Genomic DNA, 57,671 nt, shown 5'->3' on the forward strand with positions numbered 1-57,671 from the left:
TTTACGAACATTTTATTCGTTCATTTACGCATCATTCGGGTACGTCTGTCGTCAAACAATTTTCACATTTGAGCAATTCATCCGACAACAAAAAAGCAGGCTGCCTAAAAATCAGCCCACTTATCGTTAAATCGTTTCATCCTTCTTTAAAAAATCATAAGGTGACATATTATTCATGCCAATCATCGGATCAATTCCCGCCACCGTTTCAGTCGTTAATGCAAACTGCAATGCATCCGTTTGCTCTGTCGGTAGCATGTCATCTACACTCGCTGTTGCCGTCTCGAATATTTCCGGGTTAATGCGCATCTTTAGCGTCGTTAAGCGTTGTAAATCATCAGTGCGCTGCAAGCCTTGTACGAGGACGTCTGGCTCACCGCATAAAATTAAAAAGTTTTTCGCGCGCGTAATGCCGGTATACAGTAAATTGCGACGTAGCATTTTCGTATAGCTGCGCACGACTGGCATAATGACCATCGCAAACTCTGAGCCTTGTGATTTATGAATTGAGCAGCAATATGCGAGCGTAATTTGCTTTAAATCGCCGCGCTGATATGTCACTTCCACGCCGTCATAGCTCACAATTAACGTATCTTGCTTTTCGACCGTTTCAGACGCTTTAATAATGGAAATAATTTCACCCATATCGCCGTTAAAGACGTTATTTTCCGGCTGATTAACGAGCTGCAGCACTTTGTCGCCGACGCGGAAAATCGTCTCGCCAAACAATAGCTCACGGCGTCGTCCGTCCTCATTCGGATTGACGACAGCTTGAATTTCTTTGTTTAATGCATCGATGCCAGCTGGTCCGCGGTACATCGGCGCAAGCACTTGCACATCGCGTATTGAGAAGCCTTTTTTTAACGCACTTTGCACAACTTGTGTGACGACGTTTGCAACTTGATGTGCGTTTGCCTGAATAAAGCTTCTGTCGGACGTCTTTGCTGTAATGTTTTGTGGCACCTCATTTTTTTTAATTTGGTGTGCCATTTCGATAATCGTTGAGCCCTCTGCTTGGCGGTATACGTCCTTTAGCTCGACGGTTGGAATTTTTTTCGAGGCGAGTAAATCTTTTAGCACTTGCCCTGGTCCAACTGGTGGTAGCTGGTCTTGGTCGCCAACGAATACAACTTGCACATCTTTGTTTAATGCTTTTAGTAACTGATGCGCAAGCCACGTATCGACCATCGACATTTCATCAATAATGAGCAATCTCCCACCAATTTCACGCTCCGTTTCCTCGTCCTTTTCAAGCCCTGTGAAACCAAGCAAACGGTGAATCGTCATCGCTGGTAGTTCCGTTGATTCAGCTAATCGTTTCGCTGCACGGCCTGTTGGAGCAACGAGCGTAATCGGAAACGGCTCATTTTTTTGGGCGTAGTCGCTCGGATTAAGCGATAAACCGTGCAGCTCCGCATAAACGTGCACGAGCCCTTTAATAACGGTCGTCTTCCCAGTTCCGGGACCACCTGTTAAAATCATGACCGCTTCGTTTAATGCTGTTTCAATTGCCTCGATTTGCGTCGGTGCGTATGTCACGCCGGCACTTTCCTCAATATCCCCAATAGCGCGGCGAATTTCATCGAGCGGGAATGTCGAGTGCTGCGTATTGCGCTCAATTAAGTTGAGCACCTTAGAAGCGATGCCGACTTCTGAGTAGTAAAGCGACGGTAAGTACACACGTGTTTCCTCACCACAAATTTTACTTTCCTCGCGCATTTCGACTAGCAGCTGTGAAATGAGCTCAAATGGAATATTAACTGGCTGACTTTGCTCAAGCATTTGTTTTACGCTCGTTAATATGCTCTCCGCTTCTAAATACACATGTCCTTCCGATAATGCACCTTGTGTTAGCACATGTAAAATTGCCGCGGCGACACGGTCTTTATGCGTGCCGGTAATGCCGAGTTTTGCGCCGAGCTCATCTGCCTTTTGGAAGCCGACACCGTCCACATCTTCAATGAGCATGTACGGATTATCTTGCAGCAGCTCCACCGTTTGCTCACGATACGTTTGATAAATCTTCATGCCAAGCTGCGGACCGAATCCCCATTCGTTTAGCTGAATCATAATGCGCTCTAGCCCTAAGTTTTGCTCTAGCGTTTCGCGCAACTTTTCCTTTTTATCCTTTGAAAGGCGCGGTACGTCATCGAGTGCGTGCGGGTCCTCTAAAATTTTTTTAATGGCGTTCGTGCCGAGCTTTTGAACAATTAACTCCGCCGTTTTTCGCCCGATCCCAGTAAATAAATCGCTCGACAAATAATGAATGACCCCATGTTCCGTTGCCGGTACTTCCTTTGCAAACGTCTCAACAGCGAATTGCTGTCCATATTTCGGGTGCTGGCGCAGCTGTCCGGTAAAGCGATATACATCCTCCTCGTTTAGCTTTGGGAAATAGCCAACGACGATAATATCTTTTTCTTCATATTGTAAATTCGTCTCTTGAATACGTACGCGAACGATCGAGTACATATTGTCACTGTTGTGGAAAATCGACACAATTGGGCGACAGACGAGGAATAATTTATTTTGTTCAAATAAATCGTGAATTTGCGTCATAAAATCCCCTCCCTCGTTCGTTTTTTTGTCCATTTTATCATATATATTTGGCAATCGTTCGTTTGTTTATGTTTTTGAACTTGAATAAATATTCAAAAATTAAGATAATGTAAACATAGAGAGGGTGGAAAGTATGGAATTTAGACCTTGTATTGACTTACACGGCGGTAAAGTAAAGCAAATTGTAGGTAGCACGCTCGGTTATGAAAACAAAGAGGTTGTCGAAAACTTCGTGTCACAGCACGATTCAAGCTATTATGCAAAGCTATTTCAAAAAGATCACTTAACAGGTGGCCATGTCATTATGCTTGGTGGAGGCAATGAAGAAGCCGCAATGTCGGCGCTCGCTGCATATCCCGGTGGACTACAAATTGGCGGTGGTATTACAGCAGACAATGCGAAGCAATACATCGATGCTGGTGCTTCACACGTCATTGTGACATCTTACATTTTCCACGACGGCTTGCTTGATTTAGAACGACTTAACAAGCTAGTCGCAGCAGTTGGCAAGGAGCGCATCGTGTTAGATTTAAGCTGCCGCAAAAAGGACGGGCAATGGTATGTCGTGACGAATAAATGGACGACGTTTAGCGATTTCATCGTCAACGAGCAATCAATGAAGGAGCTTGCGAATTATTGCGATGAGTTTTTAATTCATGCAGTAGACGTAGAAGGCAAAAAGAGCGGCATGCAGCATGAACTTGTGCGCGACTTAGCACAGTGGGTAACGATTCCGACGACGTATGCAGGGGGCGTGCGTTCATTAGAGGACTTGCGCGAATTTAACGAGCTCGCAAATGGCAAGCTGCACGTCACAATTGGCAGCGCATTATCGATTTTTGGAGGCGACCTCGCATACGATGACGTTGTCGCTTATTGTGCACAATAATTTTTTCTGGAGGAACGAGCAATGAATTTAATTTATGGACATTTTAAATTTCCATTTGAAGAAACAAATTTAGAACGTATTATTGACGGCAAATATTTCAAAATCGACCGCGAACAAGTAGAAGATGAAGAAGCAATCATTGTGCATTTAGACAATGAGCGCATGCTGCTTGAGTTTTCGAAGTCATTAAAAGCAACGTGTGGGCTTATTCAAGATTGCGAAACGGCACCATACATCGAGGCAAACTTAAAGCTTGAGGAATTTGTACGCGAGTTTAATAAGCTATATAAGCTAAATGTAGAAATTCAAACGGTGTTAAAGGAAGAAGTAGCAACACCCGAAACGAAAGCACCACGCCCAGACGAAGTGGCGAAATAACGACAAAACGCTGTCCGAGTGAACCCGGGCAGCGTTTTGTCGTTTAATTTTTCTTTTGTAATAACATGTTGTAAATTTCTTGCGCCTGTAAAAATTCTGGCTGTAGCGTGAACGCTTGCTTTAAATGATATAACGCATCATCTAGCTGATCTGTTGATACCGCATATAAGATGCCTAAGTTGTAGTGCGCATCTGCGTTGTTCCAATCTTCTTCAATAACGAAATCTAGCTCTGCCTTCGCTTCTGTAAATAGCTCCATCGTACATAATAAAATGCCGTATGATAAACGAATTTGCACGTCCTCTGGTGAAATTTCAGCTGCGCGTTGCATAAACGGTAACGCTAGCTTGTAATTTTCCTCACGCTCGAAGCATTTTGCAAGCATGAAGTATGCGTCTGCCCCTTCAATGCCAGCGTCGATTGCTTTTTGGTAAAGCTTTGCCGCTTCGACAAAACGCTCACTGTTGAAGTAAAGGTTCGCTAAGCCGTAAAATGCTGTTGCCGCTTGCTCATCTAGCGTAATCGCTTTTTGGAAGAAGCGCTCTGCACGTTCTACCTCGTTCATCGTCGCAAGCAAGTTGCCGAAATTGACGTAGCCGACTGCGTTTTCTGGCTCCGCTTCAATTGCTTGTGTGAAATATTTTGCCGCATCTTCATAGCGACGTTCTTGAATTGCTTGAATACCTTGTTCGTTAAAATCCATCATTATTCCTCCATTTGAATCGGTTGAGTATTCGCCGCGTGTTGCAGCTCGCGTTCCTGGGGCTCGGCTCAAGCCTCCTCGACGCTCTCCGCGTCTGCGGGGTCTTGAGGCACGAGCTATTCCCCTAGGAGTCTCGCTGCATACGCCAAGCAACAACCATACTGCCGACTTTTAAAAACGATGTCAGCACTATATGAATACACAACCTTTTGTCCATTTGAAAAATCGGCAGAGAGTGTCCCCTCTACCGAATGTTTACCCTACGTATGTTAACGTTTCACCGTTTTTAATGACCGTATCAATTGTGCCGCCGCCGATGCACTCGTCACCGTCGTATAATACAACTGCTTGCCCCGGTGTAATGGCGCGCTGTGGCTCGTCAAACGTAATGAGCGCTGAGCCATCTTCGCGCATTTCCACCGTCACTGGTGAATCTTGCTGACGATAGCGGAATTTCGCCGTGCAGTTAAATGTTTGCGGGCGCGCTTCGTCTGTCGTAAAGCTTAGCTTCACCGCTGTTAACGCATGCGAGTACAATTTATCGTTTTCAAACCCTTGCCCAACGTATAATACGTTGCGTGCTAAGTCTTTTCCGAGCACGAACCAAGGCTCCCCGTCGCCGCCGATGCCTAAGCCGTGACGCTGACCTAACGTGTAATACATTAAGCCGTCATGCGTCCCTTTTACGTCGCCATCAAACGTTTCCATATTGCCTGGCTGTGCTGGTAAATATTGCGATAAAAATTCTTTAAAGTTGCGCTCGCCGATGAAGCAAATACCTGTTGAATCTTTTTTCTTCGCTGTCGCTAAGCCTGCTTTTTCAGCGATGGCGCGCACTTCTTTCTTCTCAATATCACCGATTGGGAACATGACGTGCTTTAGCTGCTCCTGTGATAACTGGTTTAAGAAGTACGTTTGATCTTTATTGTTGTCCACACCACGCAGCATTTTTACCGTATCACCAGTTCGGTCTACACGCGCATAGTGACCTGTCGCTAAATAATCTGCCCCGAGATTCATCGCATGCTCAAGGAACGCTTTAAACTTAATTTCCTTATTGCACATGACGTCTGGGTTCGGTGTACGACCTGCTTTATATTCTTCAAGGAAGTACGTAAATACTTTATCCCAATATTGCTTTTCAAAGTTCACTGCGTAGTACGGAATGCCGATTTCGTTACAAACCGCAATCACGTCCTCGTAATCTTCCGTCGCTGTACATACGCCGTTTTCATCTGTATCGTCCCAGTTTTTCATAAAGATGCCGACTACATCATAGCCTTGCTCCTTTAATAAATATGCGGTAACAGACGAGTCTACACCGCCAGACATGCCGACTACGACACGGATTTGTGAACGGTCTTTCGTTTCATTCATGCTATTTCACCTTTTCGTTTAGACAAAATCGCGTAAAAGGCGCGAAGTCTTTATTTACCCGAGGGCAATCCTTATTATTTCACAAGTCGCTGCACAATAGCAACTACTCGATTTGCCGCTTCTTGAATTATTTCATCTGACAGCCCTTGCCCGAAGCTAAATCGAATCGAGCTGCGCAGTTCCTCTGCATCGCTGCCAAACATGGCGACTAATACGTGCGACGGATCGATCGCGCCCGCTGTACAAGCAGAGCCACTCGACACGAGCACGCCGCTCATATCTAAATTAATTAAAAACGACTCCACGTCTGTGCCAACAAACGTCACGTTCAGCACATGCAGCAAACCTTCTTCTCCGTTGACACGGAAGTTGAGCCCTGCGTTCGTAAACGTCGTCGTTAACAGTTCGCGGTAACGTTTATACGCCGCGTTCGCCTCGTCGCGTTTTGCGATTGCTTCGTCTACTGCGACCGCAAAGCCAACTGCTGCTGGTACGTTTTCTGTGCCAGCGCGACGTTTACGCTCCTGTGAACCACCGTATAGTAAATTCACACATTTCACACCTGCACGCACATATAAAAACCCGATACCTTTAGGACCGTTTAACTTATGTGCAGACACGCTTAATAAATCGACACGCAGCGCATCGACGTCAAGTGGCACAATGCCGTATGCTTGCACTGCATCTGTATGAAACGTTGCCGTATGCGCTTGTAACAGCTCGCCAATTGCAGCGATTGGTTGAACGGAGCCGACTTCGTTATTGCCGTACATAATCGTTACTAAAATCGTATCATCTCGCAGTGCACGTTGTACGTCCTTTACTGCGACAACACCTTTTTCATTTACAGGTAAATACGTTACGTCATACCCTTGCTTTTCGAGCTGTGCGCACGCATGAAGTACGGCGTGATGCTCAATTTGCGTCGTAATAATATGTTTACCTTCGTGTTGACGAGCAGCAGCTACACCGAAAATAGCCGTGTTGTCCGCCTCTGTCCCACCGCTCGTTAATAGTATTTCGTTTGGCTTTGCACCGATCGATCGTGCGAGTGTAGCGCGTGCTTCATCGAGCGCTTTTCGTGCTGTTCGACCTGCACCGTGAATGCTTGAGGCGTTTCCATATACGTCGCGCATCGCTTCTGTCATCGCCGCAATGACGTGCTCAGACATCGGCGTTGTGGCAGCATGATCAAGATAAATTTCGTTCATTTGTAACTCTCCTTAAATATAGAACATATAACCATCGAGTGGCTCTGAATCTGTATGTGTCGCTAAATCTTCTAAGCTCGTCGTATCGAGTACGTTTTTCACCGCATCACGAATTCGAATCCAAAGCTCGCGCTGCGGTGATTCTTCCTCTTCAATGCCTTCAACCGGCTGAATCGGACCTTCTAGCACGCGAATGACGTCCGCGGCTGAAATTTCTGCTGGTGGATGTGCTAGCATGTAACCGCCGTATGCACCGCGCACACTTTTTACAAGTCCTGAGTTGCGCAAAGGTGAGACGAGCTGTTCTAAGTATGCCTCTGACAAGCTCTTTTCTGCCGCAATTTGACGTAGTGGCAGCGGTCCTTGTCCGTAATGTTTTGCTAGCTCAATCATAATCGTTAAGCCGTATCGTCCTTTTGTAGAAATTTTCATGTTCCAACACCTCAAATTTTTTATCGTTATTACCTATAAATCCTATCTCTTTTATTATAGCATAATTGATGCGCACGATGCTTTTGGCAACGCTTTTTTCAAATGTTATACTACCACATATAAAGGGGTGAGAACATGGCAATTGAACCATTACCATACCGCATGCGCCCGAAAACACTTGACGACATTATCGGTCAGCAGCACATACTCGGAAAAGAAACAGCACTGTACAAAATGATTGCCAAACAGCACGTTCCGTCAATGCTGCTGTACGGCGAGCCAGGCATCGGCAAAACGTCGATTGCACACGCCATTGCCGGCTCATCACAACTGCCATTTTTCTCGCTAAACGCCACACAAGCGGGCAAGAAGGACGTTGAGGACATTATCGTTGAGGCGCGTATTAGCGGCAAAGTGCTATTATTTTTAGATGAAATTCACCGCTTCAACAAGCTGCAGCAAGATACGCTCTTACCACACGTCGAAAGCGGCGCCATCGTATTAATCGGAGCGACGACGGAAAACCCTTTTCACGACGTTAACCCTGCTATTCGCTCGCGCTGTGGTGAAATATTACAGCTACATCGCTTAAGCGTAGACGATATGACTACTATCATCCACCGCGCGTTAGCCGACGAAAAAAATGGACTCGGACGCTATGACATTGCCATTACAGACGACCAAATCGAGCAGCTCGCCATCGCATCAAACGGCGATGCACGAAAAGCGTTAACGCTCCTTGAATCGGTATATTACGCCTCCGATGAACGAGACGGCAAAACGATTGTCGACGACGCAACAATTGCAAGCTTAGCGAAACGAATCGGCGTATACGGTGACCAGCAAGGCTCGCACTTTTATAATTTATTATCGGCATTACAAAAATCGGTGCGTGGTAGCGATGTCGATGCAGCACTTTATTATTTAGCGCACTTGCTCGAAAGCGGTGATTTAACCGCTGTTAATCGGCGCCTGCTCGTGATGGCGTACGAAGATGTCGGACTTGCGAACGCTCACGTCGGATCACAAGTGCTTGCCGCCGTTCAAGCGAGCGAGCGACTTGGCTTACCAGAGGCGCGCATTCCGCTAGCAAACGCCGTCGTGCTCATGTGCTTAAGCGAAAAATCCAATTCTGCTTACAAAGCGCTCGATGCGGCAATTGAAGCGATTCATAGCGGCAAAACCGGCGATATTCCGCTTCATTTACGCGACACGCATTACAAAGGCGCACAAAGTCTCGGTCACGTCGGCTACGAATACCCGCACAATCACCCAATCGGTACATTCGGCGGCTGGGTCGACCAACAATATTTACCCGATGTGCTCGTCGGTACGCATTTTTACACACCTGTTATTGCCGGTGAGGAAAAGCGACTCGCGACGATTTACGAGCGCCTGCAGCAATTTAAAAAATAAAAATAGGCTAGAGGGCTTCGATCGCCTTCTAGCCTATTTTCATCCAACATCGAATTTATTCACCGTTTGCGCTAAGTTGCGAATGACTAAGCCGCTGCGATCGGTTTCTCTTTGCACGCGCTGCATAATTGCAAGCATCTCCTTCATCGCCTGCTCAACATTTGTCGCGGCACGTACATTTTGCTCACTGCTTGCCGCGATGCTTTGGACGATGTCGCGCATTTGCTCGGTCGCTTGCTCACTTTGCCCTTCATGCGACATTTGCTCAAGTACGTGCTGCACTTCCCCGATGTAGCTCGCCCCGCGCTCTACTTCTACTGCACTATGAATAATCGCTTGCTCGACCGCAAACGCATTGCCTTCAATTTGGCGCAGCGTATCGTCAATTTCTGTCGTCGCACTTTTCGTCTCGTTAGCGAGCTTGCGAATTTCCTCTGCTACAACTGCGAAGCCTTTGCCGTGTTCGCCTGCTCGTGCCGCTTCAATCGACGCATTTAATGCAAGCAAATTCGTTTGATCCGCAATGGCGCGAATGGATTCCACAACGCCTTCAATGTTGCGTGATGACTCCGAAAAATCTTTCGTAATGAGCTGTGCTTCGGTTACTTCCTCTACAATCGTCGTCATTTTATCGTTAATGTTTGCTACTTGTCGCTGTGCATCGACTAAATGCTGCATCGATTGCTGCTCGAGCTGATCCATCGTCGCTCGAATTGTATCAATGCGGCTCATCGCCTCGCGTACATCGACGAGCTGCTGTCCCATCGCCGCAAACATTTCCTGCACTTCCGTTTGCACATGCGCAGATTGCCCTTCCACTTGTGACGTTTGCTCATGCAGTACGACATTTGTTTGCAATACGCGCGTCGTCGTTTCCTTCACTTTCGCAAGCAAATGATTTTGCGAATCGACGAAATTGTTTACCCAGCGCCCCATCATGCCAATTTCGTTGCGCGTCAGCATATCTTCTGGAATCCGCCTCGTTAAATCGCCGCCACCTTCCGCAATTTGCTGCACTGCTTTTGTCATCGTACGCACTTGCTCGACAATCGGCTTTATACGACGCTCGATAAAAAAATAGCCACCGAGCATCACGTATAAAAAGTTCACAAGGAGAATGCCGATAGCTGGCATATTTAAATCGGTCATAAGCTGAAATAGCACGACGTTCGTTAACATAAATGTCATAAAGCTATATCCGAACGTTAAGCCGATTGAGCGCGTGCGGTACACTTCCGCTAAATCAGCCTCGCACATCATGCCCCACACATCTAAGCTATGCGGCATTTGAAACGTTACCCCTTTGCCGACGACCGGAATGTGGCGATAATCGGCGTAACCTGGAAACGTTACCTGTAAGTTTCCACCGTTCGCAATCGTATTAGCGACACCTGAATGTAGCTCGTTCGTCGCCGGGTCCGTAAAACGAATTTCAAACTCTGTATGGCACTCAATTTTCACCGTGCCCCATTCTTTCGTCTGCACGCCCGCTTTTAAGTTCTCCCCAAATGAAAACGACGCATCCTCAAAGCGACTGCGTGATAGCGCCGTCCCTGGCAAAATCGTCCGATCAAAAAATGGTCGAATCATGAAAATGTAATTATCTCCTGAGTCAGAAAAAATATGCCCTGCCTCACGCTGAATTAAATCGCCCATTACATCATTTGGTACGCGTGCAATAAGCAGCATCGTCACTTCACCGTTTTCGATCATTGGTTGAATAAATAAAAGCGTTACTGCATCGTGAAACATCGAAGTACGGCGCCCAATTTCCTCCGTCCACGAATCAATAAACGGCCCGTACAATAGCGGCTTCTTCGTTTTCCACACTTCCTCAAGCGCTTGACGATACACACCACCGTTATACGCTGTGCCGATATGTTGCGCATAGCTCGATGCAAAGACGACGCCTTGTCGATCGAGTAAAAATAATTCCGTAAAATATGTACTGCGATTTTTCGAATGTTGTAAATAGTCGTTATACGCCGATTGCTCTACATATTGCAGTTCCTCAGTACGGCTTTTTAGCGACGCCCAACGATCGTCTGCCCATTCTGTTAATACATTCACGCGATTTTTCGCAATGCTTTCAAATAGTTCCTCATGCTCGCCAATGCTTCCGCGGTTCAACATTGACGAAACCCATAGCGGTAATCCCTCTTTCCATGATAGCCATCCAAACTTCCCCATGCGCACCCCTTCTTCCATTGCAATTCATCGTTCATACAGTTAAGTTTATGGATTCAAGTGATGTATTTCAACAAAATACATTTGTATGTCACATGTGGAAAGAAAGTTGTATACGCTTTCAATGAAACGCTTTATCACAATGATTACCGTAAAAAAATATTTTTATCCTCACATAAAGATGTAAGTAAAATGCCATTTTCTTCACATATTCGATAACAAGCGTGTTGATTAGCCATTCAACTGGCAGTTCGCGTATGGCGGCTCGCTTTGTCTCTGCGATTACTCGAGACAGAAAAACATGTGCTCCTGCGGTTACTCGTCGCAGATAAATTCCTGGGGCTCGGCGGCGAACACGATGTTTGTCATGAAGGTGGTGCCACATGGACGTGGCGTTCATCACCTTCCTCAAGCCTCCGCACCGCTCCTACGTCGCGCTTTACGGGATCTTGAGGCACGAGCTTTTCCCCAAGGAGTCTCGCCGCACGCTCCATGCCACTACAATACTGCCTTCATCTCATTTTTGCTACTGAAAACAACAGATTCAGCTGTATAAAAATGGCTAATCAACAGACCTGATTCGATAATAGTTAACATAACTAACAAAAAACGACCCTTGAAAAAAGGATCGTTTCGTTGCTTATATTAAATATTTAATAATGTAGTCTAGACATTGTGATTGAGAGAAGTTTTGTGCTATTGCTTCATCATGTAAGTTGATTGTTGTTTCTTCACCTTGCTCTTCTTTAAATGCACGGTATTGCACAGCCATATCCTCTAACACTTCTTCGTTTACTTCTGTATTTTTATTTGGCAATACAAACGCACTCACCACGAATAAGCGATCAATTTCTTCATTAGAGCCGCGCCCTAACTTCCACATCGTATACGCTTTAAAATGTGCAAGCTTCGATACAAGCCCCGCATAAAGAACCCAATATGTATTGCTCGGCGGTGTCTCAAGCCCTTTTTCTTTTAAATAACGCTGTAAAAACTGTAGTGCCTCGTCTAATTTTGGCGCGATCTCTTTATATGCTTGCGCGTAATTTGTCGACGTGTCGATATGGTTGAATACAATCTCATCTACTTGTCCTTGCATCGCTATAATGTCTAATTCCGTTAACTTTGATTTTAAGTTCATTTATTCATCCCCTTATCCTTCTCTTTCCCCTACCCTCATTATAGCAACGACAATCTGAATAGTCGCTCATTTTTCGAAAATAAGGCAAAATTGTGAATAAAACATAGAAAAAGGTCATTTCATTAACATTTCTTGCAAATAACTACTTTTTTATTTCTTTTTTATTCCAATTAATAATGCATAGTAAGTTACTATTTTTTGTACAAAAACTCACTTTCTATTTCTTTCGGATACGTCAAAAATTCACCGCCTAAACAACGTAGCAGCAATGATTTTGAACAGTAAAACACCCAATCAACTTTTTTAACCCAATCATTAAAATTTACTATTTCACTGCATATAATTTCCTTTTTAAATAAAACACGTGCCATTTGCGTCGTTTCATCCGAAAATGAATACGCTTTCTTCACTGCGTCATATTGCGGCTCACAAACGTAATATGCATCGAATACATGAATGCGCTCAGCTGCTACATCAATCGCAATTTCGACTGTTGCCAACTCGTCCATTAAGTTGCCCCCTGTGTACATTAGCTTAAAATAAGTGCTCATCATCTCATCCTCCAGTAAAAAAGCTGCACTCTCGTCTCATTCGACGTCGAGTACAGCTAGTTGTTATCCTTGCACGCGCGTAATTTTCACGTCTTTTAAAATCGTGTTTATCACCCAGCTTGCCGCAATTAAGCCTGCAACTGATGGGACGAACGCATTTGATGACGGTGGTAGCTGCGCTTTGCGAATGTCCGCTTCAGGCTTGCCTACGTATTGTGCAACGTCTGGACGCACAACGATTGGCGATTCGTCTGAGAACACAACTGTTATTCCTTTTTTAATGCCCTCTTTACGCAGCTTCGTACGAATAACTTTTGCGAGCGGGTCCGTATGCGTTTTTGAAATGTCGGCAATTTGGAAACGTGTCGGATCCATTTTGTTTGCCGCGCCCATGCTTGAAATCATCGGAATGTTGCGCTTTAAGCATTCCTTCATAATATGAATTTTGTAAATAACCGTATCACTCGCATCGATGACGTAATCAATGCCTTGTGCGAAAAATTGCTCATACGTTTCTTCTGTATAAAACATATGCATGTCGATTACTTCACATTCAGGGTTAATATCGGCGATGCGCTCTTTCATGACACCTGACTTTGACTTGCCAACCGTTGATAAGTACGCCACTAGCTGACGATTAACGTTCGTAATGTCGACGTTATCTTTATCGACTAAAATGATGCGACCGATGCCGCTGCGTGCGCAAGCCTCTGCTGCGAACGAGCCAACACCGCCGACACCTAAAATTGCAACTGTTTTATTTTTTAACTTCTCAAGCCCTTCTGTTCCGATTGCGAGCTCGTTACGAGAAAATTGATGTAACATGAATGTCATTCCACCTTTAATTATAAATGCGCAAAAATTTGCATCGTTAAAAATATAACTAAATTTATCGGAATTAGCAAGCGACATTATCGCAATGAAAAAGGGCGCCGAATTACTCGGACGCCCTAACGTTCATTATTTTACTGCTACTTTTAATTGTAAGTCTGTATAAATGACAACGTTTGGATGATTGTTTAATACCGATACTGGTACTTCTACTGTTACATCGCCTTCTACTAGCGCTTGCATTGCGTCACGCTTGTTTTCGCCACATGCAATTAAAATGATTTCCTTCGCATGTAAAATTGATGCGATGCCCATCGTTACAGCGTGTGTCGGTACTTCGTCTAGCGATGCAAAGTAACGTGCATTTGCCTCGCGTGTTGAAGGTGTTAATTCGATTACGTGCGTTTCGCTATCAAATGACGTGCCTGGCTCGTTGAACGCGATGTGCCCATTTTCACCAACACCAAGTAATTGAATGTCGCGCTCGTTTGCTTTTAACATGTTCTCATATTCACGTGCAGCGGCTGTTAAATCTTCCACATCACCAACTGGTACGAATGATTTTGAAAATGGCTTCGTGTTGAATAATTGTTCGTGCATGTATGTGTAATAGCTATGCTCAGACTCTTTCGGAATGCCTGCATATTCATCTAAGTTAAAGCTTGTACATTGTGAAAAGTCTACGTCGCTATTGCGTAAATTTTCGTATAACGGCTCCATCGTACCACCTGTTGCTAAACCGAATGTGCGTGCACCGTTTGCCACTGCCTCTTCAAAATGCTTACTTGCTGCTTTATAAAGCTCCTCACGATTTTCAAAATAACGGATTTCCATTTTTGTTCGTCACTCCTAATAATTAAGTTCATATATGCATATGTACATTTGTATGTTGTTTATAATAGCTTACATGAACATGTTCGTACATATTTTTTTACGTGCATTTTTATACTTTTTTTATCATTTTGTAACGATTTCGACATATAATTTGCCTCGTTCGACAATTTTCTGTGTACCTCGCAGTGCATAGCCACCTTTTTTGTCACATTTTGGTGTTAGTTTATAGGATCTTCGCCAAAAATCTGTTCTTAACCGTTCTTCCATTTCGGCAGACGCTTTTCACGATGGTTAACATGATGTTGGTCAAAAAAGCGTTGTCGCATGGACGCGACGAGTTTATCCTTTATTCTTTCGATTTTCCACTCGCGCTTTTCCTGCTGGAGTCCGCCTGTTGTTTCGAGCCTCGTTCGTATTGTAAATTTCACTCACCTTGTATATAGATACAAAAGTTCAATCTCTATAGAACTAGTTTGTACAAACAAAAAAACTCACAAGCGCCGAAGCAATTGTGAGCTTTCACTGAAAAGGACGAACCACAGCTTACTTACCCCTCGCTAATTTTGAACCCGCTCGCTAGCAGGTGGGTGTCCGCACGGCGATATTAAACTTCCCGCTCCAATGGGGCATGCTCGCTATCAGCACAAATGTTAGACTCCCTATGTCCAAATGTTCGGTCAAATAATACACGAGAGTTTGGTGTATAAGTAAGTGTGTTTCGTATTACCGTTATATTATCACAACATATTTTAACTTTTCAACTAAATGCGCGAGTTTTCTAAAAAATGAGACAAAAGACTTCGAATTTATACATCTTTTATGAAAGCGCATTCAAAATAATGCCTTTTGTCGATTGACAATACCGAAGATGCTGTACAATCTGTATGAATAAAACGATCTGATTCAACGATAAAAAGCTATGCTAACAGTCAAAATCGACTATTAGCACAGCTATCATATATGATTATTTACGAGCTGTTGCGCTAATGCGTAAGCTTAACTCGTCTAATTGTGCTGGTGATACTTCTGATGGTGCTGCTGTTAATAAGCAAGAAGCTGTCGCTGTTTTCGGGAACGCGATTGTATCACGTAAGTTCGTGCGACCCGCAAGTAACATGACGAAACGATCTAAACCGAACGCTAAGCCGCCATGTGGAGGAACGCCGTATTCAAACGCTTCTAATAAGAAACCGAACTGCTCTTTTGCTTCTTCTTCAGAGAATCCTAAAAGCTCGAACATTTTGTTTTGTAACTCTGGCTCGAAAATACGAAGTGATCCGCCACCAAGCTCGTAACCGTTTAACACGATGTCGTATGCTTGTGCGCGCACTGCTGCTGGGTTCGTATCCATTAACTCGATATCTTCATCGAATGGGCGAGTGAATGGGTGGTGAGCCGCGTAGTAGCGACCTTCTTCCGCGTCGTATTCGAATAATGGCCAGTCAACGATCCATAAGAACTCGAATTTCGACTCGTCAATTAAGCCGTGTTCTTTACCAAGTTTTAAACGTAATGCGCCAAGTGCGTCATGTACGATGTTCGCTTTGTCAGCGCCGAATAATAATAAGTCGCCAACTTGTGCGTCCATGCGCTCGATTAATGCAGCTGTTACTTCATCGCCGAAGAACTTCGCGATCGGTCCTACTAAGCCTTCTTCTGTTACTTTTAACCAAGCTAAACCTTTTGCTTTGTAGATCGCTACAAAGTTTGCTAACTCGTCAAGCTCTTTACGCGTAAACGTATCTGCACCGCCTTTGAAGTTGATTGCTTTAACAACGCCACCATCTTCAATTGCACCTGTAAATACTTTTAACGTCGTTTTTTCTGCAAGGTCAGATAAGTCAACAAGCTCTAAGCCGAAGCGTACATCTGGCTTGTCTGAACCGAAACGATTCATCGCTTCTGTGTAAGGCATACGCTTAAATGGAATTTGTACGTCCACGCCTTTTACGTCTTTCATTACCGCTTGAATTAAACGCTCGTTCATTTCTAAAATTTCATCCATTGACATGAATGATGTTTCGATGTCAACTTGCGTGAATTCTGGTTGACGGTCTGCACGTAAATCTTCATCGCGGAAGCAGCGTGCGATTTGGAAGTACTTCTCGAAGCCGCCGACCATTAATAATTGTTTAAATAATTGTGGTGATTGTGGTAATGCGTAAAACTCGCCGCCGTGTACGCGAGATGGTACTAAATAGTCACGTGCGCCTTCTGGAGTTGATTTCGTTAAAATTGGTGTTTCTACTTCTAGGAAATCTTCGTTTTGTAAAAAGTTACGAATTGTGCGTGTTACGTCAGAGCGCATTTTGAAAATATCGTACATTACTGGACGACGTAAATCTAAATAGCGGTATTTTAAACGTAAGTCTTCGTTTACTTCTACATCATCTTCAATTGCAAACGGTGTTGTTTTTGCTTTGTTAATGATCGTTAATGTGTCTGCTACTACTTCGATTTCACCTGAAGCGATGTTCGGATTTACTTGGCTTGGGTCACGTTTGATCACTTTACCAGCAACTTCGATTACGTATTCAGAGCGAATTTTATCTGCAAGCTCTAACGCTTCTTTGCTGTTGTCGCCGAATACGACTTGTACGATACCTGAACGGTCGCGTAAATCTACGAAAATTAAACCACCTAAGTCGCGGCGTTTTTGTACCCATCCTTTTAATACTACTTGTTGTTCGATTTGTTCTAGCGTTAAATCGCTAGCAACGTGTGTGCGTTTAGCCATTGTTGTTGTGCTCCTTTTGTTATTATTTATCAAGCGTGTTGACTAGCCAGTGAACTAGCAGGAGCGTATTACGGCTCGCTGCCACTGATATACAGCATTTATTTCAGCATGGTGACTAAAAATCATGAATTTCACTGTATATAAATGGCTAACCAACAGATATGATTATTTATACGTTTTTAAGAAAAATCTCATCATCTGTCAATCCATTGCGCTTATCTAACACATAACTCACTAAGTCAGCGAACGCTGTTTTTTGCTGCTCACCTGTCGCCATCGTTTTCACGTTCACTGCTTGCTCCTCTAACTCTGACTCACCTAGTACGATGACGAACTGCGCGTTTTGACGGTCTGCTGCCTTCATTTGCGCCTTCATTTTACGGTCTAAGTAATCCATTTCAGCTGTAATGCCTGCTTTGCGGAACTGTGCAACAAGCTCGACTGCTTTTGCCTTCGCTTCTTCATTCATTGCGACAACGTACATGTCTAATTGATTTTCCGTTGCGATTTCGATACCTTTTACTTCAAGCGCAAGAAGTAAACGCTCAATCGACATCGCAAAACCGATACCAGGAGATTCTGGGCCCCCGATATCTTCTACTAAGCCATTGTAGCGTCCACCGCCACAAAGCGTCGTAATCGAACCGAAGCCTTCACCTGTAATCATAATTTCAAACGCCGTGTGATTGTAGTAGTCTAAGCCACGTACTAAATTCGGATCGACCTCGTACGGAATGCCTAAAATGTCTAAATATTTTTTCACATCGGCAAAGTACGCTGCTGAATCGTCCGTTAAATAGTTCGTTAATGCGGGTGCAGATGCCATTGCTGGGTGCTTTGCATCAACTTTACAATCGAGTACGCGCAGTGGATTTTTTTCTAGGCGGCTTTGGCAATCTGCACATAGCTCGTCCTTCACTGGTTCAAAATGTGCAACAAGTGCGGCGCGGTGTGCTTCACGCGTTTCTTTATCCCCTAATGAATTAATAACTAGCTTTAGCTCCGTTAAGCCAAGTGCTGTATAGACGTTCATCGCAAGCGCCATCACTTCAGCATCAATGGCAGGGTCTTTTGAACCAATTGCTTCTACGCCAAACTGTACGAATTGGCGATAGCGACCTGCTTGCTGACGCTCATAGCGAAACATTGGACCTGTGTAATATAGCTTTACAGGTTGATCGGCATTGCCAAACATTTTATGCTCAACGTATGCGCGCACTGCTGCGGCTGTTCCTTCTGGGCGTAGCGTTAATGAGCGTCCACCTTTATCTTCAAACGTGTACATTTCCTTTTGCACGATGTCGGTTGTGTCACCTACGCCGCGCTGGAAAAGCTCTGTTGATTCAAACATCGGCGTGCGAATTTCGTTGTAGCGGTAAACGTTACATAGCTCGCGAATAACTTGCTCGACCTTTTGCCACTTTTCTGACTGACCTGGTAAAATATCTTGTGTTCCTTTTGGTACTTTAAAGCTCATCGCTTTCATCTCCTTTATTTTATTGAATAGCATTGACGGCATATCGCGTTGCTTTTCACTTCGAGGCAGGCTTTCCGCGGGCTCGGCTCAAGCCTCCTCACCGCGAGCGGTTGCGGGGTCTTGAGGCACGAGCTTTTCCCGCTGGAGTCCGCCTCTCGCTTCAAGCAACTTCCACTTCGTCAGCCGCATCTGTCAATGATAAATGGAGCACATTCATACGCTAAAACGTAAAAAAGCTCCCGTCTCTAGCGTACTAATACGCTAGGGACGAGAGCGACATATGTGCTTCCGCGGTTCCACCCTAGTTGACATCATAATTGCTGAATGCCCACCTCAATTATCGAATAACGGTCGATTGCCGGTTTCCCCTACTAAGTGTTGCTCTTTTCGAAAAAACGCCTCTTGAGTGTTATTCATTTTCACATGCTTCGGAAAAGATTTCAGCCACGTCTTTTCTCTCTAATAACCACATTTGTGTAAAAACTACTCGCTCTGTCATCGGCTCTTTTATAGTAATTACACCTTATGTTAATGATGTGACCGTGCATTGTCAACTTAATTCGCTAAAACAATGAAAAAATGATAGATTTCTCTTTAAATTTACGTCTATTTAAAGGTATACTTTTAAAGGAACGTAAACATGGTCTACACATAAAAGGAGGTATGACATGCAAAGGATTTTTTTACTCCTTCCGCTTGTTGTTCTACTTTCTATACTTGCACCGTTTAGCAGTTCAACGACAGAAGCAGCAGATGATTTAATCGTAGGCGTAAGTGAAGTAAATTTACGTAGCGGCCCTGGTCTTTCCTACGATGTCATTGCTTCTTTACCGCGTGATGAAGTATTAACTTCATTGCAACGTCAAGGCGACTGGATTCAAGTTTCAACTGGTGGACGTAAAGGTTGGGTCGCTTCATGGCTCGTCGTTGCGAACACGAACAAAAGCAGCGATACGTCGAGCACGAAAAACGGCACGCAAATCGCTGTCTCACAAGTTGATAACTTAAACATTCGAGCTGACGCGGACATTTCCTCTAGTGTACTCGGTTGATTACCTGCTGGCGGTCAAGCAGTCGTATTGCAAGAAAAATACGGCTGGCTTCAAATTGACTACAACGGTAAAAAAGGCTGGATCGCTAAGGAATATGTTTCGCTTAAAACATCGGCTGAAAAACCAGCAACATCTGCTGCTGGGCTAACATTTACCGTGCAAGTCGATTTATTAAACGTGCGCGAAAGCTCGTCGTTAAAGTCAAACAAGCTGACAACGATTAAACGAGGACAAGTATTTAACGTATTAAAACAACAAGATTTATGGATTCAAATTGAGTACGCAGCTGGCAAAAAAGGCTGGGTATACAGCTTTTACGGTGCGCTTTCTGAAGGTGGCAATGTAACAGAAGGCAGCAATGTAACCGCTCAAAAAGCCGACAGCAAAAGCGTTCAAACGATTTACAACGGCACAAATTTACGTACTGGTCCGTCAACAAATCATGCTGTCGTAGCACGCATTGATGCTGGACAAACGTTAAAGACAACTGGCGAGGAAAACGGCTGGTATAAAGTAACGTATAACGGACAGCCTGCATTTATCTCATCAACAGTCGTAAAATCTGCAAACGCTTCGTCATCTAGTCGAGGCGGCGCATTAAGTGGCTTAACGATTGTCGTTGACGCAGGACACGGAGGACACGATGGCGGTACGGTCGGCACACGCAACACGTTAGAAAAGCATTTAAATTTAGAAGTAGCATCCAAGCTTGCCTCTAAACTGCGTGCAAATGGCGCAAACGTCGTGTTAACTCGTGATTCGGACACATACTTATCATTACCGACACGCGTTTCAATTTCACATCAATACGCAGCAGATGCAGTTGTGAGCATTCACCATGATGCCCATGCAGATCGCTCTGTACGAGGCTTCACGACATATTATTCTAATGATTTTCAAAAGCCTTTAGCCGACGCAATTAATGGTGGCTTAAAGCAACAAATTACACTACCTAACCGCGGCACGCAATACGGCGATTACTACATTACACGCGAAAACACACGCAGCGCTGTATTAGTTGAGCTTGGTTATTTATCAAATGGCAGCGAGGAGCAAATTTTGCGCTCGAGCCAATTCCAAGAGCAAGCTGCTTATGGATTATATATCGGTTTACTAAACTACTTTAAATAATAACATCGCGTGACGAGCTACATATGAGCTTTCACACAACAAAAAAAGAGGTGTTTGCAGCAACACCCCTTCTCGATCATTACACAGCTTTACTTAACGCACGCAATGAGTTACTTAATTCACTTAACTCGTTCGTCGCTTGAACAATTTGTTTTATCCACTGCGTTTCTCCTTCCAGCGTTTGCACAATTTCCTCCGTCGTTTGTGCATTGCTCGATGAAATTTGTACGAGTGTTTCAAGCTGCTGCTCAGATTGCTTAAAGACGAGCGTCGTTTCACCTAAATACTGAGCGTTCGCTTTTAGCTCCGTATTGGCGTGCTGAGCACTTTGTACAACTTGCTGCACGAGTAAGACGATTTCCCTCAATTGACGTTCCCCGTTTTCAATAGCGCGCTTGCCTTCATGCGACTGCATTTGGGCAATGTGCGCTTCTTCTTTTAATACGTATGTCACGTCATGAATGTGCTGCGTAATTTTTGAGCTTTCATCCGCAAGCTTGCGTACTTCCTCTGCGACAACCGCAAACCCTTTACCGTATTCGCCAGCACGTGCCGATTCAATTGAAGCATTGAGTGCGAGTAAATTCGTTTGGTCCGCAATTGCTTGAATACCTTGAAGCAATGTATTTACTTCATTTAAGCGCGCCGCTAACGCATCAACAGTCGTTGTCGTCGTCACCATCGTATCGCTTAACGTATCCATATAGCTCGACACTTCCTGCACGTGGTTTGACGTATGCTGTAGCGTATTTACCATCGATACCGATTGTTCCGATAAATTTTCGGTCATGCGCTTTGAATGCTCCATTTTTTCAGAGGATTGATGCATCATCATATGAATGTCTGCCATCATTGTTGATTCCTCTTCAATTTGCTGAGCAATGCGCGCCGTGTTGCCAAAAACTTCTTCACTACCTTGTTGCAACGTATGAATATGCTCATTTACTATTTTCGTTTCATTATGCAATACGTCTGCACTGTCTGCTAATTCACGCATCGTCGCCTCAAGCTGTTGTACGAGCTGCTCAGACGCTTGCTTTTGCTCGTTCGCCTCTTCAATGAGTCGACTTCCCCAACTCGTTACAAAATATAAGCCGATGATCACACCGATATAAATCGCAACGAGCGTTAAAAACATCGCCAGCCGTTTCGGTCCACCTAAAAATGCCTCTGGAACGAGCGCATATACTATACAAATTGTCGCGATTAACACACCGCTATACACCGCGAGTAATTTCTTTTGAAAATATAACGCCGCCATTACAATTGTGAAGATGAGTACATAATGCTTGTTTAACGCGAAACCATCTAAAAAGAAAAACGCACTCATGACAAGCAACGGAATAAACGGGAAAATGAATGCTTTTATTAAATCGCTGTAGCGCATGAAATAATTAATTGTCGCAACGATGATTACAAGCACTGCCGCCACTATAAATGTAAACGCTTTCTCCACTCCTAACTCAATGACTAACGGTGCAATAAACAGCACAACGATTGCATAAATCATCAATACATTTAACTGATGCGCTCGTTTTATATGTTGAATTTTTAACTCCATTGTTTAATCTCTCCTCATACAAACACTGTTTCATTTAAAAATAACGCAAACATAAGAAAAAAGAATCACCATTTGTACTCATAATTAAAAATACAAAAGACTAATTTTTCGTGAAATTGATTTGATTATACATCAAACTGCCTAAAAATAGTATCATTTACTATTAACATTTTATATACAACTTTAAAAACAATGGATTTTATAGGCAAAAAGACAACACTTTACAAACTTTATTTTCACAAAAAAATGCGAGGAATACGTGTAAGTGGCGTACATGCCCCTTCTTCGTTTTCCTCGCATATGAGTGATTAACGGTTATGCGTATCTAATACGATCGTTACTGGTCCATCGTTAATGAGCTGCACGTCCATCATCGCACCAAAAATACCAGTTTCAACGACAAGCCCGTACTCATTGCGCAATACGTCATTAAACGTCTCCCACATTGGCTTGGCGATACTTGGGTGCGCCGCCTTCGTAAAGCTTGGGCGACGACCTTTTTTCGTTTCCGCATATAATGTAAATTGCGATACCGATAAAATCGCACCCCCAACATCGTGAATGCTTAAATTCATTTTGCCCTCTGCATCTTCGAACAAGCGCATTTCTGCAATTTTTCGTGCTGCGTATGCAATATCGTCTGCTGTATCTTCCGCTGTAATGCCGACAAGCAGCACATATCCTTTATCAATTGCGCCAGTCACCTGTCCATCTACTGTAACAGATGCTTCGCGACTTCTTTGTAATACGACTTTCATGTAAAAACCCTACCTTTTAATTAATGACGCGCTGCACGGAATAAATGTCTGGCAGCTGTTTAATGCGCTCTACAACTTTGTGTAAATGCGTAATGTTTGAAATGCCAATCGTTAAATGAATCGTCGCCATTTTTTCACGGTCTGAGCGTCCATTTACCGCATTGATGTTCGTTTTCGTCTCGCTCACACATTGCATCACTTCGTTTAAAATACCCGGGCGATCAAACGCCGAAATTTCGATATCGACAGGGTACTCTTTGCGATTTGGCGCTAAGTTCGACTCCCACTGCACATCAATAATACGCTCCTCGTCACCTTCTACATGCACATTCGGACAGTCGTCACGGTGAACAGAAACGCCGCGCCCTTTCGTAATGAAACCGACAATTTCATCACCCGGCACCGGTGTACAGCAACGTGATAAACGAATGAGTAAGTTTTCAATGCCCGGCACAACGACACCTGTTTCGGTACGCTTTTGCTGCTGCGGGTTTTTCATTTCTTTTTGAATCTTTTCAAGCGCCTCTTCTTGCTCGCGCTCTTTTCGCTGCTTTTCAGCTAAACGGTTAATAACTTGCTGTGCCGTAATACCACCAACGCCAACTGCTGCATATAAATCGTCCTCGTTCGTATAATTGAACTTCTCATATACACGCTTCATGTTTTCGCTTGTGAAAATTTCCTTTGCATTCCATTCTTGAGATTTTAGCTCCTGCTGTACCATCTCTTTACCTTTTTCGATATTTTCATCGCGTAAATGGCGCTTAAAGAATGCTTTAATTTTATTTTTCGCCTGTGACGACTGCGCAATTTTTAACCAGTCCCGGCTCGGTCCAAACGACTGCTTCGACGTTAAAATTTCTAAAATGTCCCCTGTATGCAGCTCTGTATCAAGTGGCACCATTTTACCGTTTACTTTTGCGCCAATTGTGCGATTACCGATTTCAGAATGTACGCGGTACGCAAAGTCAATCGGTACGGAGCCAGCTGGTAGCTCGATCACGTCACCTTTTGGCGTAAATACGTATACCATATCGGAAAATAAATCGAATTTCAGCGATTCCATAAACTCCTTAGCGTTTGTTGAATCTTGCTGGAATTCTAAAATTTCACGGAACCACGTTAGCTTTTGGTCAATTGTTTCTCGGTGCGTATCGACGCTGCGACCTTCTTTATATGCCCAATGTGCTGCAACCCCGTACTCTGCAAACTTATGCATTTCCTTCGTACGAATTTGCACTTCAAGCGGATCACCATATGGACCAATTACTGTCGTATGAAGCGATTGATATAAGTTCTGCTTCGGCATCGCGATGTAATCTTTAAATCGTCCTGGCATCGGCTTCCAAAGCGTATGGATAATGCCTAGCACGGCGTAACAGTCTTTAATGCTATCGACTAATACGCGCACCGCAAGTAAATCGTAAATTTCGTTAAACTGCTTATCTTGTAAATGCATTTTGCGATATACGCTATAAATATGCTTCGGACGACCGTAAATGTCCGCTTCGATTTCAACTTCATGCAGCTGTGATGTTACTTCATCTACAATATTATCTAAATACGCTTCACGCTCAGCACGTTTTTTCTTCATCAAGCTCACGACGCGGTAATATTGCTGCGGATCTAAATAACGCAGTGCGGTATCCTCAAGCTCCCACTTCACTTTAGAAATTCCTAAACGGTGTGCAAGTGGTGCGAAAATTTCAATCGTTTCCTTTGAGATACGTCGCTGTTTTTCTGTTGGCAAATGCTTTAATGTACGCATGTTGTGTAGGCGGTCTGCAAGCTTAATTAAAATGACGCGAATATCCTGCGCCATCGCAACGACCATTTTACGATGGTTTTCAGCTTGCTGTGCCTCTTTTGACATATATTTAATTTTTTCTAGCTTCGTTACGCCGTCTACAAGCAGCGCAACATCTTCATTAAATTGTTCGACAATGTCCTCACGCGTTACGTCCGTATCTTCTACAACATCGTGTAAAAAACCAGCCGCCACCGTTTCAGGATCCATTTGTAATTCCGCTAAAATACCCGCCACTTGGACTGGGTGAATAATATAAGGTTCCCCGGAGCTTCGGAACTGCTCGATATGTGCTTCACGTGCGACGTCATATGCTCGTTTTACGAATGCGACGTTCTTTTCGTTCATGTACGTTTCGACCATGCCAAAAACTTCTTCAGGGGTCATAATGTGCTCTTTTGCCATACGTTGCCCACCTTGTTCATCATATATTTCGAATCATTGTATATATTATTATAAAAAAAGAATTGCGCTTTGCAAACGTGTCACTTTATAATCATTCTAATTTTCGAGTTATTGTTCATTGTAGCATACTCAGCAGTACAAATGCCTTATGTTTAATGAAAACATTGTGAATGTGTGTATTTTTTAGTTCATCACCGTAAGCTATGGTTGACGCATGAGGTGGACTCCAGCGGGAAAAGCGCGAGCCTCGAGATCCCACAGTCGTGAGGCACGAACGACGAGTAGACTCAAGCCACGCTCCAAGAACGCGAGCCGCATAGCGCGGAAAACTTGCCTCACAGTGACGAACAATAGACAAACAAAAAGACCGCCCGATAATTTCTCGAACAGTCTTCTGTACTACTAATATTGAATTAACGTTTTAATATCAACGTTTTTAATTTTATCGCGACCGTTTAAATCAACAAGCTCGATGATGAATGCAGCGCCGACTACTTCGCCACCTAGCTGCTCGATTAAACGTACCGTTGCTTCTACTGTGCCGCCTGTTGCTAATAAGTCGTCACAAATTAACACTTTTTGACCTGGCTTGATCGCATCTTTATGCATCGTTAACGTATCTGTGCCGTATTCTAAGCCGTAATCCGCTGAAATGACTTCACGTGGTAATTTCCCTGGTTTACGCACTGGTGCGAAACCAATTTCTAATGCGTAAGCAACTGGGCAGCCGATAATAAAGCCGCGCGCCTCTGGACCAACGATAATTTCTGCGCCGCGCTCTTTTGCGTATGCGACAATTTCGTCTGTTGCATATTTGTACGCTGGGCCGTTATCCATAATTGTTGTAATATCTTTGAAGCTAATGCCCTCTTTCGGCCAGTTTTCGACAGTTGTTACGTATTGCTTTAAATCCATTGTTGTTCCTCCTCAAGAACGGTGAGAATGCATATGCATCCATTTTGTTTACATATTTTCTACTGCATTGTAGCCGTTAGCCAATCTTTTAATTCGGCATACGGAGCATATAGCAATAGCTGCTCTAATTCCATACGTGCTTGACGCTCTTTGTACGCTGGTGCATCTGTAAGCGCCGACTTTTGCGTCGTTGGCTCTACAGAGATCAGACCTTTGTCTATTCTAACAAATTTCAGCTCAAAAAACACCTTTGTCATAAACTTTAATATTTCTTGTGGCACGCCAAATTGCGTTGAAATTTTCGGGAAATGCTCACGCCAGTTAAGCTGCGGGTTTTGCTTTAACAGCTTGAAAAACCATGCAAACTGCTCTCGCGACGGCATTCCATTAAAATATTGTGAGTCTTGTACGAAAAAGTGAGCGTAAATACGCGACGGTTTTTTCGTCGATAATAGCGCCTGCAATATTTGAACATTTTGTGGCAAGTCTAAAAGGACGATGTAGCCGTTTGTCAAAATATTATCATATTGCTCTGCAACAACGTAAATAGGTTGCTCAACAATCGATGCATAATAACGTACCGTTTCTTCTGAAAAGGCGACGAACTGCACGTCCGCTACTGGCACTTGCTGCAGCCAACGCGACGGCTGACGAATGCCGCGAATGTCAAACAGCTGCCACTCTGTCGTTTGTACATCTTCCACTTTAAACTGCGGCTTTTTGCGCCCTTGCCATTCGTTGATCGACACGTCGCCAACGAACGAAACGCTGACACCTTGCGTTAGCTCGTCCGCTAAATGCCCGTTGTTAAAGCTTACTGCCTCGATCGACTGTACGCCGTCTGTAATTTCAAGCTTTAAATGATTTTGCGTCGCACCGATTTTTTTCATCGACGCAATTTGCATGTTTTCAAGCGCATAAATTGGCTTCGCAAAATGCATGCCAAACGGTCCGAGCTTTGCGATGTCCTCAATCGCTTCCACCGTAATTTCTTCCAATGTTAGCGGAATGTCAACGCGCAGTTTTTGCTGTAGCTGCTCATCGGTTAAGCAGTCGACCGCCTGCATATGCAAACGACGGCGCAGCTCCTCGACGTTTTCTTTTGGCAGCGTCATTCCTGCTGCCATCGGATGTCCACCAAAATGCGGCACAATATCGCGATTTTTCGCAAGCTCATTGTATAAATGATACCCTTCAATGCTGCGCGCCGAGCCTTTTGCTGTTCCTTTTTCCTCGTCGATACATAGCACAATCGTCGGTTTATAATATTCCTCGACTAAACGTGATGCAACGATGCCGACAACACCTGGGTTCCAGTTCGGGGCAGCGACGACGAGCACTAAGCTATTTCGTAGCGCCTCGTCGCCTTCAATCATCGCCACCGCTTCTTCGGTAATCGTTTGTACTAAATCTTTACGCTCGACGTTTGCATCGTTTAGCTTTTTCGCAAGCATTGCCGCCTGCGCAGCATCGTCGCTCATCAATAGCTCAACAGCTGGACGCGCCTCTCCTAAACGACCGACCGCATTAATGCGCGGACCGAATAAAAAGCCAATCGTATCTTCATCAATTTGCGATTTTTCCTGGCTCGATACGTCACAAAGCGCAGCGACCCACGGCTTATGCGATATGCGCAGCGCCTCTAATCCACGCTTCACGAAATAGCGATTCTCCCCTTCAAGCGGCACTAAATCCGCCACTGTGCCAACTGCTACGTATTCAAATAAATGCGCTGGCACTTCACCGTATAGTGCGTGCGCAAGCTTAAACGCGACACCGACACCTGCAAGCTCGCCAAACGGATAGCTATTTGCTGGTACGCGTGGATGTAAAATAACGTCCGCTTCTGGCAGTACGTCACCTGGCTCATGGTGGTCGGTAATAATAATGTCCATCCCTAAATCTTTCGCAAAGCGCACTTGATCGACCGCTGAAATGCCGTTATCGACTGTAATAATTAAGCGCACCCCTTCATCGTATGCTTCTTGAAACAAATCGATATGTGGACCGTAGCCGTGCTTAAAGCGGTTTGGAATTTTAAAGATGACGTCTGCCCCTAAATCGTATAGCACGCTTAACATCACGCTCGCACTCGTTACACCGTCCGCGTCGTAATCGGTATAGACGAGTATTTTCTCGCCTTCTTCTAACGCCTGCTCAATTCGAAATACAGCGTCGTCCATACCGTGTAATAAAAATGGATCGTGCATTGCGCTGTCGTCCATATGCAGCCACTCTTTCGCCGCTTCTACAGTCGTAAAGCCGCGTGCTGCTAAAATTTTTGCCGCCATTGTCGATAATCCGAGCCCGTTTTGAAGCGTAGCGACAACCGCTTCATCGAGTGTGTTAATTTTCCATTGTTTTTTTGATTGAATCATTTTCTCACTTCCTCATGCTTTATTATACTTGTTCTTCCGTTTACACGCACAAAAAGACGAACGAGCAACACATACTCGTTCGCCGTTTAACGCATCATTTTTCAAACAACGTCGGCTCATTACTCATGACGCGTTTTTCAAGCGTGCTATACTCTTCCGTGCGCTTTTTGTACTCAAGCTCCAGCTGCTCGATCTGTTTACGAAGCTGCTTATTTTCTCGCTGCAATGAAAAAATGCGCACGAGCGAAAAAGCAGCACTCGCAATTGCCCCGAACAACGCCGAACCTAAAATAACTAAAATGAGCGGCCAATCTGCTTGACCGAAAATGTAATCGACCGGCACGTCCTCAATGTTAACAGTCGCAAACGCCGCAATGACGATCGCAAAAAGAAGCCCTAAAATTAACGCCCATTGTACTTTCATTCGCCTCACCTCTCGTTATATATTCCCACGTGCGAACGTGTCATAAACGTAAAAAAACAGCAGAAGGAAAATCCCCTCTGCTGCTGTAACTTACACGACTGGCTCGTCTGAACCCCATTCGCGTTTTTCTTTCTTCTTCACCGAACCGCCCTTTTTATTCATTTCGCGCACTTTTAACGTGTACCAAATTTGAGCTGCAATACAAATTGATGAGTACATACCTGTTACTAAACCAATGAGTAATGCGATCGAGAAGTTTTGAATCGATGGTGCACCGAACATAATAAGTGCAACAACAACGACAATTACTGTTAACACAGTATTAATTGAACGTCCCATCGTTTGACGAAGCGATTTATTGACGACGAGCGCTAACTCTTCCTTCGTCTTAATTTCACCGACGCGGTCTACGTTTTCACGAATACGGTCAAACGTGACGATCGTATCATTAATCGAGTACCCGACAATTGTCAATACCGCGGCAACGAACGTTAAATCGACCTCTAAACGGAACATCGAGAACGCTACGACGATAAAGAATACGTCATGCAGTAATGAAACGATTGCCCCAAGACCCATGCGCCATTCAAAGCGAACCGCTACGTAAATGATGATACCAATTGCGGCAATTGATAATGACATAATCGCATTTTTTACAAGCTCACGACCGACTGTAGGCGATACGTTGCTAACGCTTGGCTCTGCGCCGTAATCTTCTGCAACTTGTGCTTTAAATGCGAGTGTATCCGCTTGAGAGAAGTCCTCTTTAAAGCGCACAACCGCCATTTTTTTGTCGTCACCTGAAATGACAACATCGTCTGATGGGTGACCAATTTCATCTAAATATTGCACGATTTCTTCCTTCGTTACTTGCTCTGCTGATAAAATTTCAACACGCGTACCACTTGAGAAATCAATGCCTAAATTTAGCTTGAAAATCCCGATAACAATCGCACCGGTAATTAAAATGATCGTCGATAACGTGTAAAACTTTTTACGGTTGCCAACGAAATCAATTTTGTCGAATTTCGTCGTTAAATCAAGCGTATCCACTTCATCTTCTGGTGCTGCTTGCTTCGATTTTGAAATGCCGTACCATGCTGAATTGTCGAAGTAACCACTTTTTACAAGTAAGCCGAGTAAAATACGAGAACCCCATACAGCAGTAACAAAGCTTAATAAAATCGAAATAATTAACGTCGTCGCAAACCCTTTTACTGAGCTTTGACCGAAGTAAAATAATACGCCGGCTGCAAGTAACGTCGTCAACTGTGCATCGACAATCGCTGTTAATGATTGCTTTGCACCGAGCTGGTACGCTTGTTTAATGTTGCGCCCTGCACGCAATTCCTCACGCACACGCTCTGCGGTTAAAATGTTCGCATCGACAGCCATCCCGATACCGAGTACGACTGCGGCAATACCTGGTAACGTCAGTACTGCGTTAATCCAGTCAAACACTAATAATACTAAATACGTAAATACCGTTAACGTAATGACCGCAACAAAGCCTGGTAAACGGTAGTACAGCAGCATAAACACGAAGATTGCAAGCACGCCGACAATTCCGGCAAATATTGTATCTTCTAACGCTTGCTCACCGAACTGTGCCCCAACCGACGTTGAGTAAATTTCTGTCAATGATACAGGTAATGCCCCTGCATCTAATACGCCGGCAATTTGCTTCGTTTCTTCAACTGTGAATGATCCTGAAATCATAACGTCTGTCGTTTGAAGTTTTTGAGTTACAGATGCGGCTGAAATGAATTTCGGATCCGGTTTGATCATTTCTGCAACGTATGAATCGACACCTTCTTCAAAGTCTAGCCAAATGACAAGTAAGTTCTCACCAGCAGGCTTAGTTGCAAGCTGCTCTGTAATTGCACCAAACTTATCGGCATCCTTTAACGTTAATGTAACGATTGGGCGGTTTTGCTCATCAAATGATGCAGCCGCGCCACCTTCTTTTAAATCTGAACCGTCAAGTAGCACTTCATCGTTTACGTTACGAATCGTTAAGTTCGCTGTGCTCGATAAAATTTCACGCGCAGAGTTTTGGTCTTCTACACCAGCGAGCTGCACACGAATGCGGTCGTCTCCTTCTACTTGAATGCTCGGTTCACTTACCCCGATTGCGTTAATACGATTGCCTAAAGCGGTTGTCGTATCGGCGAGCGTATCACCTGATGGCATTTCCCCATCTAATGTGCGCACCTCATACAGCACTTCAAAGCCACCTTGCAAGTCAAGTCCGAGCTTGATGTCATCAAGAATTCCTTGAATCGTCGTACTCATTGACCCTGCAAGCACCGCTACGATCAAAATGAACGCAATAATACGGCTTCTTAATTTCATGTAAAATCCTCCTCAATTTATACGAAACAACAGTTATGATGACGAGATGAACGTATTTGTCTGACTCCATAACTACTGATTCATATACGAAAGGTCTATCAAATTTGATATCCTTACACTCGCTAACAATTTTAACTATTAGCGAAAAAGCGCAATAAGCTTATTATGAAACACGTTATCGTTTGTGTCAAACAACGATACTATTACAGTTTCGTGAAGAAATATTACACTTTTTTCTCACGTATAAAGGCGACCTTTTCTTTCATTTCATTGTACGTTTTTTCACATAAAACATGCAAAACATCCCTCCCTTTCATATAAAATAGCTAAATTGTCGTTTTCGTTCGCTACATTGACGCACAAATTAGCGATTTTCTTCAATTTTTTCAAAAAATCATGTGTAAAAATGAGCTATTTTTGGCGAATATCGCTTATACTAAAGAGGTGAGTTTTTGGAAAGGGGGATTTATCGACTATGGAAACATTAATCAGCTTATTACCGATTATTATTATGTTTATCGCAATGTGGTTCATCTTAATTCGACCAGCACAAAAGCGTCAAAAGCAAACGCTTGAAATGCAAAATGCGTTACAACGTGGTGATCGTGTTGTAACAGTTGGTGGTCTACATGCAACAATTGAGGCTGTAGATGATACAACAGTTATTTTAAACATTGCAGACGGTGTGAACGTACGCTTCGAAAAAGGTGCAATCGGCCGTGTGGATAAATAATTAATAAAAAAAACGTTCAATCCGTCAATGGGTTGAACGTTTTTTAGTTTCATCTCTTTTTTATAATCTATTGGCGGTTGGGAATGTATTTTAGTATTTTGTTAGTCGGCTCTCCACATCGAGGCAGGCTTTCCGCGGGCGTGGCTCGAGCCTTTCGTGTCGCGCTCACGCTTTTCCCGCTAGAGTCCGCCTCTTGTTCCGAGCCTCGTTCGCATTATACATTTTAATCACTTTTTATCAGGTCTGTTGATTAGCCACTTTTATACAGCTGAATTGGTTGTTTTCAGCAGCAAAACTGACATGAATGCAGCATTGTAGTGGCATGGAGCGTGCGGCGAGACTCCTTAGGGAACAACTCGTGTCTCAAGACCCCGTAAGCCGCGACGCAGGAGCGGTGCGGAGGCTTGAGGAAGGCGATTAGCGCCACGTCCATGTGGCATCGCCTTCATGACCAACATCGTGTTCGCCGCCGAGCCCCAGGAATTTATCTGCGACGAGTAACCGCAGGAGCACATGTTTTTCTGTCTCGAGTAATCGCAGAGACAAAGCGAGCCGCAATACGCGAAATGCCAATTGAATCGCTAATCAACACGCTTGACTTTTTATATAACCCGTACAACAAAAAAGACTGCGCGAACAATGTCGCACAGCCTCGTATTCATTGATTAGAAGTTTTTCGGGTTTGGCACGTTATAGCCGTACTTCTCAAAGAACTCTTCCTTGAAATCGCCTAAGCGGTCTTCACGAATCGCTTGACGCACTTGCTCCATTAAGTTAATTAAGAAGCGTAAGTTATGGAAGCTCGTTAAGCGTAAGCCGAACGTCTCCTCCGTACGCATTAAATGACGCACGTACGCACGAGAGTAGTTTTTACATGTGTAGCAATCGCAGTTTTCATCGATTGGGCGGAAGTCGCGTGCAAACTTCGCATTTTTAATAACCATGCGTCCTTCTGAAGTCATCAGCGTACCGTTACGTGCAATACGTGTTGGCAATACGCAGTCAAACATATCAATGCCGCGAATTGCACCGTCAATGAGTGAGTCTGGTGAACCGACACCCATTAAGTAGCGAGGCTTGTCAGCTGGCATAAGCGGTGCTGTAAAGTCTAACACTTTGTTCATAATATCTTTTGGCTCACCTACTGATAAACCGCCGATTGCATATCCTGGGAAATCAAGCTCGACTAACGCCTCTGCAGACTTGCGACGTAGCTCCTCGAACTCGCCACCTTGAATGATGCCGAATAATCCTTGCTCGTCTGGACGTTTATGCGCTTCTTTACAACGTTTTGCCCAGCGCGTCGTACGGTCAACGGATGCTTCCATATATTCGTACGTTGCAGGGAATGGTGGACATTCATCAAACGCCATCATAATGTCAGAGCCTAAATCGTTTTGGATTTCCATCGCTTTTTCTGGAGAAAGGAATAGTTTATCGCCGTTTAAATGGTTACGGAAATGTACGCCTTCTTCTTCGATTTTGCGGAACTTCGATAGTGAGAACACTTGGAAGCCGCCTGAGTCCGTTAAAATTGGACGATCCCAGTTCATAAACTTATGCAGTCCGCCCGCTTCCTTCACGATGTCGTTACCAGGGCGTAACCATAAGTGGTACGTGTTTGATAAAATGATGCCTGCGTTCATTTCCTTTAATTCTTCCGGGCTCATCGCCTTAACCGTTGCTTGTGTTCCAACCGGCATAAATGTCGGCGTTTCGAACGAGCCGTGTGGTGTATGGACGATGCCAAGACGCGCTCCTGTTTGTGCGCATGTTTTAATTAATTCATAACGAATTGGTAGTTGTGTCATTGAAATTCTCTCCTAAAACTAAAGTAAAAACAGTACTTCGTTTTGTTATAGATGCTCTAGCGCTCGCTGTTTTGCCGAAGCGGCTAGCGACACCTGATTAATTTTAGAATTGGCTTTTCGCGCCAGCTCGCGTTCTTGGGGCTCGCTGCGCGTTTAGCCAATTCCCTCTTACATTCATATCGATTGCACAAGTTTATCATTTACGCATCACCTATATAAAGGATGTGTAAAACATATAGTTAAGCGCATAAAGAAAGGGCTCGAAACAAGAGGCGGACTCCAGCGGGAAAAGCGTGAGACTTGAGACCCCGCAACCGCTCGCGGTGAGGAGGCTCAAGCCACGCCCGCGGAAAGCCTGCCTCGACGTGAAGAGACCTTTTTGCTTCATTAGCCAACGATTATGATAGCAATAAAGCTCTATTATCGCACAGGTCGAATAAACATTGCATCCCCGAAGCTAAAGAATCGGTATTTTTCTTCAACTGCTTGTGCGTACGCATCTAAAATAAGCTCGCGGTTTGCAAGTGACGATACGAGCATCACAAGCGTTGACTTCGGTAAATGGAAGTTCGTTAGTAAGCCGTCGACACATTTCCACTCGTAGCCTGGGTAAATGAAAATCGCTGTCCAACCTTGCTCAGCAACGATTTTTCCGTCGTGACGGCTTGCGACTGTTTCAAGCGTGCGCGTTGACGTCGTACCTACTGAAATGACTTTGCCGCCACGTGCTTTCGTTTCGTTAATGATGTTTGCCGTTTCCTCGCTCACCGAATAAAATTCCGAGTGCATGTCGTGGCTATCGATATCTTCAACGCTTACTGGGCGGAATGTGCCAAGCCCAACGTGAAGCGTCACGAATGCGATGCTCACACCTTTTGCGCGCACGGCATCTAAAATTTCTTCTGTGAAGTGTAGCCCTGCAGTTGGCGCTGCTGCTGAACCGCGTTCTTTAGCAAATACCGTTTGATAACGGTCTTGGTCGTCTAGCTTTTCACGAATGTACGGTGGTAGCGGCATTTCACCTAATTGATCTAAAATTTCATAAAAAATGCCGTCATACATAAATTTAAAAATGCGTCCGCCGTGGTCAAGCTCGCCGATGCACTCTGCTTGTAATAAGCCGTCACCAAACGATACGACTGTGCCGATTTTCACGCGCTTTGCCGGCTTCGCAAGCGTTTCCCACACGTCTTGTTCGTTTTGTTTTAATAGTAATAACTCAATGTTCGCACCAGTTGGCTGTTTCGTGCCCATTAAACGTGCTGGTAATACGCGCGTGTCGTTTAACACGAGACAGTCACCTTGCTGTAATTCCTCTAAAATGTGCGGGAACTGTTCGTGTGCTACGCTGTTTGTCGTTTTGTCCACGACCATTAAGCGGCTCGCAGTACGATCAAGTAATGGCGTTTGCGCAATAAGCTCCTCTGGTAAGTGAAAATCAAAATCTTCTACTTTCATGCTTCAAAACTTCCTTCTATATTATGATTACGGCTGTTCGTAGCCAAAATGGTCATATGCTAAATGCGTCGCCATGCGTCCGCGTGGTGTGCGCTGTAAAAAGCCAATTTGCATTAAATACGGCTCATATACGTCCTCAATCGTCATCGATTCCTCACCGATTGATGCTGCGAGCGTATCGACACCAGCAGGACCTCCATTAAAGCGCTCGATTAAGCATTGCATTAATTTATGGTCAATATGGTCTAAGCCAAGTGGATCGACTTGCAATAGCTCGAGTGCTTGATTCGCCAGCGCATGTGTAATGGCCCCATCACTTAACACTTGTGCATAATCACGCACGCGCTTTAATAAACGATTTGCAATACGCGGTGTACCACGAGAGCGGCGCGCAAGCTCACCTGCTGCCTCCGCATCAATTGTGACGTCAAATAATGTCGCACTGCGGCTCACAATTTCTGCTAAGCTCTCATCATCGTAATATTCAAGACGTAGCAGCACACCGAAACGATCACGTAGCGGCGCCGATAACGCACCTGCTCGCGTCGTCGCACCGACAAGCGTAAACGGTGGCAAATCAAGTCGCACTGTTCGCGCCTCTGGACCTTTGCCGACGACGATGTCTAAACAAAAATCTTCCATCGCTGAATAGAGCACTTCTTCAATCGCGCGTGGCAAACGGTGAATTTCATCAATAAACAACACGTCTCCTGGCTCGAGTGCACTTAAAATGGCCGCTAAGTCACCCGGACGCTCAATGGCTGGTCCACTCGTCATACGCACGCCGACGTTCATTTCGTTTGCGATGACGTATGCAAGCGTCGTCTTCCCTAGCCCTGGTGGACCGTATAGTAGCACATGGTCTAAGCTTTCCTCACGCATTTTTGCCGCGTCGATAAAAATGCGCAAGTTGTCCTTTACTTTATGCTGCCCGATGTACTGCGCTAAACGCTGTGGACGTAACGACAGCTCAAATTGCTCATCAAAGCTCGATACCTCGCTCGACACTGTTCGATCTGACATTCGCAAATCCTCCTACCTTTATACTTCATTCTAGTCACAATAGGCATAGCTGGCAGCGACGCGGCGAGACTCCTTGGGGAATAGCATGAGCTTGAGACTACAGGCTCAAGCCATGCCCCAGGAAAGCGAGCCGCATGACGCGAACAGCTAAACGAATCGATTACTTCAACTTCAACAACAGCTTCAACGCTTCTTTCATATACGCATCGGTCGTTGCAAGCTCGGCTTCCTCAAGCTTCGGCTGCACTTTCGCAAGCTCGCGGTCAGAGTAGCCGAGTGCTGCAAGTGCAAGCAACGCCTCCTCTAACTCATGCGCAAATGGGTTGACGCCAAATAACGGCAGCTCATCGTCTGCACTCGGCAACGTAAATTGCTCCATTAGCGAACCGAGCTTGCCTTTTAAGTCTAAAATCATTTGACGCGCTGTCTTTTTGCCGACACCTGGGAACTGCACTAAAAATGCTTCGTCCTCTAGTTCAATCGCTTGAATAACGTGGCTCGGCTCACCTGTCGCTAAAATGGCAAGCGCACCTTTTGGACCGATACCTGACACTTGAATGAGTTTACGGAATAAATCCCGCTGATGCAAGCTCGTAAAACCAAATAACGTCTGTGCATCTTCACGCACGCTTAAATGCACAAATACTTGAATGGGTTGCTCTTTTTGAAAGGCATACGGGTTTGGCGTAAATAACTGCCACCCAATTTGTCCTTGCTCTAACACTATATATTCTGGCGTAATACGTGTTACGCTACCAATGAAATAATCGTACATACTTTCGCCCCTTCTTTATCGTTTTTGATTATAGCATAATTGTAGTCGATTTGCTTTTACGTCGCACGAAAACTACAAAATCCGTTGCGTTTCGTGCTACAATACGTGTAATGATTTTTTCATGCTGGAGGGCTTTTTTATGAAGAAAATTTTAGGTGAACAGCGTCGCATCATGCTACTTGCACATTTAAAAGCAGCATCTACCCCGATTACCGGTACAGCACTTGCAAAGCTTGCGAACGTGTCGCGCCAAGTCGTCGTGAACGATATGACGCTACTTAAAGCGCGCAATGAGCCGATTTTGGCGACGAGCCAAGGCTACGTCTATTTACAAACAGAGCCAGCCGACAATTTATTTGAGCGCACAATTGCTTGTCATCATACACAAGAACAAACAGAAGAAGAGCTGCTCACAATTGTCGATTACGGTGTCACAGTCCAAAACGTTACGGTCGAGCACGGCGTTTACGGTGAAATTACGGCAAACATTCACGTTAGCAATCGCCATGACGTGCAACAATTTTTACAAAAGCTGCGCGATTCAAACGCGTCGTATTTATCGGCGTTAACGAACGGCACGCATTTACACGTGCTGCGCGCTCCGTCTGAAAGCGCATTAGAGCAAGCAATCGAAGCGCTGCGACAAAAAGGATTTTTAATTGAAGAATAATTGTAACAACCTTTTAGTTTGCGGCGTCTAATAAAGGACAACAACGACTAGGAGGTTTTTATAATGCGCACATTTTTTACAACAGCCGCCCTTGCAACAGCACTGCTTGCAAGCTGTAACACGACAAAGCCTGAATCAATTACTACAGCAAACGATACGACAGAAACGACAGCAATCGAAACGGAGGAGCAAACGATGCCAACATTTATTGCACAGCAAGGAACGATTACTTCATTGAACCAGACGGACGACGGTTTATTCGTTGAAGCGACATTGAACGACGAGCCGCTAACATTTTTATTGTTTGACGACACACCGATCGTCAATAACAAAGGCGAGGACGTGACGCTGCAAGAAGGTATGAACGTGCAAGGCTACGTATACGCAAACAGTCCGATGGTAATGATTTACCCACCTCGCTACACACCTGCGATCATCGTTGTCGAAACAGGCGACGTCGGCATGTATAGCGTCGCATCGTTTAATGACGATCATGTGAACGATACGAACATGCTCCAAGTGACGACGGACGAGCCGATGCCTGCTGGAAACTATGCGGTGTTTTATACAACGTCTACACGCAGCATCCCAGCACAAGCGACGCCACACCGCATCATCGCGTTACCTAACCGATTTGCTGAAGCAACAGAGTAAGCATAGCACGATAAAAAATGCTATACTAAGCACGATAATCACCAAATAGAAAGTGTGGTGCGAAACGTGCGTTTAACATTATATACGGACTACTCCTTGCGCGTGCTGCTATATTTAGGCGCGAAAAATAACATAGAGCTATCGACCATTCAAGAAATTGCCGATGCGTATACAATTTCGAAAAACCACTTAATGAAAGTGACGCATCAGCTCGGGCTTCTCGGGCTCATCGAAACAGTGCGCGGTCGCGGCGGTGGCATTCGTCTTGCAAAAGAGCCAAGCGACATTAACATCGGTGCAGTCGTTCGCCAAACAGAGGAGGACTTTCACATTGTAGAGTGCTTCGACGTTGAAAACAATTTATGTAAGCTGTCGTCACAATGCCGTTTAAAAGGGGTGCTATACGAGGCGCTTCAAGCTTATTTAGCCGTGCTTGACCGCTACACGCTTGCTGACTGCTTACACGAAAAAAAAGACCTTCTTGCGTTGCTACGACTGTAGCGCAAGAAGGTCTCTTTTATAATAAAAACTTTTGTCGCTCTGCCATCGTCGGCAATCGACATGTTTCGACAGTACCAAATAGCTGCAAGCGTCGTTTCGCAATCGCTTTATAGGCGACGTCACGCAGCGGCTTTGGCAACAAAACAGCACCACGCAGCAACGTGTACGGCAGTGGTAAATGCTTCGCTAGCTGTAAAACGGCATCGCTATATACGTATGCTCGCTCTTTTTCAATAACAACGACGCTATCGACCGAATCGGCAATGCCGTAACGCTTTTTGTACACATAGCCTGTTTCACCGTCAAGCGCCGCAAAATAAAAGCGATTGCGTACGTCGTGCTGTAATAAAAATTGTACAACCCCATCACATAATCCGCATTGTCCATCATACAACACAAGTATACTGTTATTTTTCAAGGCGCACCTGCTTTTCTCGCTCAAACTGTACCATGTCTGAATTTAACTGTAAGCGCAGTCTCTCGTTTTCTAAGCGAAATGTTTCTTGCTTTGCGATTTCTAACTTGTATTCCTCTTTTATTAACTTCTCACGTAGCTCTAACGTTTTCGTCTGCTGTTTCGCATGCGTTTTATATACTTCTGCCCCTGTCGTAATCGCTACAACGGCAATAATCATTATCCAAAACATGTCATCACCTCTTTAACAGTATGTACGTACGTGCGAGCTAAAAAGTTTCATGATCACGACGGCGTTTCATACGTATAATACGTGCCGAGTGTTTTTACCGTACATCCGAGCGCCGCAAGCTCCTCCATTGCACCTTTCATCATCGGCTCATTTTCATCGGCTAACACATCGATATTAAAGAAGTAATCACCGAGCGCCGTTTTTAGTGGACGCGATTCGATTTTACTTAAATTCAGCTGACGCCATGCAAATACCGATAACACTTGATGTAGCGCCCCTGAGCGATCAGATGGCAGCGTCAACATAACGGTCGTTTTTCCTGTATCAACCTTCGTAGACTTGTCGATGCGTACGTTCTCACGTGAAATGACGAAAAATCGCGTATGGTTAAAATGAAAATCGTGAATATTTGACTGTGCGATCGTTAAGCCGTACTTTTGTGCAGCTGATGCATTTGCGATTGCGGCGATGTTACGTTCTGGGTTTTCGGCTACGAGCTTTGCCGCTGCTGACGTTGACGTATATGAGTGGAGCGGCACTTGGCTGAAGCGATAATATAAATATTTATGACATTGTGCAAGTGCGTGTGGATGTGAATACACCGCCTCGATTTGCTCCCACTTATTAGCGTTATTCGGATGAACGAGTAACTGCTGCTGAATTTTTGATACGAGCTCTGCAACAATATAAACGTTCACCTCATGAAATAAGTAATCGAGTGTTAATGGCACAGAGCCCTCTAGCGTGTTTTCAATCGGTACGACCGCTAAGTCTACGCGTCCATCTGCAACAGCTTCTAAGCAGTCTGGAATCGTTGGAAATGGCTGCAACTTCTCGCTTTCGAACATGCCTTTTGCTGCTAAATATGTAAATGATGCTTCCGGTCCTAAATAAGCAATTTTTGTCGTTGAATCAATCATAGTACAATCCCTCTTTTTACATTGTTTTTAATTTTCAGTCATTTAATCGTACAAAAAAGGAGCTATGAATATAGCCCCTTGTATTGTTTCCTCATTATAACGCGCATCGTTTTACACGTGCAACTTTATTTATAGTGCGCCTGAGCTAATAACTTCAGCTGCTTCTACAAAGTCCAGCCGCTTTAATGATTGAAGTAAGTCGTCTAAATCGCCATGCATGCTCGTCACATCAAGCGAGAGCGTAACGTTAGCGCGTCCTTGAATCGGAATCGTTTGATGAATCGTTAGCACATTGCAATGCGCATCGGTAATCGTTTCAAGCAATTTTGCAAGCGTGCCTTTTCGATCTTGAATTTGTAGAGAAACCGTTAAAATACGTTCTTGTACAATTGAATGAAACGGAAAAACAGCATCTCGATATTTATAAAATGCACTGCGCGACAAATCGACTTCCTTCACCGCATCCCAAATCGACGCCACAGCACCCGTTTGAAGCAAATGCTTCGCCTGAAGTGTTTTTTGCATCGCGTCCGTTAAGACATCTTCGCGCACTAAATAATATCGTTGGTTTGCCACGTCTTTCATACTGCTCCTCCTTTACCCGTTCATTAGTCGATGAAGTCGAATTCGAATTCTAATAGACGAACAATGTCACCGTGCTCAGCACCCGCTTTACGCAGTCCTTCGTCAACACCCATCGCACGTAGTTGACGTGCAAAGCGACGAATACCATCTTCACGGCTAAAGTCTGTCATTTTGAATAAACGTTCAATTGTCGTACCAGAAATAATGAATGTACCATCAGAATCGCGCGTTACTTCAAACTCGCGGTCTTGTGAAGTATGTTTGTATAATACTGTCGTATCCGATTCTTCCTCAATTTCGTGGAATAATGGGAACTCACTCGTTACTTCTAACAAGTCTGCAATGTTAAATAATAACGTTTGTAAACCTTGTCGAGAGACGGCTGATACCGGTAAAATTTTAATATCGTCGCCTACTTGTTTACGGAATTCAGCTAAGTTTTCTTCCGCATCTGGCATGTCCATTTTATTTGCGACAACAATTTGTGGACGCTCTAGTAAGCGCATGTTGTATTGTTGTAACTCTGCATTGATTGTTACGTAATCTTCGTACGGATCGCGACCTTCCATACCGCTCATATCAATCACGTGTACGATAACGCGTGTACGCTCGATATGACGTAGGAATTGGTGACCTAATCCGACACCTTGGTGAGCGCCTTCGATTAAACCTGGTAAATCCGCCATCGCAAAGCTACGTCCATCTTCTGTTTCAACCATACCTAAGTTCGGTACAATTGTTGTGAAATGGTATGCGCCAATTTTTGGCTTCGCCGCTGATACGACCGATAATAATGTTGATTTACCTACTGATGGGAAACCTACTAAGCCAACGTCCGCTAATACTTTTAATTCAAGTAAAACTTCAAGCTCTTGACCTGGTTCACCTTTTTCAGCTAATTCTGGTGCCGGGTTTGATGGTGTAGCAAAGCGACAGTTTCCGCGTCCACCGCGACCTGCTTTTGCAATGACTGCGCGTTGACCGTGCTCAACTAAATCGGCAATTACCGTATCTGTTTCAGCATTTTTTACAACTGTTCCAGGTGGTACTTTCACGACTAAATCTTCCGCTCGGCGACCATGCATCCCTTTACTCATGCCGTGTTCACCGCGTTCTGCTTTAAAGTTACGCTTATAACGGAAATCCATTAATGTGCGTAATCCTTCTTCTACCTCAAAAATAACGTTCCCGCCATGACCACCATCGCCACCTGCTGGACCACCATTTGGTACATATTTCTCGCGACGGAAGGCAACCATACCATCTCCGCCGTCTCCACCTTTAACGTAAACCTTAACGTGATCGACAAACATCTCTTTCAACTCCTATTGCCATGCTAAACAATATGACAAGCACTCATTCGTTGCTTCGTCGATATCGACATGTATATTTTCAGTATTGTGTAGCGCAAGTGGTTCAATGTGTTGGAACCCTTCGACGCACACGAATAATTGTTTTATTTGTTGCGTTACAGTAACACTTACCGTCAGCTCTAATTCATCCGTTGCTGTCGACTGCTCACTGTAATGAAGCACTGTTTTTTCCAAGTATTCGACTAATTGCTCCTCATATCCCTGTTGCAATGCTTCGTCCACATGTGCCGTTAAATGCAACGTAAACGCCGGATAACGCCACGTACACGTTTGAAGCCATTGTTGTACTATCGGGCTTTTTAAATAATGAAGCTGTGAGAACATTCTTACGTTCACTGTATATTGCTCGATTAATTGCTTCGCTGCATCAATCTGCCCTAATTCTAAATTTATATGAATGAGCTGCAAATGATTTAAATAATCATGATTTGCATGGCGAATCGCATCAGACACCGTTAATTGTTCAACCGGCATATGGCTTCACTCCAATTCAATACTATATTCAGTATAACAAGATGTTCGCATTTTTTCTTACACGACGCATGCTCGTGTTTTAATGTGAATACTATAAGAAAAGTTCAATGCTTCATTAAATAACCGTAAAAAAGGCGTCCCGACACTGCGGGACACCTTCAACGTGTGCAGATTAAGCTTCTTGAGCTACTGGGTATACAGAAACTTTTTTCTTGTCACGGCCCATACGTTCGAAGCGTACTACGCCATCAGCTGTTGCGAAAAGAGTATCGTCACCACCGCGACCTACGTTTGTACCTGGGTAAATTTTTGTACCGCGTTGACGGTAAAGAATTGAACCACCAGTTACGAACTGACCGTCAGCACGTTTAGCGCCAAGACGTTTAGACTCTGAGTCACGTCCGTTCTTTGTAGAACCTACACCTTTTTTAGATGCGAAGAACTGAAGATCTAATGTTAATAACATTTCCATTTTGTTCCACCTCCTACACCATTTTATATTTTAGTTCGATGTAGTCACTATAGCTAGTAACCATTGTATAAAATTGCGTTACCATTGTGTTTAAAATCACTTGTAACGTCTCGTCTTGTTTTTCATCCAATGTAGCACGGTCAATTTGAACAGATAAAAATCCGCCTTCTTTTCCTTGCTCAATTTGTGGCTTAATTTGAGTTAAATGACCGATTGCATTTACAGCACCAAAGGCAACTGCCGATGCACCAGCACAAACTAAATCGCGACCATAAACGTCGGACAACGCATGCCCTGAAATTTCAAAGCCATACGATTTACGATTTTCATCACTATGAATCGTAACTGTGATCATGTCAATCACCTCACTTTTAATTAAGCGTTGATTGCTTCAACTACTAATTTTGTGTAAGGTTGACGGTGACCTTGCTTACGACGGTAGTTTTTCTTAGCTTTCATTTTGAAAACAGTGATTTTTTTAGCACGGCCTTCTTTAACAACTTTCGCTGTTACAGTTGCGCCTGCGACAGTTGGAGCACCAACTTTTACTGTTTCGCCACCTACGAATAATACTTTATCAAAAGTAACCACTTCGCCAGCTTCTACACCTAACTTCTCGATGAAGATTTCTTGACCTGCTTCTACTTTGATTTGTTTACCACCAGTTTCGATAATTGCGTACATTTTACTGCACCTCCTCTTAGACTAAGACTCGCCCGAACTAAGGTGATCAAGATGATACTTAAAGACCTCGTCAGTGCGGTTGTAACACGGGTGCGCTACAAACTAACATGATAGATATTACCACGAAAAACGACTGTGCGTCAACTCATTTCACGCCGAATTTCATGAAAACCGCTTGAAAACATAATACGTCGAATTTTCTGTTTTTAGGCAGATGACGTTTCGTTTCGCGATACAATAAAAAAGGCTGTGCTAACGCCTTCGTTTGACGCTTCGCACAACCTCTTTTTTCATTTACGAACGTGAAAATAACGCTTTTAGTTTTGCCCAGAAGCCTTTTTTCTCTTCTTCAATTGACATAAGTGGCACGGATTCACCTAAAAGTCGACGCGCAATGTTGCGGTAACCTAAAGAAGCACGGTTTGATGAATTCATCACGACTGGCTCGCCTCGGTTTGATGCACTAATTACACCTTCATTATCGGTAATGACACCTAGTAAATCAATCGATAAATGCGTTGTGATTTCACTAACGTCCATCGCTTCGCCGCTTTTCATTAGGCGGTGACGAATACGGTTAATGATTAATTTTGGTGGTTCAATATTTTCAAGTTCTAGTAAGCCGATAATACGGTCAGCATCACGTACAGCTGAAATTTCCGGCGTTGTGACAACGATAGCACGGTCGGCACCTGCGACAGCATTTCGGTAGCCTTGCTCAATTCCGGCTGGACAGTCGATCAATACGAAATCAAACTCCTGCTTTAGCTCACCAACTAGCTGCTCCATTTGCTCTGGTGTTACGTCGTTTTTGTCCGCTGTTTGTGCAGCTGGTAAAAGATACAGCATATCGTCTACGCGCTTATCTTTTACGATTGCTTGATGTATTTTACAGCGACCTTCTAATACGTCAACTAAGTCGTAAATAATGCGGTTTTCAAGACCTAGTACAACGTCTAAGTTACGTAGTCCGATGTCTGTATCGACTAGACATACGCGTTTACCTTGAAGGGCTAATGCAGTCCCAAGGTTAGCAGTCGTTGTCGTCTTACCAACGCCGCCTTTACCTGATGTAATAACTATTGCTTCCCCCAATTTAGAGCCCTCCCTTAGCCATTTCTACCGATTGACGTAAATGCTTTAACATTTGTAGGCGATCAAAATCGATGCGTCCTGACTCGTCAATGTATGCACAGCCGTATTCTGGCTGTACAACGATTTGCTCTTTTTCATCAAACATAATTTCTAATTGGTCGGCAATACGAACTTGCGTCGGCTTAAAATAAGAAGCAGCAATGACTGCATCTCGGTCACCTTCAACACCTGCATGCGCAATTCCAACAAGCTTGCCTAATACATAAATACTACCGGTTGCGATTACTTTACCATTTGGATTAACATCGCCAACGATAAATAAATCCCCAATCGCTTGAACGTGCTGCCCCGAACGTACGACACCCATATGTATTTGTGATTGATTTTCAAGCATTTTTTCTTGGTATTCCTTCACCGTCATTACGTCACTTACGACTTTCGATACGCGCATGTCACTATGTTTATGTACGATTTGCATAAGCTCCTGCTTTTGCTCTTTCGTACAATGACGATGCCCTAAGTGTAACTGTACATTGATTGGTTCATCGGATGCCTCTTTCACTTTCTCTTCCAACTCAACAAGCAAATCTGAAAATAAACATTGATCATCTAGACGTAAAATTAATCCGTCTTTCGTGCCTTTAATATGAACAAGCGTTTTTTTCATTTCGTCACCTCTCTCTCGATGTTGTACTTCTTGATTATTCAATATGCTGTAAAACACGTGCGCTAATTAAATATTTAAAAATCCAACCAAGCATTAGTAAAAATAATAAATTGGCGCCAATCGTTGGCAACAGGCGGTCATAAACGAATACATCTATCGGCATCGCTGTGTATGAAATAAAATAAAAGAACTGATACAGTACAAACTCAAAAACAGCCATTAAGCCAATTGCGAGCGCAGTCGTCGTAGCTAAATGCTGATGCATATAGCGCACCGTCGAACCTGCGATGAAGCAAATAATTGGATATAGCACCGTATATACGCCGATTAAATTTAAATAAAACACATCAAATAAAATACCGAAAATGAGCCCATATTGCATCGCACGCTCTCGATTATAATATACTGAAATAAAAATTAAGTATAAAAATAAAAAGCGTGGCACTAAATACACCGTACGATCATTAAAATCTAATGGTGAAAAAAGCGCTAAGTTCGATTCAATAAAAAACAGCACTAACGCCGTGAAAGGAATGAACAAGCGAACAATCATGATTCGCCCTCCTCGTCCGTTTCATTCGTTAAATCTTTATTCGTATTGTCTCCGTCATAGCCATCAATCGTTGTAACGCTACGCTTTGCGATAATGACGTGGTCAAGTAGCGAGAAGTTCGCTGCTGGCTTAATGTATGCCATTTTCGTTAACCCGAAGTCATCCGTTGTTACTTCTGTTACGTCACCGATTAAAATACCTCTTGGGAAAATTCCACCAAGCCCAGATGACACGACTTGCTCGCCTTCTTTAATTGTTGAACTCGAGTCAATTCGTTTCATCATTAATTCTCCGCGCTCTACGTCATATCCTTCGATTAAGCCATATACTTCTTGATTTTCGCTTAAAACCATCGATGATACACGATAATTCGGGTTATTTGTAAATAACAATTCAACTTCCGAAGTAAATGGCGTGACAAGTACAACTTTTCCGACAAGACCCGTTGCCGTTTGTACAGCCATATTCACCTCAACCCCATGTGTTGAACCTTTATCTAAAATAATTTTTTCTTCCCATTGATCCGGATTACGCGCAATTACAGTCGCTTGAATTGACTCATAATCGCTTAACCCTTCTGTTTTCTCTACTACGGCACGCAGCTTTTCATTTTCTGATTGCGCTTCTTTTAAATTAGCATCCAGCACCGCAAATTCATCTAAACGTGCCTTTAAACGCTCGTTCTCATCATACGTGTTCAATAAATCATTTATATTGACAAAGACATCCGTAACAAAGTTCATCGGCTTCGAGACAAGACTATGCCCAAAGCCGACTGCATCTTTAATCATTTGCTCCGGTAACGTCGCATTATCACGATCGCGTAGAGAAAAACTTATCAATGCCACAAGAAAAATCGTCCCAAATAGCAACAGTAAAATCTTCTTATTTTGAAAAAATTGTGGCATTGCTTACACGTCCTTTTACCCTATTACTTCCCTTGTTGAGAACGGATTAAATCAATATGGTCTAACGCTTTCCCGGTACCGATTGCTACGCAGTCTAACGGATTTTCCGCAATGAATACTGGCATGTTTGTTTCATCACAAATTACTTTATCTAAGTTGCGCAGTAATGCACCGCCACCTGTTAATACAATCCCACGCTCCATTACGTCTGCTGATAGCTCTGGAGGTGTTTGTTCTAACGTACGTTTTACACCTTCTGTAATTTGAATTACGCTCTCACGTAATGATTCAGAAATTTCAAGCGCTGTAATTTCAATTGTTTTCGGTAAGCCTGTTACTAAGTCACGCCCACGAATTTCCATTACTTCATTTGTGCTGCCTTCCATTGATGCTGTACCAATTTCCATCTTCACTGCTTCTGCTGTACGCTCACCAATTGTTAAGTTATACGTTTTACGAATATATGCAATGATTGAATGATCCATCGCGTCGCCACCGCAACGTACTGATTCAGACGTTACGATACCACCAAGTGAAATGACAGCTACTTCCGTCGTACCACCACCGATATCAACGACCATTGACCCTGTTGGATCCCATACTGGTAAGTTCGCGCCGATTGCTGCTGCAAATGGTTCTTCAATTGTAAAAGCTTCCTTTGCACCCGCTTGACGAGATGCATCGATTACTGCACGTTGTTCTACTGACGTAATACCATATGGTACACAAATCATGACGTTTGGTTTTTTCCAATTCGAACCTGAAGATTTTAATGCCTCTTTTAAATAATATTCGATCATCGCTGTTGTAATATCAAAGTCTGCGATAACCCCATCTTTCATCGGTCGGATTGCAACGATTGAACCTGGTGTACGACCGATCATGTTTTTTGCATCATTACCAACGGCTACGATATCCCCCGTTTTTGTATTTTGTGCAACTACTGATGGTTCGCGTAAAACAATTCCTTTTCCTTTAACGAATACTAAAGTGTTAGCTGTACCTAAGTCGATTCCGACATCTTTACTTCCTAATCCAAACAAGTTGTGTACTCCCTTTCTATATCACTTACGTTCGTAAGCCCTCATTTATGAAATCATACGCTTAATTATAGCGGAAAAAACGTAAAATTACAGTATGACTTATTTATTTTCTACCGTAAAATAAGTATTTCTTGTATCGTTGCCAACAAAATGGTGTATTTTGTTATGCCGTCACTGTAACTTATGATTACTCTTCGCATCGAATGAAACTGTTTAACTGTGCTTCAAGCAACTATTTTTTTGTTATGTTTGTTATAAATAGCAGTATGTATGTACGTTTCTGTAGCATTGACGTGACACGCTATAGAAAAGTTCCGAAACAATGAACAACAATAGAAGGATTGTCTCAACAATTCATGTTGTGAGACAATCCTTCTTTATACTATATAACCTTTTTCCTTGAACGACAAGTATTCATAATCACCGATGATTAAATGATCGACGACTTCAATACCAATAATTTTTCCAACCTCGACTAGTCGATCGGTTACTTCTAAGTCTTCTGCACTTGGCGTAAGCGTTCCACTTGGATGATTGTGTACAATTAAAATATTCGCAGCCGCTCGTTTAATAGCGTGGCGAAAGTAGGGTAAGCCCCCAGCGCCTTTGTCTATTACTAGACGAGGTTTCCAAAGACTCCCCTCCAAACCGTACGTACTCCTCTCAGAGTATACGGCTTTCCATTTACTTTAATCTAACTTCCCATTATGCAAATCGTGATGACACGGTACACATAGCGCCATCGTTTTTCTTCTTCAGGCAATCATTTTTTGCTCCCACTTTTTCTTACCTTTTAAATCCTTCAGCTTATGGATATGGTGTATTTCAAGTGGAATTCCTGTTGCACCACACCATTCACATTTTTTGGCAAGTAGTCGGTCAATTAAGCTTGTTCGCCCTGAATAAATAACTGTATTTTCAACTGTATCGACTATTGGCTGTTTGATTACATCGTTTTTTTCCATACGTTGCTCCGTAAAATAAGCAATTTTCGGACCTTCTTTCGTTTCATAATGAACGACAAATTTCCCGTTAATAGTGTGCTTTGAGATCATTTTGCTAACGGTACTTTTATATTTGTTCGCATACGTTTTAATCATGCTGTATTTCATTGTTTGACGGAACGATTGAAGCACGTGTACATTACTCGCTAGGCGATAATAGTTGTAGTACCCCTCTATTTCCGCATTATACGTGCGAAGTATTTCTAAGTCATCGTTATGAACTAGGTAAGGACGATGAACGGGTTTCCAGCCATTGTTTGGTCCTATTTTCAACGCATTTAGTTGTACAAGTTTTTGGATATATTTTTCGTGCGGAACGAATAACTTTGTTTGGTAGTTAAACTTTCGTTTCTTTGTACCATTTGGCATTTTCATACGATGCCAGTCTCGAACAACACGAATATCATAGCCAAGAAAACGGGCATTTTTCTTGCTGTGTGTAATTAATGTTTTTTCATCACTTAGCTCTAATTTCAAACGCTCCTTTAAAAACGTTTTCAAGTCCTGTTTAATTTGTTCAGCTTCTTTTTTACTTCCGATAACACCGAGTATAAAGTCATCCGCATAACGGACGTATTTCAATCGTCGGTAATTCGGGTCAAAAAGGTCCTTACTATCATGACTTTGTAGTTCTTTATAAAGCATCTTTAATTCTTTTAACCGCTTTTCCTTTTGTTCTTCTGTTAGATTAGACCAGTCACGCTTGTTATTACTTTTTCTTTTGGCAATTTTCGAAGCTAGGTTATGATACGTGATATTATGCGTACGTTTATCACCTTTATTGTAGTTATCAATGTATTGCTCCACATATTGGTCGAGTTCATTTAAATAAATATTCGACAATAACGGACTAATAATTCCGCCTTGTGGTGCGCCACTATACGTTTTGTGAAATACCCAATCTTCCACGTAGCCTGCTCGCAAAAATTTCCAAATTAAGTGAATGAGTTTTTCATCGTGAATTTTCCTTCTTAAAATCCCTATTAATACATGATGGTCAATGTTATCAAAGAAGCCTTTAATATCCCCTTCTATAAACCATCTTGTCCCTGTAAAGGTATTTCGGATTTCTTTTAGTGCGGTGTGACAGCTCAAGTTTGGTCTAAATCCATGCGAATGAACTGAAAATTGCGGTTCATAAATACTTTCGAGTATACGACGAGTTACTTCTTGCACTAATTTATCTTCAAACGTTGGAATGCCTAGTGGTCTTGTTTTTCCATTTTTCTTTGGAATATACGTTCTTCTCACTGGATTAGGCTGATACGTTTGATTTTTTAATTTTTCAATCAGTTTTTCGATACGTTTTTCACTCATACCATCAATGGTATCGTTGTTAATGCCTTTTGTATTACTACCCTTATTTTTGTACAACTTTGCATACGCTTCATAATAAAATTCTTTGTTATACAAATTGCGATATAGTCGTTCAAATACATAATCTTGTTCTTTTGCTTTGGTCGTTAGACGATTTAATACTACTTTCGGAATTCTCATAGAGCCTCCGCTCCCTCCCAATTTTGTATTAACGCTGTAAACTGCTCCCCTTCGCCATGTACTAGGCTTTCCCTAGCTCGGACTACTACGAGAGCTCCGTTACCATATCAGATATTCAGTGTCTTATACACATAGCCTACTAGGCGTTCCGACTTAGGTAATCCCCATTTAGATTGATAAGGACGATTCGCATGTATGATGTCGGATATGATGTTCACTCTTTACTTTTATACGAAAGTTGGGTGAAATGGTATCACTTCTTCATTCTCGAAGTTTTTAAGAATGAAGCACATTTCAAATAGCGTGAATCATGACCTCCCGCTAAAGGTCCCCGTAGTCCCCCTTGAGCTATCATTCAAGCAGTTTAGCCTTTATCCTTGTTCATACAGTTCATCTCGCCATTCAGTCGTACTTTGGTCATTAAGTAACTTATGGCTTTTCCAACATGCTACACTCCCTGTCTGGTTTCCCTTTCAGATAAGTTGGCTGATGATAGGGTACTAGCTTGTGATATTTCCCTACTGCTGTGCGATAAGCAGATTCCTTATAAACCCTTATGGGCGCACAATTTCTCTCGGGTGCACGATGCTTGCATTTAAGCTGCCGATAAACACCGTTTCTTTATGCATTACTTCGTTTTTCGTATTTAAATATAGCACAAGAAAATGCTCCTGCTGCAAGCCGCTTAGCTCCTCCATGACATATTCCGCCGCATCTGCTGGTGAGCGAATGCTGTAGCGTGTCATATCCATTTTAGAGCTAATGCGTTTGCCTAATTCAATCGCCGCGAGCAGTTGCAGCGCCTTCATTTGTCCGATGCCTCTTATGGCCATTAGCTCCTGTAATGTTGCTTCCTTCAGATGCTGCACACGCTCAAATTTATGCATCAGTTCACTCGCTACATTTGTCACAGTCGCTTCCTTCGTCCCGCTTCGCAATATTAATGCAAGTAACTCTTCATTTGTCAGTGCCGCTGCACCGTACGCCAAAAATCGTTCTTGTGGTCGTATGTGCACAATATCACTCCTTATTAAAGCGTTATAATGCGTTGAGAAAGAAGCTGCTCACAAACAGTCGCTAACGGCAAACCGACAACGTTTAAATAATCTCCTTCAATGCGCTCAACTAAAAACATCCCGTCCGTTTGAATGCCGTAACCACCTGCTTTATCAAACGGGTCGCCTGTTGCAATATACGCGTGCAGCAACTCATCTGAGACGTGCTTAAACGTCACCGCTGTCTTTTCGACAAATACTGTTTCGCGCCCGTCCTCTTCAATGATTGCAACAGCTGTTAATACGTGATGCGTTTTGCCGCGCAGTGCTTGTAAATGTGCCAACGCCTCTGCTGCATCAGCCGGCTTATGCAGCAGCGTATTACCTTGTGCTACAGTTGTATCCGCTCCGATGACGACTGCATTTTGATGCATCTTTGCAACAGCGCGCGCCTTCAGCAATGCGACATCTTTTACGTATTGCTCTGGCGTTAATACGGCTATACTTTGCTCATCTACGTCCGCTGTATAAATTGAAAATGGCACGTTTAGCCGCTCAATTAATTCCTTTCGTCGCGGTGATGCCGACGCTAAAATAAGCGTTCTCGTCGTTTGAAATTGCATGCGTTCTTCCTCCTCTATAACGTTACGAATCATTAACTATTTTCGCTACAAATTGCACGAAAATTTTATTTTGCACATGCTGCTAACAAATAGAGCGAGCCTGTGACAACGACTGGTGCGCCGTCTTGTGGAACGTCCTTTAACGACTTAATTACATCACCGTCCACATACGTCTGCATGTCTTCTGCTGGCAATGCGCGCTCATGCGAAAATGTCATAAATGAAAACGACTTCGCAACAGGCTCCAATGCGCGAATAACACCTGCGACATCTTTATCACGAAGCATGCCAAGCACGATATGCACGCGCTCACCAAGCTGCTCGTTAATCGTCTGTGCTAGCACTTGTGCCGCTGAAACGTTATGTGCGCCGTCTACATACATGTTCGGTGCAATTTGTTCAAAGCGATACGGTACATGCGTGTTTGCGACTGCTGCTTGCACGCGCTTTGTCGCTACATGCACTTTCATTTTTTCACAAAATAGCACGAACGCTGTAATCGCTAGCGCCATATTATGTTGCTGATGCGCACCCTTTAAGCTCGGTTGCAATGCATCAAACGTGATGTCACGAAATGTGTAACGTCCGTTTTCCACTGTGAAATCTTTACCGAACGTATATAACGGCATTCGTTTTGCTGTTGCCGTTTTTGCCATTACTTCTGCTGCTTCCGCTTGTAATGCACCGATCACCGCCGCTGCACCGAACTTAAAAATGCCCGCTTTATGCTCGGCAATTTGCGACAGCGTCTCGCCTAAAAACTGCGTATGCTCGATCGCAATTGTCGTCACAACAGTAACGAGTGGCTTCACAACATTCGTCGCATCTAATAATCCACCCATGCCCGCTTCAATAATCGCAACGTCGACGTTGGCTTGTGCGAGTGCGACAAACATCACAACCGTTACTAGTTCAAAATCCGTCAAATCCGATACGTTCGCTCGTGCGATTTGCTCCATCGCGGCATTCATTTGTGCCTCACGAATCGGCGCACCATTTAATCGGATTTGATCATGCACATCAATAAACGCTGGCGACGTAAACACACCTGTTTTTAACTCGCGCTGTAACGCTAGCTGCTCCAAAAAGCCAACTGTTGAGCCTTTGCCGTTTGTACCTGCTACGTGAATGACATGCAGCTGCTTATGCGGATTGCCTAGCTGCTGTAATGCGCATTCGATATTTGCAAGCCCCGGCTCAATCGTCTGTTTGCTCGTGATGTTAAATCGTTCTTTGTAGCTTGCTAAACCTTGAATTTCCATAACGTTATTCCCCCAACTGTTGAATAAATGGTCGTGCCTCTGAAATAAAATAAAGTGAACCTGTCACAATGAGTACGTCATCTTCTGTGCGCGTTGCTAAATGCTCACGAATATACGTGCGCCAATCGCTAATCGCCTGCTTTTTCGCATGCGTCGACTGCTGTGCGAGCGCTTCTGCTGCTGCAGCGCGTGGCATCGGTAGCGTCGTAAAAGCAACAGTATGCGCAATCTTATCCATTTGTGCAATGCTTGCAGCGTGATCTTTATCTCGCATCGCTGCGTAAATAAAGTGATACGCTTTGTTCGGCAACGCGTGCGTAAGCGTATGAATTAACGCCGCTGTTCCTTGCTCGTTATGCGCTCCGTCAATGAATACATTCGGTAATAGTTGCTCAAAGCGTCCTGCCCATACCGCACGTGTTAATGCCGCTTCCACTTGTGCATCCGTTAACGTCACATTCGATAATAGTAATACAGCTTGTACTGCGACAGATGCGTTACGTTGCTGATGCGCACCAAGCATATTGAGCTTTACTCGTACGTCGCGACCACTACACGTAATACGCCCAATTTGCTGCTGTGCATCAACGTGCTCCTCTACGAACATAAACTGCTCACCGTATGCGTAATGCGGTGCACGTTGCTCAGCTGCAATGTGCGCAATGAGCTCGTTTCCTTCCGCTTGTGTTACTGCAGTTACGACCGGCACGTGCGGCTTGATTACCCCTGCTTTTTCACGCGTAATATGTTGTAGCGTATCGCCAAGTAAATCGGTATGATCAAAGCCAATCGATGTAATGACACTAACGAGAGGTGTCGCCACGTTCGTTGAGTCGATGCGCCCACCGATGCCGACTTCCATTAAAGCAATATCGACATGTTGCTCAGCGAAATAACGCCAGGCAAGAACAGTCATAATTTCAAAAAAGTTCGCCTCTAGCTGCTCGCGTTCGATTACGTCCGCTACATCATTTACGTATTTAATGAGCAGCTCATCTGAAATGTCGGTGCCGTCAATCGTCAACCGTTCGTTCATTTTTTGTAAATGCGGCGATGTAAACGCTCCGACGCGCACACCCGCTTCCATCAATAGCTCGCGCATAAAGTTGACTGTCGAGCCTTTACCGTTTGTACCTGCAACGTGAATAAATGGCACGCGTTGCTGTGGATTGCCAAACGCTTCAAGTAACGCATGCATCACAGCTAGTGGCTCCGCTCGCTTGCCACCGCTACGCAGACGAAATAAATATGCCTCACATTCGGCAACTGTTGTGAAACGTTCCAAATTGTTCACGACCTCTCCGTTCGATGTATATCCTTGTCATTTTATCGAATGGCTGTGCGTGTGACAAGGGAATACGTGAAATTCGCTTGCGTAGTCGCATGTTATCGCTCGCGTTCCTCGAATCGACTCAAGCATGTTCGCACAAAAGGCTTTATCTCAACAGACCTAGCTTTATATATAAAAAGCAGCACGAAGTATTCCCCTCGTACTGCCAATTGCTTATGATAATGCTTTTAATTCTTCTAAACGTTTTGCAACAGCTGCGTGCTTCGCCTCATAATCTGCAAGCTTTTCGCGCTCTGCATTTACTAACGCTTCCGGTGCTTTTGATACGAATTTTTCGTTTGAAAGCTTACCGTTTACAAGCTTCACTTCTTTTGCCCACTTTTCTAATTCTTTTTGTAAGCGAACCATTTCTTCTTCAATGTTAATTAAGCCCGCAAGTGGTAAGAACAGCTCTGCGCCTGATACAACAGCCGACATTGATTGCTCTGGTGCTGTGAAGTCGTGACCGATCGTTAACGCTTCTGGGTTACAGAATTTTTCGATGTACGCGCGGTTCTGTTCTAAAATCGTCGCCGTCGCTTCGTCTTTTGCTAAAATGCTTAAGTTTACTTTTTTGCTCATCGGCGTATTTACTTCCGCACGAATGTTACGCACTGAACGAATGATTTCCGTTAAAATTTTCATGCTTTGTGCATCCGCTTCGAAGTTGAACGCTTCATTAACAGTTGGCCAAGCAGCCGCTACGATTGATTCGCCTTCGTGTGGTAAGTGCTGCCAAATTTCTTCCGTTACGAACGGCATGAATGGGTGTAATAGACGCATCGTGTTATCAAGCACGTAAGCAAGCACTGAGCGCGTCGTTAATTTCGCCGCTTCGTCATCACCGTAAAGCGGTAACTTCGCCATTTCGATGTACCAAGAACAGAAGTCATCCCAAATGAAGTTGTATAGCTCGCGACCTACTTCACCGAACTCATATTTATCCGCAAGTGTCGTTACGCGGTCGATCGTTTCGTTTAAGCGAGATAAAATCCATTTGTCCGCTACGTTTAAGTTACCTTCTAAGTTAATTTGCTCAAACGTTAAGCCTTCCATGTTCATTAATGCAAAGCGTGATGCGTTCCAAATTTTGTTGACGAAGTTCCACGTCGACTCTACTTTTTCTGTTGAGTAACGTAAATCTTGACCAGGTGAAGAGCCTGTTGCTAAGAAGTAGCGCAGTGAATCGGCACCGTATTGCTCGATTACGTCCATCGGGTCAACACCGTTACCGAGTGATTTACTCATTTTGCGACCTTCTGCATCGCGCACTAAACCGTGAATTAATACGTCTTTAAATGGACGCTCGCCTGTAAATTCCTTACCTTGGAAAATCATGCGAGATACCCAGAAGAAGATGATGTCATAGCCTGTTACAAGTGCTGCTGTTGGGTAGTAACGTTTATAATCAGCCGCTTCTGTATCCGGCCAACCCATTGTAGAAAACGGCCATAATGCAGAAGAGAACCACGTATCTAGAACGTCCTCGTCGCGCGTCCAGTTATGTGCATCAGCTGGTGCATCTTTTCCTACATAAATTTCACCTGTTTCGTTATTATACCAAGCTGGAATTTGGTGACCCCACCATAGCTGACGAGAAATACACCAGTCGTGAATGTTTTCCATCCAGCGGTTATACGTGTTTTCGAAACGGTTTGGTACGAAGTTTACTTTTTCGTCTTCTTTTGCTTGCATCGCTAACGCTTCTTCTGCAAGTGGTGCCATTTTTACGAACCATTGCTTTGAAAGGTACGGCTCAACGACTGCGCCTGAACGCTCTGAGTGCCCTACTTGGTGTGTATGTGGCTCGATTTCTACTAGCACGCCCGCTTGTTGTAAATCCGCAACAATTTGCTTACGACATTCGAAGCGATCCATCCCTGCGTATTTGCCTGCAAGGTCGTTCATCGTGCCGTCCTCGTTCATTACTAAAATGCGCTCTAAGTTGTGGCGATTCCCAACTTCAAAGTCGTTCGGGTCATGTGCTGGTGTCATTTTTACAACGCCTGTACCGAAATCTTTATCTACGTAGTCATCTGCTACGATTGGAATTTCGCGCCCTACGATTGGTAAAATAACCGTTTTGCCTACTAAATGTGCATAGCGCTCATCTTCTGGGTGTACCGCAACACCTGAGTCACCAAGCATCGTTTCTGGACGAGTTGTTGCTACGCGTAGCTTACCAGAACCATCTGCAAGCGGATATTCCATATGATAAAACGCGCCTTCTACTTCTTTATGAATTACTTCGATGTCTGATAACGCTGTTTTTGCTGCTGGATCCCAGTTAATGATACGTTCGCCGCGGTAAATGTAGCCTTTTTCGTATAGCTTTACGAATACTTCATTTACTGCTTCGTTTAACCCTTCATCTAATGTGAAGCGCTCGCGTGTGTAGTCTAAAC

51 protein-coding genes, 1 other RNA gene, 2 pseudogenes and 2 other annotated features (1 of these 56 only partly in view) are annotated in these 57,671 nt (G+C 43.9%); of the genes and pseudogenes, 9 read left to right on the forward strand and 45 right to left on the reverse strand.

Annotated features, from left to right (window positions below):
* Nucleotides 1-126: 126 nt before the first annotated feature.
* On the reverse strand, nt 127-2,559 hold the full coding sequence (gene recD2, locus A6K76_RS00285; RefSeq protein WP_066460978.1) for an SF1B family DNA helicase RecD2: 2,433 nt from the start codon (nt 2,557-2,559) through the stop codon (nt 127-129).
* Between the two features lie 133 nt (nt 2,560-2,692).
* Here recD2 and hisA point away from each other — a divergent pair, with 133 nt between their 5' ends.
* The gene (gene hisA, locus A6K76_RS00290) at nt 2,693-3,448 is read left to right on the forward strand and encodes a phosphoribosylformimino-5-aminoimidazole carboxamide ribotide isomerase (protein WP_066460979.1); all 756 of its coding nucleotides are present in this window, start codon (nt 2,693-2,695) and stop codon (nt 3,446-3,448) included.
* A 21-nt stretch (nt 3,449-3,469) separates the two neighbouring features.
* Nucleotides 3,470-3,826 carry a hypothetical protein gene (locus A6K76_RS00295; protein WP_066460980.1) on the forward strand — a complete coding sequence of 119 codons (357 nt, stop codon included), beginning with the start codon at nt 3,470-3,472 and terminating at the stop codon, nt 3,824-3,826.
* A 43-nt stretch (nt 3,827-3,869) separates the two neighbouring features.
* On the opposite strand, the gene A6K76_RS00300 is transcribed toward A6K76_RS00295, so the two are convergent.
* The 4 genes from A6K76_RS00300 to cymR all read right to left on the reverse strand — a co-directional run bounded on the left by A6K76_RS00300 (nt 3,870) and on the right by cymR (nt 7,549).
* Nucleotides 3,870-4,529 (reverse strand): tetratricopeptide repeat protein, encoded by a 660-nt coding sequence (locus A6K76_RS00300; protein WP_066460983.1) that lies wholly within the window; start codon nt 4,527-4,529, stop codon nt 3,870-3,872.
* Between the two features lie 255 nt (nt 4,530-4,784).
* A complete protein-coding gene (mnmA, locus tag A6K76_RS00305) occupies nt 4,785-5,906 on the reverse strand; it encodes a tRNA 2-thiouridine(34) synthase MnmA (RefSeq protein ID WP_066460985.1) in 1,122 nt (373 codons plus the stop codon).
* Nucleotides 5,907-5,980: 74 nt separating this feature from the next.
* Complete coding sequence (locus A6K76_RS00310; RefSeq protein WP_066460987.1) at nt 5,981-7,117, reverse strand: cysteine desulfurase family protein; 1,137 nt, start codon at nt 7,115-7,117, stop codon at nt 5,981-5,983.
* 12 nt (nt 7,118-7,129) lie between these two features.
* Entirely contained in the window at nt 7,130-7,549 is a 420-nt protein-coding gene (gene cymR / locus A6K76_RS00315; protein WP_066460989.1) for a cysteine metabolism transcriptional regulator CymR, read from the reverse strand.
* Between the two features lie 135 nt (nt 7,550-7,684).
* Between cymR and A6K76_RS00320 the strand changes: the two genes are divergently transcribed.
* A complete protein-coding gene (locus A6K76_RS00320; RefSeq protein WP_066460991.1) occupies nt 7,685-8,965 on the forward strand; it encodes a replication-associated recombination protein A in 1,281 nt (426 codons plus the stop codon).
* Between the two features lie 39 nt (nt 8,966-9,004).
* On the opposite strand, the gene A6K76_RS00325 is transcribed toward A6K76_RS00320, so the two are convergent.
* The 8 genes from A6K76_RS00325 to hisS all read right to left on the reverse strand — a co-directional run bounded on the left by A6K76_RS00325 (nt 9,005) and on the right by hisS (nt 18,723).
* A complete protein-coding gene (locus A6K76_RS00325; RefSeq protein ID WP_066460993.1) occupies nt 9,005-11,155 on the reverse strand; it encodes a methyl-accepting chemotaxis protein in 2,151 nt (716 codons plus the stop codon).
* A gap of 637 nt (nt 11,156-11,792) precedes the next feature.
* Nucleotides 11,793-12,293: a hypothetical protein gene (locus tag A6K76_RS00335; protein ID WP_066460996.1), complete on the reverse strand. Its 501-nt coding sequence runs from the start codon at nt 12,291-12,293 to the stop codon at nt 11,793-11,795.
* A gap of 191 nt (nt 12,294-12,484) precedes the next feature.
* Nucleotides 12,485-12,844, reverse strand: a complete 360-nt coding sequence (locus tag A6K76_RS00340; RefSeq protein WP_139108620.1) for a hypothetical protein — start codon at nt 12,842-12,844, stop codon at nt 12,485-12,487.
* A 63-nt stretch (nt 12,845-12,907) separates the two neighbouring features.
* Nucleotides 12,908-13,669: a tRNA threonylcarbamoyladenosine dehydratase gene (locus A6K76_RS00345; protein WP_066461000.1), complete on the reverse strand. Its 762-nt coding sequence runs from the start codon at nt 13,667-13,669 to the stop codon at nt 12,908-12,910.
* A 135-nt stretch (nt 13,670-13,804) separates the two neighbouring features.
* The gene (locus tag A6K76_RS00350) at nt 13,805-14,509 is read right to left on the reverse strand and encodes a glucosamine-6-phosphate deaminase (RefSeq protein WP_066461002.1); all 705 of its coding nucleotides are present in this window, start codon (nt 14,507-14,509) and stop codon (nt 13,805-13,807) included.
* Between the two features lie 534 nt (nt 14,510-15,043).
* A non-coding RNA gene (gene ssrS / locus A6K76_RS00355) (6S RNA) lies at nt 15,044-15,227 on the reverse strand.
* A 246-nt stretch (nt 15,228-15,473) separates the two neighbouring features.
* On the reverse strand, nt 15,474-17,246 hold the full coding sequence (aspS, locus tag A6K76_RS00360) for an aspartate--tRNA ligase (protein ID WP_066461003.1): 1,773 nt from the start codon (nt 17,244-17,246) through the stop codon (nt 15,474-15,476).
* Between the two features lie 169 nt (nt 17,247-17,415).
* Nucleotides 17,416-18,723 carry a histidine--tRNA ligase gene (hisS, locus tag A6K76_RS00365; RefSeq protein WP_066461005.1) on the reverse strand — a complete coding sequence of 436 codons (1,308 nt, stop codon included), beginning with the start codon at nt 18,721-18,723 and terminating at the stop codon, nt 17,416-17,418.
* A gap of 260 nt (nt 18,724-18,983) precedes the next feature.
* Nucleotides 18,984-19,231: a binding site (T-box leader), on the reverse strand.
* Between the two features lie 160 nt (nt 19,232-19,391).
* Here hisS and A6K76_RS16380 point away from each other — a divergent pair.
* Together A6K76_RS16380 and A6K76_RS00370 are read left to right on the forward strand one after the other, a co-directional pair.
* On the forward strand, nt 19,392-19,775 hold the full coding sequence (locus A6K76_RS16380; RefSeq protein WP_083995151.1) for an SH3 domain-containing protein: 384 nt from the start codon (nt 19,392-19,394) through the stop codon (nt 19,773-19,775).
* Nucleotides 19,776-19,802: 27 nt separating this feature from the next.
* Nucleotides 19,803-20,906, forward strand: a complete 1,104-nt coding sequence (locus tag A6K76_RS00370; protein ID WP_083995152.1) for an N-acetylmuramoyl-L-alanine amidase family protein — start codon at nt 19,803-19,805, stop codon at nt 20,904-20,906.
* A gap of 79 nt (nt 20,907-20,985) precedes the next feature.
* Here A6K76_RS00370 and A6K76_RS00375 read toward each other — a convergent pair whose 3' ends face one another.
* The 7 genes from A6K76_RS00375 to secDF form a co-directional block, all read right to left on the reverse strand.
* A complete protein-coding gene (locus tag A6K76_RS00375) occupies nt 20,986-22,467 on the reverse strand; it encodes a methyl-accepting chemotaxis protein (protein WP_066461007.1) in 1,482 nt (493 codons plus the stop codon).
* Nucleotides 22,468-22,775: 308 nt separating this feature from the next.
* Nucleotides 22,776-23,225 (reverse strand): D-aminoacyl-tRNA deacylase, encoded by a 450-nt coding sequence (gene dtd / locus A6K76_RS00380; protein WP_066461009.1) that lies wholly within the window; start codon nt 23,223-23,225, stop codon nt 22,776-22,778.
* A gap of 16 nt (nt 23,226-23,241) precedes the next feature.
* Nucleotides 23,242-25,437, reverse strand: a complete 2,196-nt coding sequence (locus tag A6K76_RS00385) for a RelA/SpoT family protein (protein WP_066461011.1) — start codon at nt 25,435-25,437, stop codon at nt 23,242-23,244.
* A gap of 402 nt (nt 25,438-25,839) precedes the next feature.
* Nucleotides 25,840-26,352 carry an adenine phosphoribosyltransferase gene (locus tag A6K76_RS00390; protein WP_066461012.1) on the reverse strand — a complete coding sequence of 171 codons (513 nt, stop codon included), beginning with the start codon at nt 26,350-26,352 and terminating at the stop codon, nt 25,840-25,842.
* 59 nt (nt 26,353-26,411) lie between these two features.
* Nucleotides 26,412-28,730, reverse strand: coding sequence for a single-stranded-DNA-specific exonuclease RecJ (gene recJ / locus A6K76_RS00395; protein ID WP_066461015.1), 2,319 nt, complete (start codon nt 28,728-28,730; stop codon nt 26,412-26,414).
* Nucleotides 28,731-28,824: 94 nt separating this feature from the next.
* Nucleotides 28,825-29,154, reverse strand: a complete 330-nt coding sequence (locus A6K76_RS00400) for a LapA family protein (RefSeq protein ID WP_066461019.1) — start codon at nt 29,152-29,154, stop codon at nt 28,825-28,827.
* Nucleotides 29,155-29,244: 90 nt separating this feature from the next.
* Nucleotides 29,245-31,509: a protein translocase subunit SecDF gene (gene secDF / locus A6K76_RS00405; RefSeq protein ID WP_066461021.1), complete on the reverse strand. Its 2,265-nt coding sequence runs from the start codon at nt 31,507-31,509 to the stop codon at nt 29,245-29,247.
* A gap of 475 nt (nt 31,510-31,984) precedes the next feature.
* Between secDF and yajC the strand changes: the two genes are divergently transcribed.
* The gene (gene yajC / locus A6K76_RS00410; protein WP_066461023.1) at nt 31,985-32,242 is read left to right on the forward strand and encodes a preprotein translocase subunit YajC; all 258 of its coding nucleotides are present in this window, start codon (nt 31,985-31,987) and stop codon (nt 32,240-32,242) included.
* A gap of 665 nt (nt 32,243-32,907) precedes the next feature.
* Here the strand turns inward: yajC and tgt are convergent.
* The 4 genes from tgt to ruvA all read right to left on the reverse strand — a co-directional run bounded on the left by tgt (nt 32,908) and on the right by ruvA (nt 37,309).
* The gene (gene tgt / locus A6K76_RS00415; protein ID WP_066461024.1) at nt 32,908-34,053 is read right to left on the reverse strand and encodes a tRNA guanosine(34) transglycosylase Tgt; all 1,146 of its coding nucleotides are present in this window, start codon (nt 34,051-34,053) and stop codon (nt 32,908-32,910) included.
* Between the two features lie 420 nt (nt 34,054-34,473).
* Nucleotides 34,474-35,511 carry a tRNA preQ1(34) S-adenosylmethionine ribosyltransferase-isomerase QueA gene (gene queA / locus A6K76_RS00420; RefSeq protein ID WP_066461025.1) on the reverse strand — a complete coding sequence of 346 codons (1,038 nt, stop codon included), beginning with the start codon at nt 35,509-35,511 and terminating at the stop codon, nt 34,474-34,476.
* 27 nt (nt 35,512-35,538) lie between these two features.
* A complete protein-coding gene (gene ruvB, locus A6K76_RS00425; protein WP_066461027.1) occupies nt 35,539-36,534 on the reverse strand; it encodes a Holliday junction branch migration DNA helicase RuvB in 996 nt (331 codons plus the stop codon).
* A 160-nt stretch (nt 36,535-36,694) separates the two neighbouring features.
* Entirely contained in the window at nt 36,695-37,309 is a 615-nt protein-coding gene (gene ruvA / locus A6K76_RS00430) for a Holliday junction branch migration protein RuvA (RefSeq protein ID WP_066461029.1), read from the reverse strand.
* 139 nt (nt 37,310-37,448) lie between these two features.
* On the opposite strand from ruvA, the gene A6K76_RS00435 reads away from it, so the two are divergent.
* The 3 genes from A6K76_RS00435 to A6K76_RS00445 all read left to right on the forward strand — a co-directional run bounded on the left by A6K76_RS00435 (nt 37,449) and on the right by A6K76_RS00445 (nt 39,134).
* The gene (locus A6K76_RS00435) at nt 37,449-37,979 is read left to right on the forward strand and encodes a transcription repressor NadR (RefSeq protein ID WP_066461031.1); all 531 of its coding nucleotides are present in this window, start codon (nt 37,449-37,451) and stop codon (nt 37,977-37,979) included.
* 63 nt (nt 37,980-38,042) lie between these two features.
* Nucleotides 38,043-38,633, forward strand: coding sequence for a hypothetical protein (locus A6K76_RS00440; RefSeq protein ID WP_066461033.1), 591 nt, complete (start codon nt 38,043-38,045; stop codon nt 38,631-38,633).
* A 66-nt stretch (nt 38,634-38,699) separates the two neighbouring features.
* The gene (locus A6K76_RS00445; RefSeq protein WP_066461034.1) at nt 38,700-39,134 is read left to right on the forward strand and encodes an RrF2 family transcriptional regulator; all 435 of its coding nucleotides are present in this window, start codon (nt 38,700-38,702) and stop codon (nt 39,132-39,134) included.
* Between the two features lie 16 nt (nt 39,135-39,150).
* On the opposite strand, the gene A6K76_RS00450 is transcribed toward A6K76_RS00445, so the two are convergent.
* From A6K76_RS00450 to A6K76_RS00550, 21 genes and pseudogenes are all read right to left on the reverse strand, one after another.
* Nucleotides 39,151-39,552, reverse strand: a complete 402-nt coding sequence (locus tag A6K76_RS00450; RefSeq protein WP_066461036.1) for a thiol-disulfide oxidoreductase DCC family protein — start codon at nt 39,550-39,552, stop codon at nt 39,151-39,153.
* Nucleotides 39,542-39,781 (reverse strand): hypothetical protein, encoded by a 240-nt coding sequence (locus A6K76_RS00455; RefSeq protein WP_066461038.1) that lies wholly within the window; start codon nt 39,779-39,781, stop codon nt 39,542-39,544. The genes A6K76_RS00450 and A6K76_RS00455 overlap by 11 nt, the downstream gene beginning before the upstream one ends.
* 53 nt (nt 39,782-39,834) lie before the next feature.
* The gene (gene pheA, locus A6K76_RS00460; RefSeq protein ID WP_066461040.1) at nt 39,835-40,701 is read right to left on the reverse strand and encodes a prephenate dehydratase; all 867 of its coding nucleotides are present in this window, start codon (nt 40,699-40,701) and stop codon (nt 39,835-39,837) included.
* Nucleotides 40,702-40,830: 129 nt separating this feature from the next.
* On the reverse strand, nt 40,831-41,286 hold the full coding sequence (locus tag A6K76_RS00465) for an ACT domain-containing protein (protein ID WP_066461042.1): 456 nt from the start codon (nt 41,284-41,286) through the stop codon (nt 40,831-40,833).
* Nucleotides 41,287-41,309: 23 nt separating this feature from the next.
* On the reverse strand, nt 41,310-42,599 hold the full coding sequence (obgE, locus tag A6K76_RS00470) for a GTPase ObgE (protein ID WP_066461047.1): 1,290 nt from the start codon (nt 42,597-42,599) through the stop codon (nt 41,310-41,312).
* A gap of 12 nt (nt 42,600-42,611) precedes the next feature.
* The gene (locus tag A6K76_RS00475; RefSeq protein WP_066461048.1) at nt 42,612-43,133 is read right to left on the reverse strand and encodes a Spo0B domain-containing protein; all 522 of its coding nucleotides are present in this window, start codon (nt 43,131-43,133) and stop codon (nt 42,612-42,614) included.
* Between the two features lie 172 nt (nt 43,134-43,305).
* The gene (gene rpmA, locus A6K76_RS00480) at nt 43,306-43,599 is read right to left on the reverse strand and encodes a 50S ribosomal protein L27 (protein ID WP_066461083.1); all 294 of its coding nucleotides are present in this window, start codon (nt 43,597-43,599) and stop codon (nt 43,306-43,308) included.
* A gap of 19 nt (nt 43,600-43,618) precedes the next feature.
* Nucleotides 43,619-43,960, reverse strand: a complete 342-nt coding sequence (locus A6K76_RS00485; protein WP_066461049.1) for a ribosomal-processing cysteine protease Prp — start codon at nt 43,958-43,960, stop codon at nt 43,619-43,621.
* 20 nt (nt 43,961-43,980) lie between these two features.
* Nucleotides 43,981-44,289, reverse strand: a complete 309-nt coding sequence (rplU, locus tag A6K76_RS00490) for a 50S ribosomal protein L21 (RefSeq protein WP_066461052.1) — start codon at nt 44,287-44,289, stop codon at nt 43,981-43,983.
* A gap of 14 nt (nt 44,290-44,303) precedes the next feature.
* Nucleotides 44,304-44,380: a sequence feature (ribosomal protein L21 leader region), on the reverse strand.
* Between the two features lie 203 nt (nt 44,381-44,583).
* Nucleotides 44,584-45,384 carry a septum site-determining protein MinD gene (gene minD, locus A6K76_RS00495; RefSeq protein ID WP_066461054.1) on the reverse strand — a complete coding sequence of 267 codons (801 nt, stop codon included), beginning with the start codon at nt 45,382-45,384 and terminating at the stop codon, nt 44,584-44,586.
* A 1-nt stretch (nt 45,385) separates the two neighbouring features.
* Complete coding sequence (locus A6K76_RS00500; RefSeq protein ID WP_066461056.1) at nt 45,386-46,051, reverse strand: septum site-determining protein MinC; 666 nt, start codon at nt 46,049-46,051, stop codon at nt 45,386-45,388.
* Between the two features lie 34 nt (nt 46,052-46,085).
* Nucleotides 46,086-46,601 (reverse strand): rod shape-determining protein MreD, encoded by a 516-nt coding sequence (gene mreD, locus A6K76_RS00505; protein WP_066461085.1) that lies wholly within the window; start codon nt 46,599-46,601, stop codon nt 46,086-46,088.
* A complete protein-coding gene (gene mreC, locus A6K76_RS00510) occupies nt 46,601-47,512 on the reverse strand; it encodes a rod shape-determining protein MreC (protein ID WP_066461057.1) in 912 nt (303 codons plus the stop codon). Before mreC ends, mreD begins: the two co-directional genes overlap by 1 nt.
* A gap of 23 nt (nt 47,513-47,535) precedes the next feature.
* Nucleotides 47,536-48,555 carry a rod shape-determining protein gene (locus tag A6K76_RS00515; protein WP_066461059.1) on the reverse strand — a complete coding sequence of 340 codons (1,020 nt, stop codon included), beginning with the start codon at nt 48,553-48,555 and terminating at the stop codon, nt 47,536-47,538.
* A 377-nt stretch (nt 48,556-48,932) separates the two neighbouring features.
* A pseudogene (locus tag A6K76_RS00520) lies at nt 48,933-49,139 on the reverse strand (JAB domain-containing protein); the annotation flags it as partial.
* 105 nt (nt 49,140-49,244) lie between these two features.
* Nucleotides 49,245-51,056: pseudogene (locus A6K76_RS00525) on the reverse strand (reverse transcriptase domain-containing protein).
* A 554-nt stretch (nt 51,057-51,610) separates the two neighbouring features.
* Nucleotides 51,611-52,072, reverse strand: coding sequence for a RadC family protein (gene radC, locus A6K76_RS00530; protein ID WP_245671926.1), 462 nt, complete (start codon nt 52,070-52,072; stop codon nt 51,611-51,613).
* Nucleotides 52,073-52,086: 14 nt separating this feature from the next.
* Nucleotides 52,087-52,674: a Maf family protein gene (locus A6K76_RS00535; RefSeq protein ID WP_066461065.1), complete on the reverse strand. Its 588-nt coding sequence runs from the start codon at nt 52,672-52,674 to the stop codon at nt 52,087-52,089.
* A gap of 65 nt (nt 52,675-52,739) precedes the next feature.
* Entirely contained in the window at nt 52,740-53,936 is a 1,197-nt protein-coding gene (locus tag A6K76_RS00540; protein WP_066461067.1) for a bifunctional folylpolyglutamate synthase/dihydrofolate synthase, read from the reverse strand.
* Between the two features lie 4 nt (nt 53,937-53,940).
* On the reverse strand, nt 53,941-55,221 hold the full coding sequence (locus tag A6K76_RS00545; RefSeq protein WP_066461069.1) for a bifunctional folylpolyglutamate synthase/dihydrofolate synthase: 1,281 nt from the start codon (nt 55,219-55,221) through the stop codon (nt 53,941-53,943).
* Nucleotides 55,222-55,440: 219 nt separating this feature from the next.
* Nucleotides 55,441-57,671, reverse strand: partial view of a valine--tRNA ligase gene (locus tag A6K76_RS00550; RefSeq protein WP_066461074.1) — the 3' portion only. 415 nt of this gene lie beyond the right edge of the window; the window shows 2,231 of its 2,646 coding nt (coding positions 416-2,646); its start codon lies off the right edge, out of view; it ends in the stop codon at nt 55,441-55,443.

The organism is Caryophanon latum, assembly GCF_001700325.1.
GTDB lineage: Bacteria > Bacillota > Bacilli > Bacillales_A > Planococcaceae > Caryophanon > Caryophanon latum.

Coding starts and splice junctions, on each gene's coding strand:
- dtd (WP_066461009.1), bottom strand. CDS start 23,225: ATGAAAGTCGTATTACAAAGAAGTCGCGAAGCATCTGTTACAGTAGAT.
- A6K76_RS00500 (WP_066461056.1), bottom strand. CDS start 46,051: ATGAAAAAAACGCTTGTTCATATTAAAGGCACGAAAGACGGATTAATT.
- A6K76_RS00455 (WP_066461038.1), bottom strand. CDS start 39,781: ATGTTTTGGATAATGATTATTGCCGTTGTAGCGATTACGACAGGGGCA.
- A6K76_RS00325 (WP_066460993.1), bottom strand. CDS start 11,155: ATGGGGAAGTTTGGATGGCTATCATGGAAAGAGGGATTACCGCTATGG.
- hisS (WP_066461005.1), bottom strand. CDS start 18,723: ATGAGCTTTAAAGTACCAAAAGGAACACAAGATATTTTACCAGGTCAG.
- A6K76_RS00340 (WP_139108620.1), bottom strand. CDS start 12,844: ATGAGCACTTATTTTAAGCTAATGTACACAGGGGGCAACTTAATGGAC.
- secDF (WP_066461021.1), bottom strand. CDS start 31,509: ATGAAATTAAGAAGCCGTATTATTGCGTTCATTTTGATCGTAGCGGTG.
- A6K76_RS00295 (WP_066460980.1), top strand. CDS start 3,470: ATGAATTTAATTTATGGACATTTTAAATTTCCATTTGAAGAAACAAAT.
- yajC (WP_066461023.1), top strand. CDS start 31,985: ATGGAAACATTAATCAGCTTATTACCGATTATTATTATGTTTATCGCA.
- A6K76_RS00300 (WP_066460983.1), bottom strand. CDS start 4,529: ATGGATTTTAACGAACAAGGTATTCAAGCAATTCAAGAACGTCGCTAT.
- tgt (WP_066461024.1), bottom strand. CDS start 34,053: ATGACACAACTACCAATTCGTTATGAATTAATTAAAACATGCGCACAA.
- A6K76_RS00400 (WP_066461019.1), bottom strand. CDS start 29,154: ATGAAAGTACAATGGGCGTTAATTTTAGGGCTTCTTTTTGCGATCGTC.
- A6K76_RS00435 (WP_066461031.1), top strand. CDS start 37,449: ATGAAGAAAATTTTAGGTGAACAGCGTCGCATCATGCTACTTGCACAT.
- A6K76_RS00390 (WP_066461012.1), bottom strand. CDS start 26,352: ATGGATTTAAAGCAATACGTAACAACTGTCGAAAACTGGCCGAAAGAG.
- pheA (WP_066461040.1), bottom strand. CDS start 40,701: ATGATTGATTCAACGACAAAAATTGCTTATTTAGGACCGGAAGCATCA.
- ruvA (WP_066461029.1), bottom strand. CDS start 37,309: ATGTACGATTATTTCATTGGTAGCGTAACACGTATTACGCCAGAATAT.
- A6K76_RS00350 (WP_066461002.1), bottom strand. CDS start 14,509: ATGGAAATCCGTTATTTTGAAAATCGTGAGGAGCTTTATAAAGCAGCA.
- aspS (WP_066461003.1), bottom strand. CDS start 17,246: ATGGCTAAACGCACACACGTTGCTAGCGATTTAACGCTAGAACAAATC.
- recJ (WP_066461015.1), bottom strand. CDS start 28,730: ATGATTCAATCAAAAAAACAATGGAAAATTAACACACTCGATGAAGCG.
- mnmA (WP_066460985.1), bottom strand. CDS start 5,906: ATGAATGAAACGAAAGACCGTTCACAAATCCGTGTCGTAGTCGGCATG.
- A6K76_RS16380 (WP_083995151.1), top strand. CDS start 19,392: ATGCAAAGGATTTTTTTACTCCTTCCGCTTGTTGTTCTACTTTCTATA.
- A6K76_RS00540 (WP_066461067.1), bottom strand. CDS start 53,936: ATGGAAATTCAAGGTTTAGCAAGCTACAAAGAACGATTTAACATCACG.
- A6K76_RS00345 (WP_066461000.1), bottom strand. CDS start 13,669: ATGTTACATCAATTTTCTCGTAACGAGCTCGCAATCGGAACAGAAGGG.
- A6K76_RS00310 (WP_066460987.1), bottom strand. CDS start 7,117: ATGAACGAAATTTATCTTGATCATGCTGCCACAACGCCGATGTCTGAG.
- hisA (WP_066460979.1), top strand. CDS start 2,693: ATGGAATTTAGACCTTGTATTGACTTACACGGCGGTAAAGTAAAGCAA.
- A6K76_RS00475 (WP_066461048.1), bottom strand. CDS start 43,133: ATGCCGGTTGAACAATTAACGGTGTCTGATGCGATTCGCCATGCAAAT.
- ruvB (WP_066461027.1), bottom strand. CDS start 36,534: ATGTCAGATCGAACAGTGTCGAGCGAGGTATCGAGCTTTGATGAGCAA.
- recD2 (WP_066460978.1), bottom strand. CDS start 2,559: ATGACGCAAATTCACGATTTATTTGAACAAAATAAATTATTCCTCGTC.
- A6K76_RS00375 (WP_066461007.1), bottom strand. CDS start 22,467: ATGGAGTTAAAAATTCAACATATAAAACGAGCGCATCAGTTAAATGTA.
- queA (WP_066461025.1), bottom strand. CDS start 35,511: ATGAAAGTAGAAGATTTTGATTTTCACTTACCAGAGGAGCTTATTGCG.
- rplU (WP_066461052.1), bottom strand. CDS start 44,289: ATGTACGCAATTATCGAAACTGGTGGTAAACAAATCAAAGTAGAAGCA.
- A6K76_RS00440 (WP_066461033.1), top strand. CDS start 38,043: ATGCGCACATTTTTTACAACAGCCGCCCTTGCAACAGCACTGCTTGCA.
- cymR (WP_066460989.1), bottom strand. CDS start 7,549: ATGAAAATTTCTACAAAAGGACGATACGGCTTAACGATTATGATTGAG.
- A6K76_RS00465 (WP_066461042.1), bottom strand. CDS start 41,286: ATGAAAGACGTGGCAAACCAACGATATTATTTAGTGCGCGAAGATGTC.
- A6K76_RS00335 (WP_066460996.1), bottom strand. CDS start 12,293: ATGAACTTAAAATCAAAGTTAACGGAATTAGACATTATAGCGATGCAA.
- rpmA (WP_066461083.1), bottom strand. CDS start 43,599: ATGTTATTAACATTAGATCTTCAGTTCTTCGCATCTAAAAAAGGTGTA.
- A6K76_RS00385 (WP_066461011.1), bottom strand. CDS start 25,437: ATGGCAAAAGAGCACATTATGACCCCTGAAGAAGTTTTTGGCATGGTC.
- obgE (WP_066461047.1), bottom strand. CDS start 42,599: ATGTTTGTCGATCACGTTAAGGTTTACGTTAAAGGTGGAGACGGCGGA.
- mreC (WP_066461057.1), bottom strand. CDS start 47,512: ATGCCACAATTTTTTCAAAATAAGAAGATTTTACTGTTGCTATTTGGG.
- A6K76_RS00485 (WP_066461049.1), bottom strand. CDS start 43,960: ATGATCACAGTTACGATTCATAGTGATGAAAATCGTAAATCGTATGGC.
- A6K76_RS00535 (WP_066461065.1), bottom strand. CDS start 52,674: ATGCAATTTCAAACGACGAGAACGCTTATTTTAGCGTCGGCATCACCG.
- A6K76_RS00320 (WP_066460991.1), top strand. CDS start 7,685: ATGGCAATTGAACCATTACCATACCGCATGCGCCCGAAAACACTTGAC.